Consider the following 57,671-nt stretch of genomic DNA (forward strand, 5'->3'; position numbering starts at 1 on the left):
TGGTGCCTCGACCCGGAATCGAACCAGGGACACGAGGATTTTCAATCCTCTGCTCTACCGACTGAGCTATCGAGGCAAATTTAACGGCAAGGAGGATAATGAAAATACGTGCAGATAGCAACTGAAATTTTCTCAAGTTAACTCACGCCTTGAATAAATGACTTTTATTTTGAACAAAATTTATCCTTGAAAGTTAAACACGCCCTAATATATTTTTATTCTTAGCACTTATTCGTAGTTGCGCAACAAATTTGAATCATATAGTATCGACCCGACTTGTCGGAGTGCCATTTACATTTTGTATTGGCTGAGATCGCGAAAGCGGGATCCGTAGAACCTGATTCAGACTAATATCTGCGAAGGAAACAAGGGAATTAACACTAACTATTATTTAGTTAGTTTTACACAGCTCCTGTATATCTACACTCCGTCTTTTGTGCTCAAATTTTTGAGCGAACTTACGAAAGGCTGAACCATGACTAAACTAACTCGCCGCGAACGTCGCGCACAAGCAGAGCAATTTTTAACAAACTGTTCAAATCAACGTTTTCCAAACTCTAAAAAAGTCTACATTGAAGGCAACATGCACTCAATAAATGTTGGGATGCGAGAAATTTCACTCGCCGACTCTTTCGTTGGCGGTACACAAGAAAACCCCATTTTAGAGCCTAATCAACCCATTTGTGTTTACGACACGTCAGGCCCTTATACGGATGAAGATACGCAAATTGACGTACATAAAGGGTTAGCTAAATTACGTGCTAGTTGGATTGAAGCCAGAAATGATACCGAAGTTTTAGAAGGGGCAACCTCGGGATATAGTCAACAACGTTTGGCTGACGAAGGCTTAGATCATATTCGCTTTGAGAATCTTCCTAAGGTTCGCCGAGCATTACCAGGGAAAAATGTCACACAAATGCATTACGCCCGCCAAGGTATTATTACGCCAGAAATGGAATACATTGCTATTCGTGAAAACCTTAAACGACAGCAACTTGATGATGAGATGTTAACCCAACAACATCCGGGCCAAAGCTTTGGCGCTAGCATTCCAAATGAAATCACTGCTGAATTTGTAAGAGATGAAGTCGCCAGAGGGCGCGCCATCATTCCATCAAACATTAATCATCCAGAAGCTGAGCCGATGATCATAGGTCGTAATTTTTTAATTAAAGTAAACGCTAACATTGGTAATTCAGCCGTTACTTCATCGATTGAAGAAGAAGTTGAAAAGCTAGTGTGGTCGACGAAATGGGGCGCTGATACCGTAATGGATTTATCGACTGGTCGATATATTCATGAAACGCGTGAGTGGATCATTCGTAACTCGCCAGTACCCATTGGTACCGTGCCAATTTACCAAGCTTTGGAAAAAGTCAACGGCGTGGCTGAAGACTTAACTTGGGAGATTTTTCGCGATACGTTAATTGAACAAGCTGAGCAAGGGGTTGATTATTTCACGATTCATGCCGGCGTATTACTTAGATATGTGCCAATGACCGCTAAACGAGTCACTGGCATTGTCTCGCGTGGCGGTTCAATCATGGCGAAATGGTGTTTATCCCACCACCAAGAAAATTTTCTCTACACACATTTTGAAGATATTTGTGAAATCTGTAAAAAATACGATGTTTCTTTTTCATTAGGTGATGGTTTAAGGCCAGGTTCAGTCGCTGATGCGAACGATGAAGCACAATTTAGCGAGTTAAAAACCTTAGGTGAATTAACTAAAATTGCTTGGCAGCATGATGTGCAAACTATTATAGAAGGGCCGGGGCATGTGCCATTGCATATGATCAAAGAAAACATGGAGCAACAATTAGAGCATTGCGGTGAAGCGCCATTTTATACTTTGGGGCCATTAACCACAGACATAGCACCGGGTTACGATCATATAACCTCTGGTATTGGTGCCGCTAATATTGGCTGGTACGGTTGTGCCATGTTGTGTTACGTCACGCCAAAAGAACACTTAGGTTTACCCAATAAAGAAGATGTTAAAGAAGGTTTAATTACCTACAAAATTGCGGCACACGCGGGGGATCTGGCGAAAGGACATCCTGGCGCGCAAATTCGAGATAATGCTTTATCTAAAGCCCGTTTTGAATTCCGCTGGCACGATCAATTTAACTTAGGATTAGATCCTGAGCGCGCTCGTGAGTATCACGACGAAACCCTACCGCAAGAATCAGGAAAAGTTGCCCATTTTTGCTCTATGTGCGGGCCTAAGTTTTGTTCAATGAAAATAAGCCAAGAAGTGCGAGATTACGCGGCTGACATTGAAGATCAAGCTATCACGATTAAGTTACTTGATGAAGATATCACAACCAACAATGCCGAGCTTAAGCAAGCTGTGCAGGGTATGGCTGAAAAGTCAGCTGAATTTAAAGGATCAGGTAGTGAAATATATCAGCCAGCGAAATAATTACCGTGGTTATTGAACACGTGAATTTATTCGATGACATGAACATCGGGGAAATAAAACCATCATGAAAATTGCGGTCGTTGGAGCCGGTTTAATGGGACGCCTGATTGCTTTGTCTTTAGCAAGGCAAGGCTATCAAGTGTGTCTGTACGACAAGGATAATAAACAAGCCAAGCAGAGTGCAGCTTATGCTGCCGGTGGTCTATTAACACCTCTTGGCGAGTCAATGAGTTGTGAGCCTAACATAGTTGAAATGGGCTTTACCTCCTTAAAAATGTGGCCTGAATTGTTAGCCACATTAGATGAAAATGTTTATTTTCAGAAACAAGGGGCGATCATGGTCAGCCATGAACAAGACAAAGGTGATTACCAACGTTTTGTTCAGCATATCGAGCGAAATTATGGCCAATGTACTGTAAATGCATTAAACAGACAGCAATTAAACGAGTTAGAGCCTGAGTTAACCCCTCAATTTAACCAAGGTTTATTTCTACCCGATGAAGGGCAAATTGATAATCGAAAGTTATTAACGGCCTTGCAAAAACAGCTGGAGCTAGAACAGGTTAATTGGTTTACTGAGGCTGAAGTCTCACAATTAAAGAATCAAGCGAGTCATTGTCAATTAACCGTATACGGGCAAGTTCAAACCTTTGATTTAGTGATTGACTGTCGAGGGGTTGGAGCTAGAAAAAGCTATGGTGAAAAACAACAAACTTCGTCGCTTCACGATTTACGCGCGGTAAGGGGGGAGTTGTTTCATTTATTTGCCCCTGAGGTGCATTTATCTCGGCCAATAAGATTAATGCATCCAAGGTATCAGCTTTATATCGCGCCTAAGCCAAATCATCTTTATTTGGTTGGCGCCACTGAAATTGAAAGTGATGATTTATCGCCAATGACAGTACGCTCAGCGCTTGAATTACTCAGTGCGGCTTATAGCGTAAATGCCGGATTTGCCGAAGCGAATATTCGTCAACATATCAGTCAATTACGACCTGCTTTTAGCGACAATCAACCAAAATTGTTAGTTAATCAACGCTTGATTCAAGTGAATGGCTTGTATCGCCATGGTTTTCTTATTGCCCCGGTAATGCTGAAAAAAGTGACATTAGCAGTGTCGCAATTAGATCAAAAAGTAGTAACAGGAACATCAATATGAAAGTGCATATCAATGGTGAGGCGCTAATACTCCAAAGCAACGACATTAGTAAAAAATCAAAGGCAAATTTAACTGATGTGCTAGCGCAATATTTAACATCAAGGCAGCAAAAAATGAGTTTTGCTGTTGCCCTCAATAGTGATTTTGTTAGTAAAAGCCAATATTCATCGACGCTATTAAATGATGGCGATTCAATCGACGTACTATTTCCTATCGTTGGAGGCTAGCAATGAGTTTATCCATTTACGGCGAGCAACTGAATAGCCGACTTTTAATTGGCAGCGCGCTTTATCCGTCGCCAGATATTATGAAAAAGGCGATTATCGCTAGTGGCGCTCAAGTAGTGACTTTGTCGCTAAAACGGCAAAATCCACAACAACAATCTGGACAGAAAATTTGGCAATATATTCAAGATATTGTAAAGCAAAATCATGGTTTTTTACTACCTAATACCGCCGGTTGTAAAACAGCGAAAGAAGTAGTGACATTGGCACAAATGAGTCGAGAATTGTTTCAAACTTCTTGGCTAAAACTTGAAGTTATTGGTGATGATTACAATTTACAACCGGATCCCGTTGAGCTATTAAAAGCGGCTGAAATTTTGATCAATGATGGTTTTAAAGTTCTGCCGTATTGTACTGACGACTTAGTTTTATGCCAGCGCCTTTATGATTTAGGTTGTGAAGTTATTATGCCATGGGCGTCTCCCATTGGCACAGGTAAAGGTTTGATGAACCCTTATAACTTAGCAACTATTCGTGCTCGTTTGCCTAAAGCCACATTAATTTTAGATGCCGGTATTGGTAAACCCTCAGATGCTTGTTTAGCGATGGAAATGGGCTATGACGGTATTTTACTTAATAGCGCCGTTGCGTTGGCTGACGATCCCATTTTAATGGCTAAAGCATTTGCTGATGCGCTTTTATCCGGCGAACAAGCCTATCGTGCGGGCATTATGCAACAACGACAAACAGCACAGCCGAGCACACCGACATTAGACACACCTTTTTGGCAACAAAATTAACAGGATCATGAATGAATCAAGTAGAGAGTAAAGCCGTCGTTTGGACAATAGCAGGCAGTGATTGTTCAGGGGGGGCAGGGGCGCAAGCTGATATTAAAACCATGCATAACTTAGGTGTCGATGTTGGCTCAGTGATCACTGCGGTAACTGCTCAAAATAGTTTTGGTGTTGAAGCAATTAATCCATTGTCAGAAAAAGTCATTTTGTCGCAAATAATCGCGTTAGAGCAAGTTAAACCCGCAAACGTTATTAAAATTGGTTTACTTGCCAATAATCAACAAGTTGAATTAGTTGTTGAGCAGATCATTCGCTTCAATCAAGAATGGTCAAATAAACCTTTTATTATTTACGATCCAGTCGCCATTGCCTCAAACGGCTCTGATTTAACCGAAGATGATACGTTGCCGACAATCAAAGAAAAATTATTACCGCTTGTTAACTTACTCACCCCCAACGGTAAAGAAATGCAAAAAATTACGGGTGTATTTGCCTTTTCTTGGGATTGTATGGTGGCAGCGGCACAACGAATCTTAACCCTAGGTGTTAGTGCCACTATTCTCAAAGGTGGCCATCTTGAAATTGCTGAAAATAAGTGTGTTGATTATTGTACAGACGGACACGAAAGTTATTGGTTAACTAGTAATAAAATATCAAGCCAAAACAACCATGGCACAGGCTGTACTTTTGCCTCGGCTATTGCCGCCTTAGTAGCGCAAGATTATGCATTAAAAGACGCATTTATTATTGCTAAAGCTTATCTTAATCAAGGATTAAAGGCTGCCGGGGAGAAAAATAGTAATTTTGGTGCGATATGGCAAGGTCAGTGGCCAAGTAATATCAATGATTACCCTGAGGTATTAGTGAATGGCTCTAATTTGGCGCAATCTATCGAATGGTATGAAGAAAAAAATCTAGAAACAAAAGCCAAAGCAGCGAATTTTGAGTCAGGGTTTGCCCCTCTTGATGCTAAGTCACTAGGATTATATCCTGTGGTAGATTCACTTACATGGCTAAAACGGTTATTAAAATTAGGCGTTAAGCTTATACAATATCGTGAAAAAACACTGACTGGTGAGCCGTTAGCACATGCAATCAAGCAAGCAGTTACTTTGGGCAAACAATATAAAGCCATGCTGTTTATTAATGATTATTGGCAATTAGCGATTAAATATAACGCATATGGCGTGCATTTAGGGCAGGAAGATATTCAAACCGCTGATCTCAAAGCAATTAAACAAACAGGTCTTCGCTTAGGTATAAGTAGCCACGGTCATTTTGAGTTATTGAAGATTAAACAATATCAACCTTCCTATCTTGCTATTGGCGCTATTTTTCCAACAAAAACCAAAGATATGACAGGGCAAATTCAGGGGGTAAAAACGTTATCTGATTTAGTGAAATTAACACCTGAAATACCGACGGTTGCGATTGGCGGTATCAATTTAGCGCGTGCCAAATCCGTGCTAAACACGGGGGTAAGTTCAATTGCTGTGGTTACTGCAATAACTGAAGCCCCAGATCCAGAGCTTGCCGTTAAAAAATTTCAGCAACTGATCAAAGAGAGAAATAATAAAAATAAGCAATAGAAAGAATTATTATTTGATGCTAGCTAACTTAACCGTTAACCGGCCAGAACAATACCTTTGAGGAATACCTTTGAGGAATATCTTTGAGCAATGTTCTTTGATAGGCCTGAATATTAAAGTAATTGTTCGGCTAAGTAATCAACCAACATTCTTATTTTAGGAGATAAGTGTCGATTTTGAGGGTATAGCGCCCATATTCCCTCATCAGGGGCACGGTAATTTTCTAACAAAGGAACCAGTTCACCACTTTTTATATATGGCTGAACATAATAATCGGGTAACTGTACTACGCCTAAATCCTTTAAGGCGGCATCGGTTAAACCATAGCCATTGTTGTAGCGTAATTTACCCGTTACTCTAACGCTTTTTTCCCTTCCTGATTCTTTAAAATGCCAATAATCATTAGTGCCCAATAAACAACTATGATGACTGAGCTCTGATATAGAATGTGGCATACCATATTTTTCTAAATAGCATGGCGAAGCACAAACATAGATTGTTCTTTTACCTAGCTTCTTGGCGATCATTGAAGAATCACTTAATTTGCCCAATCGAATTGCTAAGTCGTAACCGTCTTCAAGTAAATCAACTTGGCGATTACTTAAATAAGCAGACACTTCAACATCTTCATATTGACTAATAAAGTTGTTCACTAGCGGTAATATTTGCTGCTCACCATATGTGACAGGGGCTGTTAATTTAATTTTACCATGAGGTTTTGATTGTAAATTGGTGATAGCTCGCTCGGCTGCGTCTAATCCGTCGAGTACACTGCGACAGTGCTGGTAAAAAACACGACCTTCTTCAGTTAGCGATACCTTTCGTGTTGTCCGATAAAATAATTTGGTATTAAGGCGTTTTTCTAAGGCACTTATTTGACGACTAACTTGCGCTGTAGATATTGCCATCTTTTTAGAGGCCAATGTGAAGCTTTCATTTTCAGCGACAAATACAAATTCGCTAACCCCATCCCACTTCATAATTGTTACCTATGTGTAAAAGTGATTTTATAAATAGCTATATTATCATCCTATATGTATTAGTTATAATCAATTTTATCAAAAGTACTAAGGTACTAATGTCTTAAGAGAAAGTACTAAGGTAGAAAATAACTAAATAATTACCTTAATAATGACAATGCTTCTACATTTATTTATTAAAGCGTTTAGAGATGATCTAAATTTCTCTTTTATTAAGCGTGGCACCTTTTAGTTTATCTCAAGAACGTACAGATTAATGAAGAACAAAGTGATTAACGGTTAACTATTACTACGAACTGAATGAATTACTCTTTACCTAATTATTATTTTTAAAAAGTGAGAATTTGAATGACGGATAAATTTATAAAATCAAAAGCCGCTATTGCTTGGGGCCCTAAACAGCCTTTATCTATTGAAGAAGTTGATGTGATGCTCCCTCGCAAAGGTGAAGTATTAGTTAAAATTATTGCTTCTGGTGTATGTCATACCGATGCATTTACTTTATCTGGCGAGGATCCTGAAGGTATTTTCCCAGTCATACTTGGTCATGAAGGTGGTGGTATTGTCGAACAAGTAGGCGAAGGTGTTACGAGCGTGCAAGTGGGCGATCATGTTATTCCTTTATACACACCTGAATGTGGCGAATGTAAATTTTGCTTATCAGGTAAAACTAACCTTTGTCAGAAAATTCGTGAAACTCAAGGTCAGGGATTAATGCCTGATGGTACAACACGTTTTTATAAAGACGGTCAGCCAATTTTTCATTACATGGGCTGTTCGACATTTTCTGAATATACAGTGTTACCTGAAATATCTTTAGCAAAAGTAAATAAAGAGGCGCCATTAGAAGAGGTGTGTCTATTAGGCTGTGGTGTTACTACGGGCATGGGCGCAGTAATGAATACGGCAAAGGTTGAAGAAGGCGCAACGGTAGCCATTTTTGGTCTTGGCGGTATTGGTCTTTCAGCGGTTATTGGATCAACAATGGCTAAAGCATCACGCATAATTGCCATTGATATTAACGAAAGTAAATTTGAATTGGCGAAAAAATTAGGTGCAACTGATTTTATTAATCCAAAAGATCACGACAAAGCGATACAAGATGTGATTGTTGAATTAACTGACGGTGGTGTTGATTACTCATTTGAGTGTATTGGTAACGTTAACTTAATGCGGTCGGCTTTAGAGTGTTGTCATAAAGGGTGGGGCGAGTCAGTGATAATTGGTGTTGCAGGAGCAGGCCAAGAAATTTCAACTCGACCGTTTCAATTAGTCACGGGCCGTGTCTGGCGTGGTACAGCATTTGGTGGCGTTAAAGGCCGTACAGAATTACCTGATTATGTAGAACGTTACTTAGCGGGCGAGTTCAAGCTCAGTGATTTTATTACGCATACTATGGCACTTGAAGATATCAATGAATCATTTGAATTGATGCACCAAGGGAAAAGTATTCGCTCCGTTATTCACTTTGATAAATAATAACTAAACATTTTACCAGTAATTATTTAACTTTATTAGGCAGTTAGTAGCCTCTTATATCTCGAAAAATAAAGAGGCTACATTCAGGGCTTTATCATGACAACAGATTATTTAATTGAAAATACAAGTGCAAACAAGAGTTTTGGTGGTTGGCACAAACAATATTGCCATCACTCAGAAACCTTAAACACTAAGATGCGATTTGCTATTTACTTACCTCCACAGGTAGCTAAAAACCAAAAAGTTCCGGTTTTATATTGGTTATCGGGACTTACCTGCACCGATGAAAACTTCATGCAAAAAGCAGGAGCACAGCGTATTGCTGCACAATTAGGTATTGCTATTGTGGCTCCAGATACTAGTCCTCGTGGAGAAGGCATAGCCGATGATGATGGTTATGATTTGGGACAAGGGGCAGGTTTTTACGTCAATGCGACTCAAGCACCTTGGAATCGTCACTATCAAATGTATGATTATATCGTGAAAGAATTACCTGAACTTATTGAAGCAACTTTTCCTGTTTCTCAGAAACGTGCAATTAGTGGGCATTCAATGGGAGGTCATGGTGCGCTTATCATTGCTATGCTAAATCCCAACCGTTATTGCTCAATGTCAGCCTTTAGCCCTATTTGTAACCCCATCAATGCACCTTGGGGACAAAAGGCATTTAACGCTTATCTTGGAAAAGACCAATCTACCTGGCGAAACTTCGATGCTAGCGAGCTTATGAGAGAAGCCACACAAATGGTTCCTGCAAAAGTTGACCAAGGTTTATCAGATGACTTTTTAGCTGAGCAATTAAAGCCTGAAACATTAGAAGAGGCCGCAAAAGCTAGTGGTTATCCATTAGAATTAAGTCTTCACGAAGGTTATGATCATAGCTATTATTTTATTGCTAGTTTTATAGAAGATCATTTGCACTTCCATGCCAAACATTTGAATGAATAGTAATATAATATATCTCTAACTGTATCAGATTGAAATTTTTGAGCTGATACAGTTAATAACATTCATTCTCTCGATATCCATTGCTTCTTTAATTGCTTTTCCTTTTAATCCTTGCTTGACGAATTTTTTTGCATTAATTTTTGCACATTCATCTGCTATGTTACGCAGGAAGTTTGATTGTAAGTATGTTTGATTTTCACTAGTCAGTCGCCCTTTAAAGTCAGCTTCACAAACGATTAAAAAGTCTTCAAATTCATCGGGTTTTCGCCATACATCGAGTTTATTAAATAAAGTTAAAATAGTTTGCGGCTTTAATTCAAAAGCTCGATGACTTTGCAAGTGAAATTGGCACACTTTTAGGGCTAATGATTTTACTTTATTAGGCACTTTGAATGTTTGACAAACTTTTTCTATTAAAGGTAAACCACGTTGTTCATGGCCAATATGTTTAGGTAGTGAGTCTTTGCTGGATAAGGTTTTGCCCAGATCATGACAAAGGGTGGCAAAGCGGACTGATATTTTGTCTGATAATGTAACACTTTGCTGTAACACCATCATAGTATGAATACCTGAGCAACCTTTTGGGTGATGATTTGCAGGATGATGATTTACAGGATTAGAGATGCCCCATAATGCATCTAATTCAGGCCACAGTTTTTTTAGCGCGCCACAGTCACGTAAAGTATGAAAAAATACTTCAGGATGAGCTTCTGCCAAGCTGCGAGACATTTCTTGCCAAATGCGTTCACCCGATAAAGTCAGTAACTCATCACCTTCACTTATTGCTTGCATAAGTGCCATGGTTTCAGGGGCAATTGTAAAACCATATTGATGAAACCTAGTTGCGAAGCGGGCTACTCTTAATACCCTTAATGGATCTTCGATAAAGGCGCTTGAGACATGGCGTAATATTCTATTTTCTAAATCTTTTTTACCGCCGTAAGGATCAATAATGTCGCCAGTATCACTTAAAGCCATGGCGTTAATCGTGAGATCTCGACGAAGCAAATCATCTTCCAATGAAACATTTGTATCAGCATTACAAATAAAGCCAGTGTAGCCTCTACCTTGTTTACGCTCAGTTCTAGCTAAGGCGTACTCTTCTTTAGTATCAGGGTGTAAAAATACTGGAAAATCTTTCCCTACTTGTGTAAAACCCAGCGAAAGCATTTCGTCTACTGTGCTGCCTACTACCACCCAGTCATGATCATAAACTTCTCGATTAAGTAGTTGATCACGTACAGCTCCACCAACTAGGTAAATATTAAGGGATGTTAAGTTACTAATTTCAGGCATTATTTTCTATTCATTGTTTAAAAGGAGCATAAAGTCACAGCTATAACCGTCAGTAAATTACTACAACGCGTCAAACTTACCATAAGTTTACCATAGTCGTTCGTGATTTTTTGACTTCTGATAGACGACAAGGTACTTTCTTGAGGTTGTTTTTTATATTTAATGAAGAGTTATGTACACAGCTTATTTTGGTTTAAGTGAAGCGCCATTTACCATCGCCCCTGATCCAGCTTATCTATTTATGAGTGATCGCCATCGTGAAGCACTCGCTCACTTAAGTTATGGTTTAGGCGACAACGGAGGCTTTGTTTTGCTCACGGGCGAAGTGGGGACTGGAAAAACCACCATTAGTCGAACTGTGATGGATAAGTTGCCAGAGAATACGCAAGCCTCATTTATTCTCAATCCAACGTTATCGTGTGAAGAATTACTGGCATGTATTTGCGATAACTTAAAAATTCGTTATAAAAAAACCGGAGCTACCCTTAAATATTTAACTGATAAAATTCAAACTAAGCTGCAAAAAAATCACCAAGAAAATATCAATACTTTATTGATTATAGACGAAGCTCAACACCTTAAACCTGAAGTGCTTGAACAATTACGTTTGTTGACAAATTTAGAGACAAATACCAAAAAACTATTACAGGTGATATTAATAGGTCAGCCTGAATTACAGCAACTATTACAGCGTAGAGATTTAAGACAATTAGCGCAACGAATCACCGCACGCTATCATTTATTACCGTTAACAAAACAGGAATTGAGCCAATATATTCAACATCGATTATCTGTCGCTCACTGTACAAGAGCTTTATTTAATAAAGCGGCGATATCTGCTTTACACAAAATATCTAATGGTATTCCTCGAGTAATAAACTTGTTATGTGAGCGGGCTTTAGTGATTGCCTACAGTAAAAACGATGCGGTTATCGGACGCTCTATTATTCAACAAGCCGCTGTTGAAGCTCTGGGAGATCACCAAATAAAAGCGCCAGTTTGGCATTTACCGATGAAAATTGCCTCGTTGATATTGTTAGTTGGTATGGTTGGTTATCTCGGGTATTGGTTTGGTACGGATAAAATATCGACAACCGATGTTGTGCTAAGCACTGTAGCTGATAGCCCAAAAAACAATGACGCTAATCAAACGATTGTTGAAAATCAACTAAATACTAACGTGGCTACAGATACTCAGCAAACAGCTACTTCTACTGTAAATAAAGCACAACCCAATCAACTTGCTCCTCATCTTAATCTAGATAGTCCTACGATTAATCAGTCTAATAACGAAGTCGTTAATGCTGATACTGAACAATTAATAACGGACGATGCTGCTTTAGCTGCAAATATCGAACAACACGCAAAACCTAGGGTGTTAGGATACCAGCCTGAAAAAGTAACGCTAACGCATGATAATAAAGTTATCACAAATGAGCAGTTTGATATTGTTGCTGAACCGGGGGTTTCTGAGGATGTTCTTACCCGCTTTAAAGCAGCTATTGATGAAACAAAACCAACAAATATCATAGAGAATCAACAAAACGTATCAAACCAAAATGATCATGGGTATGCAAATACTAATGACGAGATCATTGATGATGATGTTCAGCAATATCGCGCCGTTCATCAATTGCCTGTGAGATTACAAGAATCGTTACCTTCGTTACAATTTGACATGCATATCTTTGCCACTGAAGGTCAGGGATGGGTTCGCGTCAATGGTAAAGATCGCCGCGAAGGTGAGCAAATTGCTCAAGGAGTGGTACTGACTAAAATTTTCCCTCAACAAGTTTTATTAAGTTATCAACAAGAGCAGTTTACTATGCCAGCGTTATCTAGTTGGTAGAATTATTTTTATTTGGTTGTTGAACTTTGTCAGTTAGTTAATAAAAGCTGCTTTAAAAAAGCCTAATAAATTGATATTAAATTCTTCCGGTTTAATACAACGATCAATTTGGTCTTTATATTTTGATTCACTTAAGTTTATTTCTTGAATAGGGATTGCTTGGTTCATTCTCGTGTTATAAAAAACTCGTACAAAAGGGTGTAATGGTTTTTTCTTGTTTAATTTACTGATCAAGCCTAATTTCCCACTATTTAGTTTAACTAAGGTACCTACAGGGTAAACACCTAAGCATTGAATAAACTTTTCAACAAGTTCTTCATCATAAACATCAGGTGACTCAGCGATCAATGCTTTAAATGCGTTAATTGGATGTACGCTGCTTTTGTAAGGTCGACTAGAGGTCATAGAATCATAAGCATTTACTATAGCGATCATTCGGCCATATTTAGATATTTGATCGCCTTTTAATTGGTTAGGGTAACCGGAGCCATCAATTCGCTCATGATGTTCTTTAACCATTTTAATCGCAATATAAGAAATACTTGGCGATTCCTCTAAAAGCTTAATACCTAAAGCGACATGACTTTTCATGATGTTATTTTCTTTTTCAGTGAGGACAGTTTTTTTATTGAGTATTTCTTTAGGAATTAACACTATGCCAATGTCATGTAAAAAAGCACCAAGGGTAAGTTCTTGAATAATACGTTTATCTATATTTAAATGTTTTGCAAATACTGACATCAATATAGCAACATTTAATGAATGCTCTGTGAGTTGTTTATCTTTAGTTTGTAGTCGCGACAGGCAGGTGAGCGCATCTTGATTTCTAAAAATAGAATCAACCATTGCATCTGTGGTGCTTTGTATATCTTCTGCAGGTAAAGACTTTTCTTGTTTGATTTGATTCAGAATTTTGCTTTGTAAATCTTTGGCACTTTTATAAAGGTGATTGGCTTTTTTGAGTTCGCTGTCTAACGATATTGGCAAGGCTTTATTGTTTGCCGATTGCTTGTTGCCATTAATCGTTTCAATATTAGGCAAAACACTTGCTAAGTTAACGGTTTGTTGTTGTTTTTCAGGTATAATCACCAGAGTCGTTACTCTAGCATTTTGTAGTTGAGTAATTTGTTCCTCGCAAGAAATATAACCTTCAGATTTAATGCTAAGATTTGAGCTGTCCGAAAATGATTTTATATACATGCCGACTTTAAGTTGTTCAATACTGATCACTTTGGAAGCTTCGGTTAAATTATTCTCTTTTTTTGTCATAATTTATTTTAATTTTGAAATGTACATTAGCCTAAAAACGCTACGAACGTATACGAAATCTGGCGCTATTCATCAGGATATTTAGGTAAGTTAAAATCTTCTTAATAATTGTTTTACTTGCAATCTATGCAATAGCTAAATTATTGAAGAATCTCGCTGATAAATTTTAACTGTTGACATAATTATAGAACAAAAAAACACGAATATTGATAACACAGTGTTCGAATGTTATTTGTGATAAATATTTATAGAAGGAGGGAGAAATACCCTGATAAGCATATATCAGGGTAGGTATGTAAGATTCGTTAAAAAGCGGTATATATGAATCTTATTGCCATATCGGCATTTTTGCTTCAAACGCTTTAATAGCATCAATTTTTTTCAGGGTCCAACCAACACTATCAATGCCTTCTTCCAAGCAATATTGATGAAATTTATCCAACGAAAATTGATAGCTTTTGCTTGAGCCAGTAATTTGATTTTTTTCTAAATCAATCGTTAAGTTCACTTCGCCGTTTTCGCAGTCAGCAAAAAGTTCATTGATTTCATCATCAGATAATTTAATTGGTAATAAACCGATATTGATACAATTACCATAGAAAATATCGGCAAAGCTTGGCGCAATAATAACTTTAAAGCCGTATTCCTCTAACGCCCATGGGGCATGCTCTCTACTTGAACCACAACCAAAATTTTCACGTGTTAATAAAATACTTGCCCCTTGGTATTGAGGCGCATTTAAAATGAACTCTGGATTGTCTTGATGCCCTGAAGCATCTAAGTAGCGCCAATCATGAAATAAATGTTTGCCAAAACCAATACGCTCCGTTTTTTGTAAAAACTGTTTTGGGATGATCTGATCAGTATCAACATTTGATGCATCTAAAGGAACGACTAAACCTGAATGTGTTGTAAATTTTTCCATTATTATTGCTCCTTAAGCATTTAAATCAACAAAATGACCAGCGATAGCCGATGCCGCAGCAAGCTCTGGGCTTACTAAGTGAGTACGACTGCCTCGACCTTGGCGACCTTCAAAGTTACGATTACTCGTTGATGCACAACGGTCACCTTCGGACAAAACATCGTCATTCATGCCTAAACACATTGAACAGCCCGGTAAACGCCATTCAAAACCAGCATCAATAAATATTTTTGATAAACCTTCTGCTTCTGCTTGTTCTTTAACGCGATAAGAGCCCGGTACTACAATCGCATTGACCTTGCTTGATACTTTCTCACCATTGGCCGTAAAACGCTTCACCGTGTTTGCTGCTGCGCGCAAGTCTTCAATGCGTGAATTAGTGCAAGAGCCGATAAAGACATTATTAATTTCAATATCGGTGATTTTAGTGCCTGCTTCTAAGCCCATATAGACTAGCGCTGCGGCACAAGAATCTTTTTCTACTGGATCGGTAAAGTCATCAGGAGAAGGGACGACGCCGTCTACTGAAGTTACTTGTCCAGGCGTTGTGCCCCAAGTAATTTGCGCTTTTATGTCTTCAGCTTTTAACGTTAATACCGTATCAAATTGTGCGCCATCGTCAGTTTTTAATGTTTTCCAATCTGCAACCGCTTGTTGCCAAACTTCACCTTTTGGTGCGTACTCTTTGCCTTCTAAGTAATCAAAAGTGCTTTGATCCGGAGCAATTAAACCGGCTTTTGCGCCAAATTCAATACTCATGTTACAAACGGTCATACGTTCTTCCATGGTTAATGCTTCAATTGCACTACCACAATATTCGACAACATAACCTGTCGCGCCGGCACTACCTGTTTTACCAATGATAGCTAAGATAATATCTTTCGCGCTGATCCCTTCACCAACTTGACCATTTACTTCAATTTTCATGGTTTTGGCTTTTGTTTGACGTAAGGTTTGCGTCGCAAAAACATGTTCTACTTCTGAAGTACCAATGCCGAATGCTAACGCGCCAAAAGCGCCATGGGTTGCAGTATGAGAGTCGCCACACACGATAATAGTGCCTGGTAACGTTAAGCCAAGCTCAGGACCCATAACATGGACGATACCTTGGTTTTTATGACCCATACCAAATAATTCAATGCCAAATTCTTTACAGTTCTTCTCTAACGTGCGTAATTGGTTCGCTGCACCTTCGCCTGCGGCATCAATTTCAATAGAGCGGGTTGAAATATTATGGTCCATGGTCGCAATAGTTCGCTCTGGGTGGCGAATAGGGCGGTTATGAAACTTTAAATTAGCAAAAGCTTGTGGTGAAGTTACTTCATGTATCAAATGGCGATCAACATAAAGTAATGGCGTTTCACCGGCTTTTTCTTCAACTAAGTGTTGTTGCCATAATTTTTCATATAAAGTTGTTGCCATTATTATGCTCCTTTTATGTTTATTGCATTGATTTGAGCGCAGATATAATCACCTACTTCGCTAGTGGATTTAGCATTATTTCTTTTCTCAGCAGGGAGTAAATCAGCGGTTAAAATGCCGTTATCTAATGCGCTGCCAACAGCGTCTTCGATTGCTTTGGCTGCGTCGTCTTGATTTAAACTATAACGAAGCATTAGGGCCGCGGATAAAATTTGTGCGATTGGGTTTGCAATGCCTTGACCAGCAATGTCTGGCGCGCTGCCACCGGCAGGTTCGTACATGCCAAAACCTTCACTGTTTAAGCTAGCTGAAGGTAATAAGCCCATTGAACCTGTGATCATTGCACAAATATCAGACAAAATATCACCGAATAAGTTTGGACATAGCATAACGTCAAATTGATTAGGATCACGCACTAATTGCATGGCAGCGTTATCGACATAAAGATGCTCAAGCGTAACATCAGGGTAGTCAACCGCGACTTCTTCGACCACTTGACGCCATAATTGACTCGTTGCTAATACGTTAGCTTTATCAACAGAAGTGACTTTGTTATTGCGTTTTTGTGCCGCTTGGAAAGCTAAATGAGCGATTCGCTTAATTTCACGGCGTGAATAAAACATTGAATCAAAACCGGTTTCTTCTTCACCTTCACCTTTACGACCTTTTGGCTCGCCAAAATAAATATCGCCGGTTAATTCTCTGATCACTAACACATCAAAACCTTGTGCAGAAATATCGCTTCTTAAGGTAGATAATGAAGATAAAGCTGGCTGTAAAGTGGCAGGGCGCATATTACAGAATAAGTCAAAATGACCGCGTAACCCTAAAAGAGCGCAACGTTCTGGTTGTTCTGTTGGTGGTAAGTTTGCCCACTTTGGGCCACCGACCGAACCAAATAAAATAGCATCTGCAGCCTGACAACCTTTCATAGTTACTTCAGGTAAAGCGTTGCCATGAATATCAATCGCGGCGCCACCTACGTCATAATCTTGGGTATTAAGGGTGAATTGAAATTTATCTGCAACTGCGGCTAAAACTTTTTTTGCTTCAACCATTACTTCTGGGCCGATACCGTCACCGGCTAATACTGCTATGTTTGACATTTTAAAACCTATTTCGTAAACGTTATATTTTGTTCGTTATCATAAAATCAACAATAGTTAATTGGTATGACGTGCTACTAATTGCCTAGCGATAATTTTATCGCTGCTTAGTTATTTCTTACTATCTTGTTTAATCGCCGCAATTTTTTGTGCGCGATGAATACTATTAAGCGTATGAATAAGTGCTTGACCAGATGCTTCTATAACATCGGTTGCTAAGCCATAACCATGGAAGTTTCTTCCTTGCCAGGTCACCACTAAATCAGCCTTGCCTAAGCCGTCTTCACCTTCACCTTTGTTTGATATTTTGTAGTCGGCTACTTCGAAATCAATATCAACGGCTTTCTTGATTGCTCGATATAAACAATCGACTGGACCATTACCGGTTTCTGACACTATTTGACTATTTTCGCCAGACAGTAATTTAATACTCGCTGTTGCAAAATCACCACCACCACATTGCACATTTAAAGTATCTAAATGGTAATAATCTTTGGCGTCTTGTTGCTGAAGATTAAAATGTAATGCTTCTAAATCATCATCAAAAACTTGGCCTTTTTTGTCAGCTAATTCTAGAAAATCAGTATATAACTCTTCTAAATTAAACTCGTTTTCTTGATAGCCTAAACTTTCCATTCGATGTTTAATGACGTGGCGACCACTACGCGAGGTTAAGTTTAATTTTGTTTTAGCAATACCGACACTTTCAGGTGTCATTATTTCGTAGGTGTTGCTTGCTTTTAACATGCCGTCTTGATGAATACCTGACGAATGACTAAAGGCGTTTCCGCCAACAATCGCTTTATTTAACTGCACTGGCATATTACATAAATCACTGACTAGTTTTGACGTACGGGCAATTTCTTGGTGATTAATATTGGTTTTCACGCCTAAAAATTCGTGACGAGTTTTCATGATCATGGCAACTTCTTCTAAAGAACAGTTACCAGCACGTTCGCCAATACCATTAATCGTGCACTCTATTTGACGAGCTCCAGCTTGTACCGCCGACATTGAGTTTGCTACCGCTAAACCTAAATCGTTATGACAATGCACAGAAATAATCGCTTGATCGATATTCGGTACGCGATTGAATAAATTAGTGATTATACCGCCAAACTCGTTAGGGATAGTGTAACCAACGGTATCTGGAATATTCACCGTAGTTGCCCCTGCTTTGATGGCATTTTCCACCATGCGACATAAGTTATCGATAGGTGTACGTCCTGCATCTTCACAAGAAAACTCAACATCATCGGTAAATTTTCGGGCAAATTTAACTGCGTTAATCGCCATTGCTTCGACATCAGAAAAGTCTTTTTTCAATTTTTGTTGAACATGAACATCTGACGTTGAAATAAAGGTATGAATTCTGAAATGATCTGCAACTTTTAATGCATCGGCACAGGCTTGAATATCCCCTTCAACGGCTCTTGCTAATGCACAAACACGAGAGTTCTTCACGGTTTGGGCAATTTTTTGCACGGATTCAAAATCACCAGGAGAAGAAACCGGAAAACCAACTTCCATTACATCAACACCTAAGCGTTCAATAGCAAGTGCGATTTGTAGTTTTTCATGCACTGAAAGACTTGCGTTTAACGCCTGTTCACCATCTCGTAATGTAGTGTCAAAAATAACGACTTGGTTATCCATAATTGCTTCCTTTAATAATATTAATAACTACTTTATGCCAAAAAAATTATAAATTACGGGCATAAAAAAACCCGCGAAATTTGGCGCGGGTTTTAATTGTTTTATCTGATTTAATTCAATAAAAAACTATCCGCGCATACTTAATGCGAGGAGGAGGTTAGTACGAATTGTAGAAATTAAATGCAACATATTTAGTTTAACTGTTTTGTTATTACTCAGCCTAATAATTTATTAAAAGGGCTGATAAATGAGTTAGTGGTGTATTAATAACGTATTTACTCAGTTTTTGTCAATAATAAATTAGTTATAACTTAGTTAGTTTTTACCTGTTACTTTAAAATAAATTTGTAGAACTGATTAAATTAGATTTGATGATAATACTATACGACGAAAAGTTTACTAGATATGTTTTTGTATTTACTATATGGTCTACCAGTCGAATATATTTCGATAAATTAATGGACATGGATGACCATTATATTTAAGTAATTTACTTTTAATGTATTTGTGAACCGTGTTTTTTATTCTAATTAAATGGAATTTTATAAATTAATTTGAAGAAACAAATTTTACTTATATCTTTAATACTTTCACCTTTAACTGTTTATGCGGCAGGACCTACTAATTTAACACCAGTAGATGGGACATACATTTCAATGTCTCGGACTAAGTTTAACTCTGAAAATTGGCACACTTCAGCAATACATGCAGGTGCTGAAAATAACTAAGCTGTTTATTTATGCGCAGGAAATGGATCAGCTGAAACTCCGGGGAAATTAATTAACGGTAATTGTTATTATGCAAATAATGGCGATGAGCATAAAAACACCACCTATTATATGTTAGTTGATGAAAAAGCTCAGTTTCAAAGTATCTATAAATGGAAAAAAGCTAGCACACTGACTTCAGGGGCAGAAGCTGTAACTTCTAGAGATTGGGATGCAGGGGATTACATTTATCATTGTGTAGCCTCTCCTTATAATTCACCTAATCAATATGCAGGAAAGTACTTGCCGGGGACTGGTAAATGTTATTGGTCTTATTATGGAGATGAAAAGTCTACTTCTGATGCTAATACGTTTAGTATTTTAGTACCTCGTTAATGCTCTAATGTGAAAATATAAGGGTTATATGGTATAACCCTTTTTATGACCTTGTATTAACAGTAAATTATGTCTTCTAAGCATTACCTTTTTTATATATCTCAAAACTATAGCTTTGCAATACTTCGACCTCTTCAACAGATCATCCTAGATAGAGATGACAAAGTGGCTTGGTTTTTAGAAGGTAAACAAGTAGATGAAGAATACCTTACAGAAAAAGAAATTCAGCTTCATTCGATAGAAGCAATACAACAATTTAATCCGCATGCTGTATTTATACCGGGCAACGTAATACCAAATTTCATACCGGGAATTAAAGTAGGTGTTTTTCATGGTTTTAATTCAGGTAAAGTAAATCGCCGAGGATTTGAAGATCATTTTAATATTAGAGGTTGTTTTGATTTATATTGCACACAAGGGCCAAACACAACGAAAAAATTTAATTTATTAGCAGCTAAACATCAGCATTTTTCAGTAAGAGAAACAGGGTGGCCAGCCATTGACCCTTTGTACGAACCCAAAAATAAAGCAAAAGGAACTACGCCAACGGTATTGATGTGTTCGACATTTTCTAAAGATTTAACATGCGCACCACATTTATTTGAAACTGTGAAAAAATTGGCGACTTCTGGAAAGTGGAATTGGTTAATTCAATTTCATCCCAAGATGAATAAGGATATTGTTGAACAATATAAAACACTAGAAAGTGAACATTTATCCTTTATTGAAACCGATAATATTATTCCATTATTACAAAAGTCAGATGTAATGGTATGTGATACGTCTTCAGTACTGATAATGTTTCTATTATTAAATAAGCCAGTCGTTACATTTAAAAATATATCTCCTAAACCTTATTTAATAGATATAAACGATCCAAATAGGCTTGAAGAAAGTATTGAGTTTGCTTTATCAAAGCCAATTGATTTAATGAGTAAAATAGGGGCATTTATTAAAGATACACATCCATATCAAGATGGTAAGTCTTCGCAGCGAGTCTTAGATGCAGTAGATGAGATGTTGGCAGGAAATAATGTACCAGCTAAAAGAAAACCGTTAAATTTCTTGAGAAAATTTAAAATGAGAAAGCAATTGAATTACTGGAAGTTTTGGTAATTTAACTTGTGACTTAAAGTTCACCAGAAATATAATTTTTTCTATGCCACCATAAATGAATACGGTATTTAATATTTCTAATAAAACTGGTACTTTTTTTACCATGAAAGCCACCATTTAAGGTAACTATATTACTGATCATATTTTTATTTTCAGTGATAGGATACGGACGCAAACCGAACACTGACAAATTAAGCTCACGACAAAATTGCATATCAATATCAACAGGTCGATAAAACTTTTCTCTCGATAATAGCTTTTTTGCGCCTGCAAGGCTTAAGGTATAACCCGTTGCACAATTAGGGATTTTGGTGAAATTAATTAATTCAAATTTATCGTTGAGCTGTTTTTTATACCTTGGCTGATGATCTCTGTTGTCTGCAAGTTTGATCAAATCATATTGCTTAAAGGTGTTGCTATGCTTAAAAATATCGGTGAACGTGGGATTTAATAGCATATCGTCTTCTAGTATTACCGCATACGCTATGTTCTCGGCAACCATTTTTCGCCAAACATTTTTGTGGCTCATGTAACAACCAATTTCGCCCAAACTTAAACCGGCTCTAAAATAGTGCTTATTAAGGGCGGAAGAATAAACTTGGCTGATCTCAGCCTCAGATAAATCTATTCCTTTAACTGCGGAAATACGGGTGTAATCAATATTCAAATTCATTAATTGTTCATGCATATTCGCCATTCTATCTTGAGCGCAATCTAGATTGATTATATAGACAGGACAAGAGGTATTTATATGCATAGTAGGGGCTTATTAATTATCAAAATGAACGTATATATTAAAATAAGGTATCACAGTATTAATGAATAGTGGATCATCAATAACAAATATCTTGGATGAAAAACTCATTAAAGATTGTATTCTACAGATAAAAATAAGCTCGCTTTCTTTTTATCAGCAATATCGTTTTTAAACGTTGATTGACTGACATCTACACCAACGGTGTACCGCCAGTTTCGATAACTATGTTGAATTTTTGTGGAAAGCATACTGGTATTTTCAGCAAACTTTGTTAATGGGTTGCCGATAATAAGGCTATCAATATTTTTGTCGCTATTGTCTTTATTTAATTTCAACATACGCAGTTTTAATGTCATACGGGTATTGGTGCTAATGTTCGATATCAGACCAAAGACTAAACTGCTTGCGTCATTATCATAAAGATTTCCTAGTGTACGCTGTTTATAACGCATACCTGTTTGATAAATATGATGTTCATAAAAACAATTGCCGACTTCAATGGTATCTTCATCAACACAGTCTGTGTAGGTATCAGCATATTCTACAAAGAAAGTAGAGCTAGTATCTAACATATTGATACGCACATCCATGCCAACTTGCGACTGTACTTCAGTTAAGAAGCTGAATGAGCTATTGTCATTGCCATCCTCTGCTATGGATTGTCCGTATATACCAAAAGAAGTATCGAATAAATTGAATGAATACCTAAAGTCATAGCCTGCTTGTTGGTTGCCTGGTTCTTGAGAACCGTCGGCCAAACATTCAAGTCCACCAGCACCACAATTATCTTTACCAGTAAATACATTCCAAAAAGTGGAAGAATCTTTTGGCCGGCCTTTACCACCCCATTGGGCTAATCTTGTTATCCCTATTTCTAAGTTTGGTATCGGTATGAAATTGAGTCTAAATCCCCATAATAAAGTGTCTTTAATGACTCGATTATCGTCCATCACTCCCATGAAAGACGTTACTGTCCATGGTATTGAAATATCAGTAAAAGGTATTGACATTGGGGTCGCTGATTTTCTTGAAATCGCGAGTGCAGGAATTGGTTTAGCATTGTTAGTTAAACCTAAATTACTATCCCAACCGGGTCCCCACCACCTGTCTTGCTTGCCAACAGAAACAACCCAGTTTCCCCAAAAACCAGCGAGATAACTGCCATCAAAATGTTTATCATCGTCTATCGTGGGCGATACATTATAGCTAGGAGACAGATTCAAAGCGAATGAGTCACTCATAAAACTATTCTGAATCGTAACACTATTTTTAGCTCTATAGGTGTCGCCAAAACTTGTAAAACGATTATCATCTGTGGCAAAAGTCGCTTTAATCTGTGTTTGACTTCTTTTGGCTAACTTTAATTGGTGTTGGATATAATTAAATGCATCTATTTCAGATTCACTTAATTTGAAGTAAGGGATTTTTTTTAAATCTTGAGCAATATCAAACCACATTAAAGGAAAAGTTGTGACTGGTGTTGTTATATAGCCAGCATCTACTAAATGTTGAATATTCTCCCTTAAATATAAATTTGAGCTATCAATCCAAGGTTCGGCATTTGTAGAAAGACATAAAAAAAGTAATACATATTGGAGTTTAAGGTGTTTCAAAAATTTATAATGTTTCAAAATATAGTATTCAATTGTTTGAGCTGTAGTGAAAAAGTTAAAATGTTTTATAACAAATGGTTAGATTCTTTATTTCCAGCTTTCCATTGAACCTTTTTTACGCGCTGATAATCTAGGTAACACTAATCCTAAAATCAATCCAATGCCTAAAACGATTGCGCCATTAAAAAAGTATTCTTTCTTTAAGTCTAAATCTTGATTAGATAGTTGTGACTCGGTTTGTGCTAGTTGGGTTTTCAATGAGGCGATTTCGCTCGTCAACTGGCCATTTTGGTCTGTTAGTTGAACAATGTTATTATTGGCTTTTGTTAAATCTGAAGTTATTTGTAAGCTACTCTCTTCATTACTGGCAAGCTTACTGTTAAGTTCTGCAATAATTGCTCTAAGTCCTGGTGTGGTGCTAACGTATTTAGATTCAACCCAAGTCTCTCTATTTTTGTTATCAATAATCTTGGTATAGCCATTAGCGCTTTCATTTGCCAGAGATACTTCATCACCCGCATTTATACTGCCCAAAATACGATAATTATTGCCAGGACCTGCGTGCATATATATAAACAAATCATCAGAAATATAGGCGGGAATACGATTTTCTTCTGTTGTTTGTGTAGTTTCTTCTTCTGCATAAGAGATAAAGCTTGAGATAAAAAGCAAACTAGCGAGCAAACATTTTATTAATTTCATTTAGTTACCAAAAATATCTATATTCTAGTTGAAAATATTATGGGTTTGTCGCGACGATAGCAAGCGAAAAATATTGCTTCATTGAAACAGCTTTTGTAAGGTTAAACTTTTATAATAGGTTTATATCGTAAAACACGATAAAGGTAAGTATGGCTACAGAAGTCGAGCTTAAATATTTAACAATAAGTGATGATGTTTCAGAAAAAGTTTTTAGTTTATTAAAAGAGCACGAATTATCGTTTAAACACAGTGTAAAACAATTATCCAATTGTTATTTTGATACACCTGATCTTGACTTACGCCAACTAGATATGGGGCTTAGGATAAGAAGTTGTGGTAGTTATATTGAACAAACGATCAAAACAGCGGGGATTGTCGTTGGTGGCTTACATCAACGCCCAGAATATAACGTTGAATTAACGGCTTCATTTCCTGAACTTGTTTTATTTCCAAAAGAAATTTGGCCCAACACTGATGATGCAAATAAATTACAAGAAAAATTAATCCCTTTATTTAATACCGATTTTACCCGAGAAATCTGGCTAGTCACCCTCGAAAATAGTGTCATTGAATTAGCGTTTGACCGAGGTGACATATCGTCGCAAGGTCGTTCTGTTGAAATATGTGAAATAGAATTAGAGTTAGTTTCTGGCGATAAAGCAGACTTGTTTACGCTGGCTAGGTATTTATTCAGTGTTTTATCGCTAAGACCAGGGACACAAAGTAAAGCCGCCAGAGGCTATCGTTTATTCTTTAACAAACAAAATATTGAAGAATTAGCGCTCGAGTTAGATTTACACAGTTATGCTGAAGATATTGAATCATGTTTTATTGACGGGGTTAGTCATTGCTTACATCAAATGCAAGTGACAGTTGAGCAATATTTAAATGATAAACGCTTGATAAAGCTCGCAGATTTAGTGGAAGTACTCGCTTTGTTAAGACAAGGTTTTTGGTTATTCGATGAAAAGCTAACAGAACAAACTTTATCGATCAGGAACGAATTAAGTTATTTTATTCAATTGTTTGCGTGGGTCGATAGTGCAATATACTTTCGCGAGTTAATGACTAAAACCGGTAATTATCGCAAAAAGTTAGATTATAGTGAAAAGCTGATTGAACAATTAAAGCTAGAGAAACGACGTTTTCCTGATAAAGCGATGATCACTGAATTACTTCACAGCGAGCGATTCAATCTATTACTGTTAGCGCTATTACGTTTTGTTACTAGCAATAGTCCCCAGCAATATTTTGTCAATACCACACAAGAACCTTTAATGCCATTTGCCAAACAAAAGCTATCTGAAAGTTTAGCGTTATTGTCTGATGCTATGTCGACATTAACCTCAATGGACGCCGAAGAATATTTAAATCAACGTAAATTATTACACCGTAGCTTGCTTACAGGTAACTGGTTTGGCTGTTTTTTTGATAAAAAACAACGAAGTGAATATCGTATGCCATTACAAGATATTCAACTTGGCTTGCGTGAACTACAAAGCCTTTGGATTATTAAGCAACAGCTTGAAAAAATCGATTTAATCAATGAACCCAGCAATAAGAAAATTTTAGCTTGGCAAGCAAGCAAAGTTGAAAATTTATTGATAGCTTTAACGCATAGCAAGAACTTAGCATTATCGTTGCCAGCCTACTGGTTAGCCTAATATGTTTTCGTTGTTTAAAATGAAAGTTTGTTTGACGCTTTTATACGTGGGAACACTTTCAGTGAGTGTCGCGAGTGTTTATCAATTACCGAATGAAAATTCACGTTTAATTGGTGAGCAACTCACATATCAAGTGGAGCAGGGTGACTATTTTCAAGCGCTAAGCGAATATCATAATGTGGGCTTTTTAGCGTTAATTGCAGCTAACCCTGAGGTAGATCCTTTTCTTCCTGAAAAAGGTACTTTATTGGAAATACCGAAACAAATGCTGTTACCTTATGCAGAGCGTAAAGGTATTGTAATTAATTTAGCTGAGTTGCGATTATATTATTTTCCGCCTAATGAATCTCTGGTTTATGTTTTTCCTGTAGGTATTGGTCGACAAGGTTTATCAACGCCTAGAGTGATCAGTTATATCGGTGATAAACGTAAAGATCCCACTTGGACACCGCCACAAGAAATGCGAGAGCGATATAAAAAAGAGCATGGCAAAGAAATGGCGAAAGTTATTCCGGCAGGCCCAGATAACCCTTTTGGTAAATATGCACTCAGACTAGCCAGTAGTGAGTACCTTATTCATGGCACCAATAAACGTATGGGAATAGGACTTCGTGCAAGCTCTGGTTGTATTAGAATGTATGCTGAAGACATTGAATGGCTGTATCACAATGTTAACCTTGGTACGCAAGTTCGTATCGTTGAACAACCGATAAAAATGTCTTATGAACCTGATGGTAAAAAGTTGATTGAAGTACACAAACCACTCACTGAAGATGAAAATAAAGAGAAGAATTTTATTACTCCCGCCGTTACTCAATTTCTTAATAATGATGAAAAATTAATTAAGTTAATTAGCCAACAATTACAACACCCTAATGGCTTAGTGTCCGTTTTACCTCGTACTGAGTCACTGCGTTAATATTTGCGCTAACAAGGTTTTAGATTCAGACGAATAAAGTATGGTTTGTGAAATTTCTTTTAATTCATCTTCGGTAATTTTATTTTCTTGAAATAATACATGAAGTTGACTGATGGCATTTGCTTCGAAAGTATACCCTGCTAATGGGAATTTTTTCGTGATGTTAGCAAGTGTTACTTCATCTTTAATAATAAGTTGTAATTTTAACGTATGAGTCACTTTTTCAGGTAATTGCCAAAACTTTGCTATTTGATAGGTGATCCTAGGAGCGTATTTTTTTAATAATGCTTTAAATGCGGCAGAGTCAGGGGTGCAATTAGGGTTTACAAAACTAAAAGCTTGAATTAATAGTTGAAATACAACCATGGCACCTAAATTTAAGATTAAGCCAATTAAATATGCCGTTGCCTTATCTGTTGGTGAATGGCTAATTGAAAGTAAGCTTTGACAATTATTGCCTGTTGATAAGCTATGCAGCCAGATTTTTTCACCGTAATGTTTAAAGTAAACATTGGCGGTAGGTTTCATGCGTTTTAAATAATGAACAATTATCCCTTCACTTAATCCGTTTGCGCCAATTGTCATAAAGGCCGATTTAAGATCAGTGATCTCTCTATTGTGGTGATTGTATTTAGCTGAGTTTGCGAGCTCTATGACTTTAGCCGCCACCATAGGTTCTTTGTTGATGATACTGATGAGTAGCTCAGTATTAAAGTCATCATTTTTTAACTCATCAATCAGAGTTGTTAAAGAAAGGGGCAACACAGGTAAAGACTTCACTAATGCTTTTGGGTGATCAAGCAGTTTTACTATTTCAGATTCTACAAATTGACTTAATTCGTCGTGACTGATGTTATTAATTGTTTGCCCAAATAAGTAGTGAGAAAATTTATCTGATAATTGGTCAAACTGATTGGTTATTTTTATTTCATTGTTTGAAGGGCTAGCGCTAGAGAGGTTTGATACTGTATTAACAACTTCGTCATCATGTTCATTGAGTTGTTTAGAGTCTTCAAAATACAAATAATTGACTGGTTCAGTGCTTTTTTGTTTTGATGAAAATATTAATTTTACTAACCGAAGAAAAATGGCCGTTTCCTCTGCAAAATGCTGAAAATTATTCTGTCTTATCGTTCAATAAACTGAGCTCAAGCTTTGTTATTTTAGCTCAGTTTATTGTTTTTGCTTATTCGTTACATTACTTTTTATAGCTTTTAGCAATATTATCCATACGCTGGCTGTTTTTTTCATTAGCGTCTTTTAGGGTTTTAATTGTCGCTGTATTTTTTGCTTGTTGGGCATTTAACTTAGAAATTTCCATGGTGAGTTTATCAACTTTATTAGAAAGCGTGCTCAGCTGTTGATCCATAGTGTCTGAACTTGCACAACCTGTAACTAATGCAACGAACGATAATGAGAGTAGTGTTTTAGTTAACATAGCGGTTTCCTTGATACTTTTTAGTATTAATTATCAGTAAATTAACTTTAGAGTACGTGATAAGTTTGCTCAATTCAAATACTGATCTGATGAAAAAGTATGACTATTTAGCCTTTACAATAATTTCTTCAACTTTTTCGACTAAGTTATCTATTTTTTTTTCAAGTTTTTTATTATGCTCTAGCAGCTCTTTATTCTGTTTTCTAAGTTCTCTGTTTTTTACATTAGTGTCTGAAAAACCAACAAATTTATTAACAAATTGTGCACCAACAAAACCTACCATACCCACGCCGATATAAAACATTGCAGCAACGATAATACGCCCTGGCAATGTGACTGGATAAAAATCACCAAAGCCGATGGTACTCGCACTCATTTGTAGGGTCCAAAAGGCATCTTTATATGATTTGATATTACTGTGTTCAGAGGAAAATTCGTAGTGATATAAAGGAAATGAAAGTGCTGCAATTATTCCATAAAGAACAACGATGGTAATAAGTAATAAATAAAATGAGTTATAGTTTTTAACACCAAATTCATCGATGGTATAAGATTTTAATGATGGCTTCATAATAGTGGCTTTATTATTTTTGGTTTACGTAGTGAATTAAATCATCCATCAATTTCTTTTTAATTTCCAGTTGTTGTTCAGGCGCTAACTGATATTTTTTACCTAAAGCAACGTAATCTTCGGCAGATAAACTCACGGTCAACCTTGGTCGCTTCGGCTTTTTATTGACTGGTAGACCTAAAATATCTCTTATTTTATCCGAAGGACTTAAGCCAACTTCTAGGGCTTCTTTTCTGATATCTAATTGAATTTTTTCATCCATATCAAACGCAACTTGCGTTGCTTTAGCCGCTTTTACGGAGGACTGCCATTTTTCAGGTATCTTTCTACTCACAATTAACTTCCCGGAAACATGTCGATAATATCAGTTGTTGGACGATATAACGTTAAAAAAACATCAGTGTCACCATCTTGCCAAACTTCTAACTCAATGCCTGCTGATTGCTCTTTATCTAACAGTTGATAAAGTTCAAATTGTTCACCGGCGTCTTTACCTTCATAAGCAGACAAACTTTCGCTACGATGATCTTTTCGGTGAAAATAACCGACGGTTGAAAAAATAGATTGTTGATATTGTTCGCTAGTCCAGCCTTGCGATAAAGCACTATCTGTTTTACGGGTTAAAAAGGCTTGGCCAGGCTCATCAAATATTGTAGAGAATTCATCAAGATCAAATAAAGTCTCTACATCGTCATGTTGAATTTTAAGTAAAAATTTTAGGTAAGTTTTGTCATCAACATCTAACGTTAAATAAAGCTCGGTGTCATCATTGCCAGTGAGCACCCATTCAGTATCAACATGATTTTCATATTCGTAGCTATTAACGCCAGTTACTTGAAATTGTTGATTTCTTAGGTTTTCAGGTAAAGCAAAACTGTCGGTTAAAACAATAATGTCGCCTGTTAATAAATCACTAACGTTATGAACTTGGCGGGCAGTTTCATCTTTTTTGAATATTTTTTTAAAAAAGCTCATGGCTATTCCAATACAATTTATTTCATATAACCGTCTACTGATAAATTATATAGCAGACGGCTAATATCTATGAACAATTAATATTATTTTTGTTTTGCTTTTAAACGCGCTAATACTGAATTCGCATTATTGTCAGTGGCGCCAATCCCGGCTTCTTTTAATTGAGCTTCTAGGGAGCTGTCTGAATTTTCAGACTCTAACACTTCAGCTGCTTTCATTTGGTCATCAAACTTTTGTTGTTTCGCTTTGATGCGCTCTAATGAATCTTTCGCGTTAAGTAACTTAGAATTACTTGACGAAAAGTTATCAGTGATGGCAGATGTGGCTTTTTGTACACTTTCCGTGGTTTTTACCATTGAAAGTTGACGCTTGTATTCTTGTACTTGGCGTTCACTCTTTTTCACTAATTCTTTTAAGCGGTTTGCATTGCCTTCAAAACTATCAAGGGCTTGCTGTTGTGTTGATAATTCACCTTCTAATGTTGAAATTTTCTCAGCTACAGCTAAAGCTAACGCTTCATCACCTTTATCTAAGGCTTGAACCGCATAACCTTCGTGCTCAGTTATCTCACGTTTAATACGGTCAACTTCACGGCTTGATGCCATTTGTTGGGCCATAACGCCGGTTAAATCTCGTTTTGCTTTAGTTAAATGATTTTCTGCGTCACGAATTTCTTGTTCAAAAATTCTCGTCGCGTTTGCATCTACAATGGTTTCGCCAACTTCGGTTGCACCACCACGGATAGCGGTCATAATTTTTTTAAAAATGCTCATAATAATACTCCAAAAAAGGTGGTTGCTTAAACTAAGTAATCGCTCATGTCATCAATCACTTCGATGGCATTGTTATTTAAAACAGCGAGTTCATGTTCGATATCATCAAACGTTGAGCCAATTGATAAAGCACCAAAAATGACATATTTATCGCCAATTTTTGAAAATGAAGAAAGCGGCATAGGGATATTCATCTCTAGCATACTTTCGTGCATCTCAGCTAAACACTCAGGTTTAACTTCTTCTGTGCCCCATAAATAAGTGATGCATAATATTTGATCATCGGTTACTGAAACAAATACTGGTAACTCTTCACGGCCGATAACGGTAATCTGTAGTACGTCAACTTCGCCCGAAATTGGTTGACAGTCAAAAACCATCCCGGTTTCTGAGTTATCTGCCAATGCATTCAAATGGTTAGCAATTTTGTGAATATTCATGTTGTTCCTCATGTTTATCAAAGGGTCGTTGTAAAATGATATTAACCCGACTGACATATTATGTCAGTGTTGTAAATTTAGCACTGTGACATAATATGTCAAGCAGTGAATGATATTTATTTAAAATTATTTCATTCGTACCTAACTGAAATATTATTGAGTATAAGCATTTTCAAGCCCTTGCTGGTTACGCCATGCTTTTTGATGCAGTTGATAAATAGTATGACTGCCCAAGTAATTAATTTGAATTTCTTTTTCAATTTGATAAAAATTTTGTGAGAATTCAAAAGCACCTAATAACATAGGTAAGGTTAACCATTGCTGTTTTACTTGAAATTTATCAAGTGCTTGTAGTCTTGCAAGAGGACTTAAACCTCGCTTAGAAGCTATTGTCCAACCCCATTCTCCAAAACTCGGCACATTGTCGTGATATTGCTGCACATCGGAGAAATCAGCGGCTTTTACAGTTTTCCCTATAGAAATAAATGCTTCTTTAGCATGATATGGGCTAGTCGACTGTATGGCGAGTAATCCATCAGCTGAAAGTAGCTGGTTTAATCGTGCATAAAAATTTACTGAGTAAAGCTTGTTTAAATCTGGATGACTTGGGTCAGGTAAATCAACAATGATACTGTCAAAAGATTTTTGCTGTGTTAGTAAATTATCAATGGCGATAAATGCATCACTATAAATTAATTCTACGTTTGGGTGAGAAAGACTTTGTTGATTCAGCCTACTTATCTTGCGAGCAAGCGGAGCAGGTAATTTATCACTAGGTTGTTTAAACAGCTCAATCAGCTCTTGATCTAAGTCGATTAAAGTCACGTGTTCGGGCTGCCAAGCTAGAACATCTCTTAATGCTAAGCCATCACCACCACCAATAATTAAAATATTCTCTTGTCGGGCAGAGCCAGCAAGTGCAGGAGCAACCAAATAATTATGATAAATATGTTCATCTGATGACGAAAACTGTAATCGTCCATTGAGATAAAAATTAATGATGGGCTGTTGTTCTAACCCCATTTGACGTTCAGTGAAAGTGAGTTGTTGATAACGAGTTTTATCAGTGTAAACCACATTATCTAAATACAATAAATTACTTAATTGCATTAACCAATGATTACCTTGTTGGTAAATGAAAATAATACCAACGAGTAACAAACAATGAAAACCGACTAAAAGCTTACGCCAATGTAGTTGTTGCCAATAACAAAAAATAAAGACAAAACCTGCCACTAAATTTAACGCAGCGGTTAATGCGCTGGCTTTACTGATATCAATAGTTAATAAAAATAGTACCCAAATTGCGGCACCTATACCGGCACCAATATAATCGGCACCGTAAATTGTGCCTAAATTATTGGCTAGATGCTTTTGATGGATCTGCTCTCGGATTTTTGCAATTAACGGAATTTCCATCCCAATAAAAAAGCCTAACAACAAGCCAAAGAAATAGGGGCTATTAAAGGCTAGGTAGCTTAACTGCTTGAAAAATCCTCCGCGGGGCAGAGCGTCCGGAGGAAGTGAGAAAGTGTCGGCAATGATTTGTGGCAGTAGTTGGGTTACGGCAATTAAACTGGCAATAATAATAATTGCCGTGGTACCAAGAAAGGCGATGATTAATTCAAGCCAAACAAAACCGTTAAAAGCACAACTAATTTTTCGGGCGGCAAAAGCACCTAATCCCATTGAGACAATCATTAGTCCTATCATGGTGTAGATAGCACTTTCCATCACACCTAGTATTCTACCGGCGTAATGAGATAATAAATATTCGTAAATTAGCCCACAACCAGCTAGTACTGCCATGGTGACAATAAGCAACAAGTCATGCCAGATTAATGACTTAGTGGTGACTTGTTGCTTATTCAGGTCTGTCGTGTGAGTTTTTTTCACTGATAGTAGTTAAGCATAATAGTTAAGCGTTAATAGTTATATTTATCGTTATATTTAAGCCATCAGTGCCGTTAAAATCAGTGCGATTGAAATACTGATCGCCATTTCAACACTAGCTACACCAATGTTATGCTGTTGATCAACCTCTTCAACTAAATTGATTCCCCATAAAATAATACTTTTAGCGATTGTTGTAAGCAGTGAAACAAGAACAGTCATCACGACACTAAATATTAGCCAAGCAATTAAAGTTGAGCTCAAAGTCTCAGGATTATATTCAAAGAAGTAACTCGCGGCGGTAACGGCTAATGCGGTGCTGATAACTTGCCCTGCATAGCGAATTGCTAAAGCAACCTGACCATTTGCAAAGGCTTCTTGCATACTATCGTTTTGATTGTTTTTAGCATATTGCCGTTCTTTAATACGAGTGACTAACACTAACATGGCTTGTGAAACAACAAAGCCGGCAACAATAGCAACAAAGGTATTTACATCAATACCATTCACCCATAAAAGTACCGCGCGAATAATAATCGCCGTGGCAATTGCCCCCGCTGCATCAACCAAACCAACGGTAATATTGCGGGCTTTAATGTGTTCGTTTTTATCAATTTGATTTAACGCTAAACGGTCGTGAATGAAACGGCCTATTTTAATTAATACTAAGCCGAGGATGCCGTAAGAGAGCATACCAATAATTTCCATCTGATAGCTCGGTGCATTTTCGCCAGTAATCGCGCCCGTTAAAACAATACCTAACGCGGCGATACTTCCCGCTACGCTGATCCCAAAAGCAAAATTGTCTTCATTAGATAATTCATCTGTGGCATTTACTTGTGCCGATAATCCTGAAACAAATTTCATGGCGCCCAGTAAAATAATGGCTATCGTAATGTCGATAGCTAAATAAATAATTAATTCTTGGCTTAAACCGGTTATTTCAAACAATGTATTCATAATATTTCCTTGATCTCTTCTCGTTATTTGCCACGTCTGAAGCTACGAGAAGTGGTGCTTGAACTGTTGCGAAAGCTGGCATTTTTTGATGCGGTAGTTTTTTTTGCGTAACTGCTTTTACTAGAGTTGCTTGAACTAAAACGTTTTGCACTGGTTTGTGCTGTTTTACTTTGTCCAGATAAACTTGAAGAGCCTGTGCGATTTTTGCTGTACGCGCTAGTATATTTTTGTCCTCTGCTCTCAAAAGATTTTCTTGTGCGGTTATCTAGTTGAGTTTGTTTACGTAATTGGCTAGGAGAGCTATAACGTGTTCGGCCATAATCATTATAATAACTATAGTTTCTCCGACTTCCCCAATCATTATAATAAACACGGCGAGAGCCAAATAAGTCGCCCATCATAGAGTACATGCCATACCACGCCCAAAATGACATGCCATTGCTGCCTGTAGTCCACTGTCCATAATTAGGGTTGCCAATCAGTTGTTCACCTGTGCCAAAATCTTGAGCATTATTCGCCTGCAGGCTTTGTGCTTTTGATAATGCATTCACCCTAGGTAATACACCATCGGACATATCGGCAAGTACATTTAAAGGGTCACTTAGTGCGTCTGAATAAAGTACCGGATCTGCGGCTTGATAAATATTGAGTAACTCATCAAAAATTGCTTGGTTATTGGCAAACATATTCGGCTGAGTTTTTACTGTGTTTAATCGCTCTTTAAGTGCTAAAAACATCGGACTTTGCTGAGTCGCATCTTTGGCGAATTCATCGATCAAGGCAGAAAGCTCGGGTTTCGTTGTACGCAATTTACTGGCATATTGCTTAATCAAGTTGGCGTTTCTAATCTGTCCTTGATCTAACGAGTTACCAAGTTGGGTAATCCTTTGCTCAGTAATGGGGATTTGCTGCGTAATTTGTTCTTTTACTGGATCTGAACATCCTACTAAGATCAATAAAAAGCCAAATAGCCATTTTTTATAATGTTGCATTTCTGCCATATGTCCCTCAAAAATGCTATGGTGAAAATTAAAGAGAATAGAATGGCTTATCTTCAATTTAGTTCAACTAAAAATCAGCATTTGCATTCAAATTCTTACCGAATTAAGTATACTAATAACATTGATGACATAATATGTCTATTGATTTGTTAAATCCATCAATTTAGGTTACGCCAGAGCGTATAAGTATATTGCAACGAACAATTTTAGTCAGTCGAGGTTTAAGTGACAACTTTATTTCGTAAACCATTACTTCCTTGTTTAGAAAAACAACAAAATTTGAGTTGGCAACAATTTAGTAGTCAATATCCAGAGCTTGCTCAGTCTTTAACAGAACAAGCAAGCCATCAAGCCTTAGCTGATTTTAAACACGTCATTGCACTTAGTGATTTTGTCTTACGAAGTACCTTGCAAGCACCAGAAATAGTCATTAATTTATTTGTAACAGAAAGCGTCTACCAAAAAACTACGCCTAACTTTTCCGCTTTATTAACGGCGAAATTACATGATTGTCAAACCGAAGAGTCACTGCATCGGCAGTTACGTTTGTTTCGATTAGAACAAATGGTAAGCATAGCTACGGCAGATTTAGTGCTAAACATTCCTTTAGATGATTCGTTAAAACGTTTATCCGAATTGGCTGATGCTTTGATTTTAGGTGCTTTGGCGTGGTTAAGCGATTTTTGCTATCAAAAGTGGGGGAAACCTACTAATAAAGAGGGTGAGATACAACCTTTACTTGTCTATGGTATGGGCAAATTAGGCGGTAAGGAGTTAAACTTTTCATCAGATATTGATCTCATTTTTGTTTACCCTGAAACAGGTGAAACTATCGGAGAGAGACGCAGTATTGATAATCAATTGTTTTTCACACGTTTAGGGCAAAAGTTAATTACCGCTCTTCATCAAAAAACTGAAGATGGTTTTGTTTATCGTGTTGATATGCGATTACGACCCTTTGGAGAAAGTGGTCCTTTAGTCTTAACCTTTAATGCCATGGAAGATTATTATCAAGAACAAGGGCGTGATTGGGAACGATATGCCATGTTGAAAGCCCGCCTTATCGGTGAAGGAAAATACCATGGAAACTTATCCGATTTACTCAGACCTTTTGTTTATCGACGCTATATAGACTTTAGTGTCATTGATAGTTTACGTCGTATGAAAACGATGATTGCTCAAGAAGTGCGACGAAAAAAACTGACCGACAATATAAAACTTGGTGCTGGAGGTATACGCGAAGTTGAATTTATAGTTCAGGTATTTCAGTTAATTCGTGGCGGCAGAATTAAAGATTTACAACAACGAAATTTATTAACGGTGCTACCCATTTTAGTAGAGCATCAAGAAATTTCTAAGTATAGCAAACAAGTACTTGAAAAGGCGTATCGATTTTTAAGGCGTGTTGAAAACATTATTCAAGCATTAGATGATAAACAAACGCAAACTTTGCCGAGTGATGCCTTAGATCAAGCGAGAATTTTACATGTTTTAGGTGACGATGCCTTCCCATCTTGGTCAAGCTTTTTAGCATATTTAGAAAAGTTAATGTCCGCTGTTCATCAAGAATTTATTGTATTAATTGGTGAGGAAAGTCCTAATCATCATATGGAAAATGACCAATGGGTAACCTTGTGGGAAAGTGAATGGCCAGATGAGGAATCGATAGAATGGATTGCCACCAATCAACCCGATTGGCAAGCCGAAAAAACCTGGCAATTACTTGTTGATCTCAAACGTGACTTTAAACAGCGTTCTATTGGGAATAGAGGTCGACAAATTCTCAGTAAGCTTGTGCCGATTCTTATTAGTCATATCGTTAACATTAACGGCAACGAAACGACGCTTGAACGCATCACCTGGCTCTTAACTAAAATAGTCACAAGAACCGCATATTTAGAATTGTTATACGAAAATGAAGGGGCGTTGAAACATTTAGTTAAGCTATGTCAGGCGAGCAGCTGGCTTGCGGAGCATATGGCAAAATATCCTATTTTGTTAGATGAATTAATTGATCCTAAGTTACTCAATAACCCGCCTGAATTATCAAGTTATGCGGCGGATTTACGGCAAGTTTTGTTACGTATTCCAGAAGACGATTTAGAAGCGCAAATGGATATGCTTAGGCAATTTAAACAAGCGCAGCAATTACGTATTGCCGCAGCTGATATTGCCGGCGTTTTACCTATCACCAAAGTGAGTGATCATTTAACGGCGTTAGCTGAAGCGATCATTGGTGAAGTGGTTAATTTGGCTTGGCAGCAAATAAGTGAACGATTTGGCGTGCCTAACAGTTTAGCTGGCACAGATGATAAAGGCTTTGCCGTTATTGGTTATGGAAAAATGGGAGGATTTGAATTGGGGTACTCTTCAGATCTTGATTTGGTTTTTATTCATAATTGTAAACATGATGATCAAACAAACGGTCAAAAACCTGTGATGGCCAGTCAGTTTTATGCAAAGCTTGCTCAACGAATAATGCACATATTTAACACCAGAATGAATAATGGTGTTTTGTATGAATTAGACATGAGATTGCGCCCTTCAGGCAATTCAGGGGTACTTGTAGTCAATATTAATACCTTCGGGCAATATCAACAAGAAGAAGCATGGACATGGGAGCATCAAGCCTTAGTCAGGGCTAGAGCGACTTATGGTAATCAACAAATTGTACAGCAATACAATGATATTCGACGTCAGATTTTAATTCGGTCACGAGACGAAAATAAACTGAAAAAAGAAGTTATCGATATGAGAAATAAGATGCGCGAGCACTTAGATAAATCAACCGATGAATTGTTTGACATTAAACAAGGTCGAGGAGGATTAGTTGATATTGAATTTCTCACGCAATATTTGGTGCTAAATTATAGCGCTAAATATCATGAAATTTGTCAGTATTCCGATAATATTCGAATTTTCACTACACTTGCTAACGTTGGTATTTTAACGTTAGCACAAAAAGAGTTACTCATTGAACATTATTGTCAATTGCGAAACTTTGGTCATAAAACAAGTTTACAAAATGAGTCTGCGATGATGAATGCACAACAATTTGCGCATGATTCAGAGAGAATCACTGAAATTATTCAGCAGTTTTTAGTATAAAAGATAATATGTTTTGACTCATTGCCCGCTTAACTGCAGGTAATGAGTCGTTAACGTTGACGGCTCTTTAACGGTAAAAGTAAACATTCTTCGTCAAGGTAAGAAAGTTCTTTTTCGATTAATACTAAGGTTCGTTGTTTATAACAAAAATAGGACGATAAACCATCTTGAAAATGTCCACCAATCGCTTTACCTACCCAGTAAGCGGTGTGAACAATATCTTTATTAATTCTAAACGGGTCTTTTACCAAAAAATCTCTATCTAGCCACCAAATCACATCTAAACCGTCTTGTTCAGCATATTCGACTAATTTTTGATGTAAGGTTTGCCCTTTTCTAAATGGCCTGTTATCAACAGTGCCACGCCAGTTTCTTAATAAGGGTCTTGTCGTTAAACGTCGAGCTTCTAAAATTTCTACGAGATCGCCTTTTGGCTCAGGCAAGTAAACAATATTATTGCGGATGCGTGGACCATCATCATCACTACCGTGCAAATTAGCATAGAAACGTGATAAACCTTCAGCGGCTGAATTGCTCGTTTTTTTAGTCGCTTTAGGTTTAGCCTTTGGCGTTGCATTTTGATCCGTTGCGTCTGAACTTACTTCTACCGTTTCTGAGAACAACACGTCTTCGTTTGCTACCAGAAAATAAGCAAGTACTAACAGTATAATTAAAAAAACGGCGTTCTTTATCCAAAAAACCATAGGCTAATTCTAATCAAAAAATAAACGTATTATTGTATACCATACTGAAAACTTCAGATTTATACAATTACTTATAAAGTGATGGATCATCTATATTAGGTCGCGTTTTAAAACGTCTATGTAACCACATGTACTGCTCTGGTTTACGCAAGATAGCTTTTTCAACTTCTTGATTTACTCTTAAGACATCATTTTCATCATTATCCGTTGGGAAATTAGTTAGCGGTGGCGTAATTTCAACCGTATAACCGCTGCCATCCTCTTTTCTTTTTGGGATCATCATCATGGTTTTTGTTTCTTTTTGACGGGCAAAAATTAACGTACCTGTGGTCGTCGCTGTTTCTTTCACCGCGAAATGTGGCACAAATAAACTGCGATTTCTGCCATAGTCTTGATCTGGTAAATATAAACATGATTCTTTATCTCTTAAGGCTTTAATTAAACCTTTGACATCTCGTTTTCCTAACATGTATTTATTAGAACGCCCACGCCCTCTAAATTGAAAAAACTCCATGAGTTGGTTGTTATGTGGACGATAAAAAATGACTAAAGGGTGAGCATGGCCAAAACCTCGACCTATGATTTCAGCACTTAAATAATGCATGGCTAGCAATAATACACCTTGGCCATCTGCTTTTGCTGCTTCGATATGTTCAAGGCCCGTAATAGTAAATTTGCGTTTGATCCGCCAGTCAGGCCACCACCACCCCATACCTGTTTCAAATAAAGCAATGCCGGTATTTTCGAAGTTTTCTTTCAATATGCGTTGACGTTCTGAATCTGACATTTCAGGAAAGCATAATTCTAAATTACGTAACGCGACTTTCTTGCGACTTGACGCTATTTTTAATAGCAAGCGACCGACAGAACGGCCTAGGGCAAGTTGAACTTTATAAGGTAACCATGAAATAGCATATAAAATAATTACCCCAAGCCAAGTAAGCCAATATTGAGGTAATAGAAAAGATAGTTTGAAATTTGGCTGTAAAACTTTGTTTTTACTCACGGGATGATGTCAACTCATTGAATTTCATGTGATACACTATTAATCATTATATCTGTTTAGAGACATAGGATGAAAGTAGATATTCCAGCTTTTAATCAAGCAAGCGTTTTAGTTGTTGGCGATATTATGTTAGATCGTTACTGGTATGGGCCTACACAGCGCATATCTCCTGAAGCTCCCGTACCCGTAGTTAAAATAAATCAAGATGAAGACCGACCCGGTGGAGCGGCAAATGTTGCATTAAATATTGCTTCTTTGGGGGGGAAAGTGACGTTAGCAGGGATCACCGGCGATGATGAAGCGGCGACAACGCTAGAAAAACACCTTAATGCAATGAATGTTGCGTGTAAGTTTGACCGTAACAGCGATATTCCCACTATCACCAAATTACGTGTGATGAGTCGAAACCAACAATTAATCCGCTTAGATTTTGAAGAGTCAATGAATCATGTCGATAAATCTAACTTAGTAAACAATGTTGAAGCATTGGTTGCACAACATGACGTTATTTTACTTTCAGATTATGCCAAAGGTACTTTGTCTGATGTGCAACAACTGATTAATATCGCTAAAAAACACCATGTGCCGGTAATTGTAGACCCGAAAGGCACAGATTTTTCTCGTTATAAAGGGGCAACAATAATTACCCCTAATTTGTCTGAATTTGAAGCGGTAGTAGGAGATTGCAAAGACGAAGCAAGTATCGTTGAGAAAGGCTTGAACTTATTAAAAGATCTCGATTTATCCTCTATGTTAGTTACCCGAAGTGAACAAGGCATGACATTATTGCGCCATGGGCATGAAGAATTTCATTTACCTACACAAGCAAAAGAAGTTTACGATGTCACTGGAGCAGGCGACACTGTAATAGCGACTCTTGCATTGGCTATTGCTGCTAAAGCGGATTACCCACAAGCAAGTGCTTTAGCAAATATTGCCGCAGGTATTGTTGTTGGTAAGCTAGGTACATCTACTGTCAGTGAAGCTGAATTACAAAATGCACTTGCGACAGGGCAGGAAAGTGGCTTTGGTGTGGTAACTGAAGATCAATTAAAAATTGCTGTGAATATGGCACAAGCACGTGGTGAAAAAATTGTTATGACCAATGGGTGTTTTGATATTTTACATGCAGGTCATGTTTCGTATTTAGCGAATGCTGCTGAATTAGGCACTCGACTAATTGTTGCTGTTAACGATGATGCTTCGGTCACCCGACTTAAAGGTGTTGGCAGACCAGTCAACCCGGTTGATCGTCGTATGGCGGTATTATCTGGCTTAGGAGCAGTAGATTGGGTAGTGAGTTTTACAGAAGACACTCCTCAGCGTTTGATAGCTAATATTTTACCCAATATTTTAGTGAAAGGTGGTGACTATCACGTTTCTGAAATTGCTGGCGGTGAAGAAGTAATGGCCGCCGGTGGAGAAGTAAAAGTATTAAATTTTGAAGAAGGTATTTCAACCACCGAAATTATCAATACTATTCGCTTAGAAGATTAATGTTGAATGTTTAGTTTTTAATAATCGGTCAATAAAACAAAAAAGGTGTCTTACGACACCTTTTTTATTGCAAACTTACAGAATTATTTAGGTGCTGAAAGCCCTTTATTAATCGCAATAATATCTTGTTCTGAAATAGTACCGCCAGCACGTTTTAAAGCCAATATTGACTGAATATAACTATAACGTGTTGACGATAAATTACGCTTTGCGTTATACAAATTACGTGTACTATCTAATACATCAACAATGGTACGCGTACCTACTTCAAAACCTGCTTCCGTTGCTTTTAACGCACTTTCTGCCGAAATAACCGATTGTTGCAACGCTTTTATGCCTGAAACCGCCGCTATTACTGTGTTATATGAGTTTCGAGCATTACGAACTGCATTTCGATGCGTTTGGGCTAAATCTTGACTGGCAGCAACATAATTACTTTGAGCTTGACGGACCGCACTCGTTGTTGCACCACCTGAATAAAGCGGTACTGTTAACGTCACGCCAAACGATTGCCCTTGAGTTTTTGTCGTAATATTATCAATAAGATCATCGTCATCAGAACGTGAAATGCTGCCGTTAAGATCTAAGGTTGGGTAATGACCTGAACGAGCAATATTAATATTTTCTTTAGCAATATCAACAGTAATTTTTTGCGCGATTAAATCTAAATTTTTTGCTTCTGCAGTTTGCTGCCATTCGTTTGCGCTGTCTGGCGTTGGTCGAGAGGCACTGAATAACTCTTTATTTAAGGTATTTAAATTACGTGGATAAATATTTGTGATAACACGTAATGCTTCTTCTGAGTTATAAACACTATTTTCTGCTCGAATCACTTCAGTCACCGCATTATCATATTGTGCTTGCGCTTCATGAACTGCCGTTACCGCAGTTAAACCAACTGAGTAGCGTTGTTTTGTTTGCTCGAGTTGACGTTCTATCGCCGCTTTTTCTGCTTCTGCAAACTCTAAATCATCTTTAGCACTTAACACATTAAAATACGCTTGCGTCACCCGCACGATTAAATCTTGTTTGGCTGCTTGATAGCTAATATCGCTGCGATGAGCTGATTTTTTCGCGCTATCTAAACGTAACCAAGTATCGTGGTGATACAATTGCATATTTAAACTAGCGGTTAGTGTTGTGCCTTCATAGTCAGTGATTTGACCGCCATTTCTAAATTCAGTTTCGCCATTATCGTATTTAGCCGTTGCTTTTAAATGAGGAAGCAACACGGATCTTGCTTGTACTATGCCTTCTTGCGCGGATTTAAATTGTGCCTGTGCTTTTAACACAACGGGATCATTTGCTTTTGCTTGCTCATATACTGACAATAAATCTTCAGCAAAAGTCATTGAACTAGAGGCTGCACAAGCTATACCTATAATAAGCGAGGTAATATTTTTTTTCATGTGGGAGCAATTCCTTTCATCATTTTCTAAACTTGTTATTATGTTTGGGCATTATTTTTAGCATGCTAATTATTCATACTATTTTGTAGCAAAAAGCAATTACCCTGCCAAATTTTATTATTTGGACTTAATGATAAATATTAACCGTTAATTGATATCCAACCTATTTTGCCAATGCCATTGAGCTTAGGTGACTAAATATTTGGGATCTAGCTAATAATTTTTATTGTTAATTGATGGTGTATTCTACTTGTTTTAGTGTTTAAGCTAAATAGTATCGTTAGTTGCTGAACCATTCTAGTGTAACAAAATATTTAATGCTAATGGTTTGTCGTAGTGAATTTCCCTTTTTTCTATCAAATTTGACTAAAAATGAACGAAAATATAAATAAAACGACTTTTTTACGATTCAGTCATCAGGATGTTGAATTAAAAGAAAGAGTTAGAAAGTATGCTGGCTTTTTTAATCTCGACCAATATGTTATCCAACATAAGTTGTTTTCGGGAAGAACGAGTGATGTTATCCAGCGAGAAATCTTTGAACGTGGTGATGCTGTTGTACTTATTCCTTATGATCCTGTGTTGGATCAAGTTGTGCTAATTGAGCAATTTCGTCCAGGGGCGCTTCGAGCTGGTGATACACCTTGGATGCTAGAGTTTATCGCAGGCATGTTTGAAGAAGGTGAACAACCTGTTGATGTTGCGATAAGAGAAGCCAAAGAAGAAGCGAATCTTGATGTTGAAGCAAAAAATGTTACTAAGGTAATGAAGTACCTTTCAAGCCCCGGCGGCATGAGTGAAGCCATTTATCTTTACTTAGCAACAGTTGATAGCCGTAATGTCGGCGGGGTATATGGATTGGAGGAAGAAGGAGAGGATATTTTAGTGCATGTCGTGAAAAGAACGCAGGCTTTGGAGTTGTTATCACAAGGAAAAATAGCTAATGCTGCGACAGTTATTGGGTTACAATGGTTAGCGTTGAATCATAAAAGTATTCAAGAGAAAATAGCGGCTCAATAGTCATTTACCTATATTTTCTGAGTTATTATTTTTTGTTTGTAAGTAAATATATTTTCGAGTGAGAGTGTTGTGGCAACATCGTTAAAAAAAACATCGCAATATCGACCTAACTTATCGAATTTGATGAGTCTTTGTGATGTCAATTATATGTTGTTGTTAAGGTTATTAGCGGATAAAGAAAAAGTGGGTGAAAAACGAAGCTTTTTTATTTCTGATTTCTTAACTTATTCACTTGAAGTAAATGAAGTTACTCGCTACACATCTTTAGTGACAATGACGCAAGATTCTTCCATCGATAAATTTAAATCATCGGATAATTATCCGTTTAACGATTATTTACGGCCTAAAATGGTGATCCGGCTATATCATGACGCTCGGATGGCTGAAGTCATTAGTAATCAAGATATTAAACAGGTGAAACCACGTTACGATTACCCTAATCATGCTATGCATCTTCCTGATGAAAAACAGCAGATTAATTTATTTCTTAAAGAATGGTTACAGCTTAGTTTACAGCTGGGTCAGAGTCGGTTAATCACGATCGAATAACGACAATATTTATCTGGAGGTTAATATTTTACGTTTTGCTCAAATAAGCGATTGCCATTTATATCGTGATAAAACAGCACTTCATTATGGTGTAAATGTTTATCAGAATCTTTGTTGTGTGCTTGAGCGAATAAAAAACTTAGCTAGCCTTGAGTTTATTGTTTTTACTGGTGATTTAACGCAAGATCACAGCAATGCTTCTTATCAAAACTTTACTGATGCGATTATAGCAACGAACTTTACTCTGCCTGTTTATTATTTAGCCGGTAATCATGATGAGCCAATACTATTAAGTGAGTATTTGTCTGGATCGCCATTTAAAAGCGCGAAGATCGTGAATAAAAAACATTGGCAAATTCAATTAGTCGCCAGTAAAAGTGCAACTCCTTCAGGAGAAGTTTCAGAAGAAGAGGTTGACAGACTGTTAGCTTGTGTGGATTCCAAAAAACATCAATTTATATTTATGCATCATCATCCAGTAGATGTTGGTTATTTTATTGATAAACATGGCTTAACCAATAAAAATCAATTTTATCAGGCGCTTAATAAAATAGAGTCAGTAAAGGCGGTTGCTTGTGGTCATGTTCATAATGCTTTAGCCTTGAATATTGATACCAATGAAAAAATTATTCCTTTATTCACTTGTCCTGCGACGTCTATTCAATTTGACCAAATGGCATCAACCGTTGAAAACTCAGGAAAACCAGCCGGTTTTCGACTTTTTAGTTTAGCTAATGACGGACAAGTTACGAGCCAAGTGGTTTTTATCGATTAAGGTTTTATCATTAAAATGATCAAAAAAAGTATGCTCTACATTCATGGTTTTAATTCTTCGCCACTTTCTACTAAAGCTCAATTAACTAAACAGTATTTGCAAGATCAGCAAATAGCGATTGATTTTCATTGTCCGCAACTGCGTAATAATCCTAAACAGGCGATTGAGCAATTAGAGCAAATTTTACAGTCAAAACCTGATCACCAATGGTGTTTAATGGGCTCTTCTTTAGGCGGATATTTTTCCACATATTTAGCTGAAAAATATCAATTAAAAGCCGTGTTGATTAATCCTGCGGTAAGGCCTTTTGAATTGTTAGTCGATTATTTAGGTGAACAGGAAAACCCTTATACTCATGAAGTTTATCAGGTAACTGAGCAACATATGATTGACTTAAAAATGCAATCACAAGAAAAAATTTCTAAAAAACACTACATGGTGATGGTACAAACAGGCGATGAAGTGTTAGATTATCAGCAAGCAGTAGAAAAATATCAACATTGCCAGTTAATTGTGCAAGCGGGCGGCGATCATAGCTTTATAAATTATCACCGTATGTTGCCAGCAATCATGACATTTTTAGAACTGCACTAAAATCCACTCAACTTTATAATAATTATCAGAAAAGCATTATGAGCGAACAATATAATTCAGAATCCATTGAAGTGCTTAGCGGTTTGGATCCCGTACGTCATCGTCCCGGTATGTATACCGATACTGCTCGTCCTAATCATCTTGGTCAAGAAGTTATCGATAACTCTGTTGATGAAGCTTTGGCCGGTCATGCGCAAAATATCACGGTTGTTTTAGATAAAGATCAATCGCTAGAAGTGATAGATGATGGTCGCGGTATGCCGATTGATATTCATAAAGAAGAAGGGGTTTCTGGCGTAGAACTCATTTTTTGTAAATTGCACGCCGGTGGTAAATTTTCCAACAAAAACTATCAATTCTCAGGTGGTTTACACGGGGTTGGTATCTCAGTAGTTAATGCCTTATCAAAACGGGTGGATGTGGCTGTTCGTCGTGACGGAAAAATGTATGAAATGGCATTTGAAAATGGCGAAAAAGTTGAAGAACTAAGAGAAACAGGCACAGTAGGGCGCAGAAATACCGGATCACGTGTTAAGTTTTGGCCAGATGAAAGCTATTTTGATTCGGCAAAGTTTTCAGCTCGCAGATTAGTACATTTATTAAAAGCTAAAGCGGTTTTATGTCCAGGTTTGACCATAAAGTTTCATGACAAAAATGAAGATAAAAAATATCAGTGGTGTTATGAAGATGGGCTTTGTGATTATCTGAAAGAATCAGTTAAAAACTATGTCAGTATGCCTGAAGAACCGTTTGTTGGTGATTTTTCTTCACAAAATGAAGCGGTTGATTGGGCGGTAACATGGTTGCCTGAAGGAGGCGAATCAGTTGGTGAAAGTTATGTTAACTTGATCCCAACGATTCAAGGCGGAACACACGTAAATGGTATGCGCCAAGGTTTGCTTGAATCAATGCGTGAGTTTTGTGAATTTCGAAACTTGATCCCACGTGGAGTTAAATTAACTCCTGATGATATTTGGGATAAGTGTGCTTATATTTTATCGGTAAAAATGGAAGATCCTCAGTTTGCCGGTCAAACGAAAGAGCGCTTGTCTTCTCGCCAATGTGCGGCATTTGTTACTGGTGTCGTAAAAGATGCCTTTAGTTTATGGCTCAATGAGCACACTGAAATCGCGGAAGCGTTAGCTGAGTTTTGTATTTCTAATGCTCAACGTCGTTTACGAGCCAGTAAAAAAATAGTACGTAAAAAAATCACGCAAGGGCCAGCATTACCAGGGAAATTAACCGATTGTGGTAGCCAAGATATCACTCGAACTGAATTGTTTTTAGTGGAAGGTGATTCCGCTGGCGGTAGTGCCAAACAAGCGAGAGATCGTGAAAATCAGGCGATCATGCCGCTAAGAGGGAAAATATTAAATACGTGGGAAGTAGAATCTGGCCAAATTTTGGCCTCGCAAGAAGTGCATGATATTTCTGTCGCGTTAGGGATAGACCCTGATACTGAAGACTTATCAGAACTTAGATATGGCAAGGTATGTATTTTAGCCGATGCTGATTCTGATGGTTTACATATCGCTACGTTATTATGTGCTTTATTTACTCAGCATTTTTTACCGTTAGTTCAAGCAGGGCATGTTTACGTTGCGATGCCGCCTCTTTATCGTATAGATGTAGGCAAAGAAGTTTTTTATGCATTAGATGAAGATGAAAAAGATGGCATCTTAGACCGAATAGAAGCCGAGAAAAAACGTGGCAAAGTGAATGTTCAGCGTTTCAAAGGCTTGGGTGAAATGAACCCATTACAACTTCGTGAAACTACTATGGATCCTAATACTCGTCGATTAGTACAGTTAACGGTTGATGAACATTCAGAAACGATGGAAATGATGGACATGTTATTGTCGAAAAAGCGTAGTGGCGATCGGAAAGAATGGCTACAAAGTAAAGGAGATATGGTGGAAGTGATTTAATGGTTATTTCAATCTTGAGCCTGAACTATTGTTGATTGAGTAATAAATTTGTCGCTATATGGTTTACTTTGTTTTTTGAGGCGTTTAGTAATTGATCTGCTTTAATCAAATAGGACACTCTAATAATGGAATATAATTCAATTACTAAGGTGTTAAATGACAAAATGAACAAATAGAAATTACACGGCGGAATTTAAACAAGAAGCCGTCGCATTAGTAACCGAATAAGGTTACTCAGTATCTAAGGCAGCAACGTCTTTAGGTATCACAGATAAGTTGCTTTATAACTGGAAAGCTAAAATTGAAGCTGAGCAATCTTGAGCCAGTTTAAATACTGGTGAAGGAGCTGAGCTGTTAAGGCTACGTAAGGAAAATAAAGAGCTAAGGCTGGAAAAAGTAATGTTTATAAAAGCCAGCGCCCTCCTGCTAAAGGAAACTAGTTAACGTTTAAATCGATTAGGTTGCTATCTTCGGTGTTTCCCGTAGTTAAGCTCTGTAAAGTGATGAAAGTAAGCAGCAGTGTTTATTACGCTTGGCTCAAACGGCCAACGAAAATTATCACAGCGGATCAGCTGAATTTATACCGACAAGCAAAGCATTTCTTTGAGAGAAGCAGAAATAGCTTGGGCTATCGGGAGTTTAGAAAGATATTACGCAGAGAGGGCTTTATCGTCAGTGATTATGGCGTTCAAAAGTTAATGGCAACACTTGGCTTAGTGGTTACTCAACGAATGGCATACTAGGTAACAACCAAGCGAGTATGGATTACGTTGGTGCGTGTTGGGATAATGCTGTTGTAGAAAGATTCTTCGGCAGCTTAAAGCATGATTGGTTGTTAAAAGTACCACAACCGACTCGTGAACATATAAGAAATGATATAACGACATATATGCGCTATTACAACTTAGAACGACTTCATACAGCTGATGGTGATCTATCTATCGCCAGTGGAGTATGAACAAAGTTCCTTAAGAAAAGAGCCCTGAATTAGTTGCGCAGAACAGGTTGAAGTGGATCGCTTATGTGTGCAAATTAACAGTGGCTCTATTTTAGGGAAGTTCGATATATATCTCCTTGAACAGTTCTCAAATGACTGACTACTAGGCTAGATTTAGATACATCATATTCAAAATAGCCTTGTAGTTTGTAGCGTGCAATTAAGGAAGGCTTAGATATTGAAATGTGGTGCAAATAAAACTGTCTACTTTCGTTTGTGACAAAGAAAAAACCGTCACCTCTAATTTTTGGATCAAAATAATCATATGGTATAAGGTTGTTCAGGTCTAAAGACCTAATGTTTGGCTGAGTATTTAGATTTACATTTAAAATGGAGCTTAAGCTGCTTATATATACTCTCCCCGTTGATTTTTCAACCATGTAGACATTGTTTAAATCTTCGTGATCAGTAAAAAAGTAAAGCCACCTTTTAAAAGCCACTAAATCTAATTGAACATTGCCATTAAAAAATGTGTGTGGATTTTCAGTATCTTTTGTGGACACAACGAAGTGTTCATTATTAAGCCAATTAATGTTATGGATTTGCACTTGGCTATCGAAAACTTTATAGGCCTTTAGCTCATCTATAGGCGCACTTAAATTAACTAGCTTATCAATCGGGATTTTCCAAACAGAACTCTGGTCAGCAATCAGTAAATATTTATCGTTTGGAGAAACTTGCAAGTTAGTGAATACTTTTTTCTGTTGAATGTTAAGTACGTTGGTAGCCTCACCATTAGACAAATCACCCAAGTAAATTTGATTTTTACCAGAACGATTAGAGACAAAAAAATAATACGGTTGTTGATGAAATAATGCAGGAATCGTGTCGTATACAATGGAGTTATTAAATATATTTTTCTTATTATCAAATGTTAATAAATTCTCTAGCGCAAAGTTGACTTGCCGAGTGGCAAACAATAGTTGGTCTCCTTGGTACAGAGACATATCATTAGAGAGGTAATGAGAAACATTTGCAATGATAGATTCACTATCATTTTCACGATTTGTATCAATGTGACTTCGCACAATTTGATGTGACGGCGGTGCGGTTGAAAATAAAACATGCTTTGAATCATAATCCCAAATAGCCTCAGTCACTAGATAATCGAAAGTTTTATGGCGTGTTAGCTTTTCTCTTTTTAAATTTAACACATAAAAAGTAGTTTGATTAAGAGAGTTACTGTTCATGATCAACAACTGGCCCTTGTCAGGTGACAAATCAATATTTTTATTGCCACCAGCTTCTACTGCGGGCTGTTTAATTAATTCATGGCTTCCCTCTTGGGTGTCATATCGGTAAACCTGAAAGGAAGATTGACCTGATTTACGGGCAGTGTAATAGAAGACCTCATTTACGTCTTCTAAAACGATGTCTTGTATTTGAATTGTCTGACAACTAAAAACAGCGGTTATATTGGTTAACATTTCAAACTGTTCGAGTTTAGCCTTATAAACATTGCATTGATTGTCATAATCAGCGGAAAAGTACACATAAATTGTATCAGACTTGTTGGTAGCGGTTATCAAGTGAGAAATTTTGTACTGACCTATTTCTATGGTTTTAATTTGATTGGTTTGTAAGTCTTTTAACCATAGTGAGCTTTCAGATTGTCCGAGTTTTTGATTTAAAAATAATATTTTGTTTTTGGAGGGAATTTCGCGGGGAGAATACTCAACTCCCTCTTCTCTGGTTACTTCAAAGCTTGTTAAGGAACTGCTACTGATATTTTTATCTAGAAAAATATATATTACTAACAATGCCATGAATAAACTAACAATAGATGTCTTCAGCATTGGTGACAATTGCTTTGATACTTTATTTAAAGAAGGAGAAGTTTTCTTTGGTAAACTATTAACTGGACAAATAAGTCGATAACCTTGTTTTGATACAGTTTCAAGGTATTTAACATTTTTTGGGTCATCACCTAATACTCTTCTTAAATTAGCAATATGCTTATTAATCGTATTATCAGAAACTATTCTGCCGGACCATAAATTTTCAATTAAGTCATCTCGTGTCACGATTTGATTGGGGTTATTGATAAAATATACGAGTAACTGGAAGGTCTTAGGCTCAACAACAAGCAGGTTTTCGCCTCTATATACTTTTGAGTTAGTAACATCAATGTTAAAGTCACCAAGTTGGAACATGTGGTTAAGCAAACCCTAAATAGATCATATCGATGCTATATTGCCTTGTTTAGTATGAAGTTTGTAGTTTATTTTTTTATAATTATTATCTAATTCACTCTTTTTCACCATTTATTCACCTTATTTTCATTACAGCGATTTCAAAGGTGGGTAGTCTTTATTTTGCTAAATAAAGGAGGCTTATATGAAAAGTATTATTCAGGTGGCTTTAGTTATATTTTCAATGTTAACCGTTGGAAATGTTTGCGCATCAGAGCAAAATGATTTATTGAAGATAAAAAACGCGGCAATCAACATAGTTGACCAATATACTAAACTTGGTTGGTTTAGTGGAACTGTGCTCATTGCTAAGGACGGTAAGGTATTTCACCGGCAAAGTGTTGATATGCAATCGCAAACATTAGGTATAAAAAATAGCACTAAGACGCGATACAATATTGGGTCAATCATGAAAGCATTTACTGCAGTATTAGTGTTACAACAGGTAGAGTCGGGTCACTTAAAAACAACCGATAGTTTAGATAAATTCAAACTAGGCTTTAAAGACTCTAACATAGCCAATATAACCATTGAGCAATTACTGACACATCGTTCGGGCTTACCTGATATATTTAATGCAGAATATAGAGAAAATCCGTTAGCATACGAAACGGTGAGACAAAAGTTACACCTGTTACTGGATACCACATTACTGTTTGAACCAGATACACGGAAAAAGTATTCCAATTATGGTTACGTTGTACTGGGCGCAATTTTAGAAAAAATCACTGGAAAGTCATTTGAAGCATTGCTTAAAGAGAACATATTTTCAAAGGCAAATTTAACCAATTCAAGTTTCAAGCCAAAGGCTAGTCACCCTTTTCAATCAACTCGATACACATACTTACATAACAATAAATTGAAAGAAATAGGGGTTACCGAGCACCCCGGTCCTGATGGTGGAATAGAAGCCAGTGTAGATGATATTCACAAGTTTGTACGTTCGCTATTTTATCGAGATGACATGCTTAATCGTGAACTTTCTCAAAACAGAGATTTTTTCAATATGGCAGGAGATAGTTGGCGCTCATACGGTGGAGGCAGCGGTGTAAGTGCGGCAGTAGAAGTCGATTTAAAAAATAGATATGAAATTGTAGTATTGGCTAATTCTGATAGTCTTGTTGCGGAATTCATTTCACAAAGAATTCTAGATTACATTAAAACAGGAAAGTATGATGAAATTAAGCCTAAGGAAGTCAATTTCGCGTATCAATACTACCTTGAGAACAAATCGTTTAAGAATTTTAACCAAGAATACAAAAATGCAGAGTATAATCTCTTTATTGGCAGAACATTGAACGATTTAGGAATGCAGCTTATTCGAGAGAAGAAATGGGCAGAAGTCTTTGATGTATTCAACTATTTGAAGACTCTTTTTCCTAGTGCTCCTCAAGTATACGATAGCTTAGCTTATGCTCATTACAAGAAAGGAGATAAAGCGAAAGCAAAATTAATGTTTGATAAAGCTAAATCTTTTTCAGCAAAATTCGAAAGTGATTACAGTTCTAATAACTACCGAACGGAATAGTTACATCACCTTTTACTGCACTGAATTCTCATTGAATTTCATTTTTGAGTTAAACGTGACAGGAATGTAATTTAGATGACGATATATAAATGTTCAAATTGGACATTCATACCCGACAGTCGTGAAATTATTTACACATATGGACGTTTAGAGCAACTTCCCAGAAGATTAAATAAATGCTTATTAACTTTGATATCTGCCTGCGGTTCAAACGTTAGTTACGATTAACTGTTATTCAAAGTTTGGGGAACTACATATAAAGATGCGAGTACAATCTCTTCAGTAATATCTGAAGTGAGAAAACTATTTGGGTGCGATAAAGGCGAAAAAAAATTGGCTAAATCAATGCCCATTGCTTTAATTAGTGACATATGGACTCCACTCAATTGAAGCTTTATATCAACTTCACTATAGCACATTGCTAGCAATAGATGCCGAGTGGGGAGTCCATATCATTCTTTATGTGTCATAGAGGTATTGTGAAAATTTCAAATTTAGTAGATTATCCGAGTGCGATTGAGGTTGTCGCCAATTGGTATTTTAATGAGTGGGATCATAAGGATTCGGAAGCGACACTAGAAAGTGTTATCGAAAAGGTTTCTTCAATTTTAAACCGAACCGCATTTGTCGCTCATATTGATGGTGAATTAGCTGGAGCTGGAGAACTAAAATATCGCGAATACTCTGACTATCCGAGCTATAACAATTGGCTAGATGGGATCTATGTACCTACAGAACATCGAGGGAAAGGTATTTCAACAGCACTAATCGAGTTTGCTAAATCAAAGTCGTTTGAGTTACAAATACCAGCTATATATCTTCGTTGTGAAGATCATCTCGTGAAACTTTATGAATCCCATGGTTTTCAAGTTGTCTGTGCTGAAGAAACTAAGCTCATAATGGAGTTCAAAGTGAACACATAACAAACCACTTAAGACAGGACTTTGGTCTTCCCCCATTTTAGTGGACACCTCCTCATTACATTGAGGAGACTAAAATGCCTAAATTTACCCAGCCCCGAAAAACCTGGTTTATCCCATCGATTTCAAAATTAAAGCCGTCGTACTAAGTTATAAAGACGATATCATGTCTAAGGATGTTGCCAAGGCACTCAATATTCATCCGTTAATGCTCAGTCGTTGGTGTAAATTTAGTCCGAAATGATACTGTAAATGAAGCAAATATTTTCCCTCTACACTTACGCATTCTATTTATAAACACTCGGGTTAATAGGGTAATACTGATTTCTTGTTTTAAACACTATCGCTTGAGCGACCACACAAGCAATGAGGTTAATATAGCTTTCGTTTAGCTGAAACATATCGAATAACAGCACAATAACTACAAAACCACTAAACGCAGTAAGTGATGATGTAAGATATTTAAGTTTATCAGATAGTTTCAGTGCCCTTTCCTCCTGTTCAATAAAGTGGTCTTTTTTCTGCCCGTATACTAGTTTCCAGATCATGCCGCTTATATACAGAACCACTGCTGTACTGAGCGCTATTAAGTACAAGACTTTACTTTCTGCTTGCATAGCTACGAAGTAATTGTAGGTAGCAAAAGCAACAGAGAAAGCGTACATCACTATGCCCACCACCACTCGGTGAATTGAAATATAACCTGTTAAGTGGTTGCATTGCAGTTGAGCGGTACGGACTTTAGGATACCGCGTAGATAGGATTTGACTATTCTGTTTGCACCAGTAACCTGAAATAAACAGCGGGGCAAGTTGTATTAAAGCGATCATCAGCATCCAATCTGCTATGACGTTTTGCGTTTTACCTTCCAAATGCAACACAATAAAGGTTGTCAGACCAATGGTAAACGCCAGATAATCAAGCCACTTTCTAACTATTAGACGTTGACGTTCAGTTTGTTCATCTTGCGCATATAAATTTGTAAACACCGTTTGCGGATACTTGGTTAATAAAACCTGTCGACGCTTTCGCCATGTTTTGGATATAAAGATTGAAATAAAAAATAGCTGAAACAGAAAGACGAGGCTAATCAGCAATACAGGGGGGTCATTAAAAAGATTCATAAGACTATATCTCTCTACTTCATGGCGGTTGTAAAAGCATTACGTATTTCAGAATCGGTGAGCCCGAGCTCACGAAGTTGCTTAACACTGGCTGTAATAACAGTTAGTGCTGTTGTATTTAGGTCTGTTTCGCAATGTTCTAGTGCCTGTTCGTGAATGAAAGTCCCCCGGTATCCTTTACCAATAATCACACTGTCTCTTTCCAATAATTTGTATGCCTTGGACACAGTATTGGGATTGATACCCAGATCATTTGCCAGTTGGCGAATAGAAGGTAATAGCATGCCAGGCTTGAGGTTTTTGCTTGCCACGCCTTGTTTAATCTGGTCCACCAATTGAGTAAAAATGGGTGTATCACTCTCGATGTCTATTGCAATATTCATAGCATTTGTAGTCTCTCTTATTCTCACGCCACAAGCTTATTTTGCGAATTATACAACAAATTAATTCGTTGTACTACTTGACATAATAGAACAACTAAAATAGATTGTATTACTTGTTCTACTAGTACATCAATTGCCACTAAGAGGGTTATCCACTATGAAATGCGTTACCGGAAATAAAAAATCTATTGCTTTTAGCCTTGTATGGGCAGGCTTCATACTACTCAGTGCTTACCTATCTCAAGGGGAAGACTTTGCCTCTACCGCGTTAATCTTTGCGATCACTGGTTGGTATATTTCTTATCATTACTTCTTTAAACCGCAATCAGCTGGTTGTTGCAGACAAAAAACATCTGCCAACGGTTCACATATTCACAATGATGGGAGTAACTAATTATGACACCGATTAAAATACTAATGTCGATAGCCTTGCTGATATTCAGCGTTACTAAACATGCAGTGGCAGAATCAACACAAAACAGTGATATTGCAGGGAGTTGGCAGGGGGCCTTGTCAGTATCTGGTCAGAGCGTGCCGCTGTTATTTCATATTAACCCTGATTTAACAGCGAGCATGGACAGTCCTGCACAGGGTGCAACTAATATTCCCATTGAATCGGTAACAATTGAGGGACAAAAAATTTCTATTAATGTTGCGGTCGCACAGGCAACATTTACAGGTGAATTTAATAAACCAAATAACACAATAGAAGGTCATTGGAAGCAAGGACCAAACAAGCTTCCGTTGAAACTGGAAAAAGTGATAGAAGCGGTTAAGACTGTCATTAATCGACCTCAACATCCTACACCGCCATTTGACTATGTAGTAGAAGAGGTTACATTTAAAAACCATAACATCAAGCTAGCAGGCACTTTAACTTTGCCTTCATCAGAAGGAACGTATCCTGGCGTTGTGCTAATCAGTGGCTCTGGACCACAGGACAGAGACCAAACTTTTATGGGCCACAAAACGTTTTTAGTGATTGCTGATTATCTTACTCAGCATGGTATAGCTGTGCTGCGTTTTGATGACAGAGGCGTTGGTAAATCAACCGGTAACTTTGACACTGCTACCAGTGCTGATTTTGCGCAGGACGTATCAGCCGCGATAGACTATCTTTCTTCTCATAAGAATATTGCAAAAGACAGCATTGGTTTAATGGGTCATAGTGAGGGCGGGCTGATAGCACCAATTACAGCGAGCTCAAATCCCGATGTCGGTTTTGTGGTGTTACTTGCCGGGCCGGGCCAAACCGGTAACGATATTTCTATTTGGCAAGTGAAATCTTTTCTACGCGCCAATGGGTTAAGTCTTCAAGCTGCAAAGGCAGGCAGTGAAATTACGGGCGCGTTAAACCATACGGTGATGACTAACCGCGATATAGACAATCTAGCGTCAGAGCTAGAGCTTTCCTACGATAAAAAATGGCAAACTTTTCCTGACGACATAAAAGCTGAAATAAAAGCCATCGGCGGCGGTAAACTGTCCAGCCCTAGAGTGCAGCAGTTAAGTACAAAGTGGATGAAGTACTTTTTACTGCATAACCCTCAAACATACTTGAGAAAATTGACCATTCCAGTGCTGGCAATACATGGTTCCAAAGATACACAAATGGACATGGCACAGAATCTCGACAAAATTCGTGATGCGTTGCAAGAACAAGCGCATCCTCTTACTCAGGTTAAGGAGATCCATGGTGTTAACCACCTATTTCAACGAGCTAAAAGTGGTTTAATGTCAGAGTATTCACAGATTGAAGAAACCATGTCACCTGATGTGTTAGAACTACTCGCCAATTGGGTGCTTAAGGTGGGGACTTGACACGATGTCTATTCGCTGATGACGCACATCTCAACTTTGAAACTTCAGGGAATTAATATGAACCTTAAACAAATACTGTTTGCAGTCATTGAGTTGCTTTTTGCAATGCACTCGAGTGTAGCTGCGAAGAACAGATAGAGCCTAAAAAAACAGACTAGTAAAGCAAGAAGTTAAGCTTTCAGTTCCTACTGACCAGAAAGATGGATTTAAGTTCGGTAATTATTTTGACTTCAGTAACAACAATTACAAGCAATGAAAAAGGCGTGGGCAATATTTTTTGCTATATTTCCTACGCTATTACTGTAATAATTTTTATTTCAATATTTAAAGCACTATTAAAGGGTGAAGTAAATGTAGCCTTTTTATATACGTCATTCTTACTTTTCTGCCTAGTTATTTATCTTATTGGGCGCTTTATTAATAAAAATTTTGACCGCCTTGGAGAAACCCCTTTAACTGTTAGATCAACTGAAATACATAAAGGTTTAATGCATCAAGCATCAATTTTGATAAAACAAAACAATTTTAGCAGGGTCAGAAACGTTTTATTAAAATGTTTATATACAAGATATTCATACTCTGGTGGCACGGTTCTACCAAATGTTATTTATGAAGTACACATACCCATACGTCCTGAGTTTGATGGGAATTCCACAGCATTAAATTTTGAATTTGAAATACCTGAAAATATGCTTAGTTCAGATGATAAGTCGTCGAAGGTCAGGGTAGAATGGCAGTTGTCCTTTAAGTTTCTTGACGGCATAGAAGAAGTGTCTCGAACTTGGACGATAAAAGTAAAATGATCTGCTTATTTTTCAAGAATTGTACAGTCATGTGTATACCTTTTAGTTTGAGTCTGAAGCTCGAAATGATAAAGTAAAGATAGGACATTCTTTGTCCTGCCCGTTCTGTTTCAATAAGCTAATAAATATTGTCACTTTATGGTTTAATAAGTAAGTAATTTTGTCAGTTTATGGTTGATTTTCTCTATCCAAAGAAAATAGCAGTTGTTATTTATATTAGCTTATAAGTTAGGTTGATTTGTCACCTTAGGCTTTAAATCACTT

The 57,671-nt window shown here is 37.2% G+C and carries 50 protein-coding genes, 1 tRNA gene, 3 pseudogenes and 1 riboswitch; of the genes and pseudogenes, 26 read left to right on the forward strand and 28 right to left on the reverse strand.

What is annotated here, in order from left to right:
* Positions 1 to 76: transfer RNA gene (locus tag Q4493_RS07025), tRNA-Phe, on the reverse strand.
* Positions 77 to 270: 194 nt separating this feature from the next.
* Positions 271 to 382, forward strand: a riboswitch (TPP riboswitch).
* A 93-nt stretch (positions 383 to 475) separates the two neighbouring features.
* Here Q4493_RS07025 and thiC point away from each other — a divergent pair.
* The 5 genes from thiC to thiE all read left to right on the forward strand — a co-directional run bounded on the left by thiC (position 476) and on the right by thiE (position 6,194).
* The gene (gene thiC, locus Q4493_RS07030; RefSeq protein WP_303450800.1) at positions 476 to 2,425 is read left to right on the forward strand and encodes a phosphomethylpyrimidine synthase ThiC; all 1,950 of its coding nucleotides are present in this window, start codon (positions 476 to 478) and stop codon (positions 2,423 to 2,425) included.
* 64 nt (positions 2,426 to 2,489) lie between these two features.
* Positions 2,490 to 3,584 (forward strand): glycine oxidase ThiO, encoded by a 1,095-nt coding sequence (gene thiO, locus Q4493_RS07035; protein ID WP_303450802.1) that lies wholly within the window; start codon positions 2,490 to 2,492, stop codon positions 3,582 to 3,584.
* Positions 3,581 to 3,811 (forward strand): sulfur carrier protein ThiS, encoded by a 231-nt coding sequence (gene thiS, locus Q4493_RS07040; protein ID WP_303450805.1) that lies wholly within the window; start codon positions 3,581 to 3,583, stop codon positions 3,809 to 3,811. The genes thiO and thiS overlap by 4 nt, the downstream gene beginning before the upstream one ends.
* Positions 3,812 to 3,813: 2 nt before the next feature.
* A complete protein-coding gene (locus tag Q4493_RS07045) occupies positions 3,814 to 4,608 on the forward strand; it encodes a thiazole synthase (protein ID WP_303450807.1) in 795 nt (264 codons plus the stop codon).
* Positions 4,609 to 4,619: 11 nt separating this feature from the next.
* On the forward strand, positions 4,620 to 6,194 hold the full coding sequence (gene thiE / locus Q4493_RS07050) for a thiamine phosphate synthase (protein ID WP_303450809.1): 1,575 nt from the start codon (positions 4,620 to 4,622) through the stop codon (positions 6,192 to 6,194).
* A 113-nt stretch (positions 6,195 to 6,307) separates the two neighbouring features.
* On the opposite strand, the gene Q4493_RS07055 is transcribed toward thiE, so the two are convergent.
* Complete coding sequence (locus Q4493_RS07055; protein WP_303450812.1) at positions 6,308 to 7,174, reverse strand: LysR family transcriptional regulator; 867 nt, start codon at positions 7,172 to 7,174, stop codon at positions 6,308 to 6,310.
* Positions 7,175 to 7,522: 348 nt separating this feature from the next.
* On the opposite strand from Q4493_RS07055, the gene Q4493_RS07060 reads away from it, so the two are divergent.
* Both Q4493_RS07060 and fghA read left to right on the forward strand, forming a co-directional pair.
* On the forward strand, positions 7,523 to 8,653 hold the full coding sequence (locus tag Q4493_RS07060) for an S-(hydroxymethyl)glutathione dehydrogenase/class III alcohol dehydrogenase (RefSeq protein WP_303450815.1): 1,131 nt from the start codon (positions 7,523 to 7,525) through the stop codon (positions 8,651 to 8,653).
* Positions 8,654 to 8,749: 96 nt separating this feature from the next.
* Positions 8,750 to 9,601: an S-formylglutathione hydrolase gene (gene fghA / locus Q4493_RS07065; protein WP_303450818.1), complete on the forward strand. Its 852-nt coding sequence runs from the start codon at positions 8,750 to 8,752 to the stop codon at positions 9,599 to 9,601.
* A 24-nt stretch (positions 9,602 to 9,625) separates the two neighbouring features.
* Here the strand turns inward: fghA and Q4493_RS07070 are convergent, their stop codons facing one another.
* Entirely contained in the window at positions 9,626 to 10,897 is a 1,272-nt protein-coding gene (locus Q4493_RS07070) for a multifunctional CCA addition/repair protein (protein WP_303450821.1), read from the reverse strand.
* Between the two features lie 172 nt (positions 10,898 to 11,069).
* Between Q4493_RS07070 and Q4493_RS07075 the strand changes: the two genes are divergently transcribed.
* A complete protein-coding gene (locus Q4493_RS07075) occupies positions 11,070 to 12,746 on the forward strand; it encodes an AAA family ATPase (RefSeq protein WP_303450824.1) in 1,677 nt (558 codons plus the stop codon).
* 33 nt (positions 12,747 to 12,779) lie between these two features.
* On the opposite strand, the gene Q4493_RS07080 is transcribed toward Q4493_RS07075, so the two are convergent.
* The 5 genes from Q4493_RS07080 to leuA all read right to left on the reverse strand — a co-directional run bounded on the left by Q4493_RS07080 (position 12,780) and on the right by leuA (position 19,124).
* The gene (locus Q4493_RS07080) at positions 12,780 to 14,015 is read right to left on the reverse strand and encodes an HD-GYP domain-containing protein (RefSeq protein ID WP_303450827.1); all 1,236 of its coding nucleotides are present in this window, start codon (positions 14,013 to 14,015) and stop codon (positions 12,780 to 12,782) included.
* A gap of 328 nt (positions 14,016 to 14,343) precedes the next feature.
* On the reverse strand, positions 14,344 to 14,940 hold the full coding sequence (gene leuD / locus Q4493_RS07085; protein ID WP_303450829.1) for a 3-isopropylmalate dehydratase small subunit: 597 nt from the start codon (positions 14,938 to 14,940) through the stop codon (positions 14,344 to 14,346).
* Between the two features lie 12 nt (positions 14,941 to 14,952).
* Positions 14,953 to 16,362 (reverse strand): 3-isopropylmalate dehydratase large subunit, encoded by a 1,410-nt coding sequence (gene leuC / locus Q4493_RS07090; RefSeq protein ID WP_303450831.1) that lies wholly within the window; start codon positions 16,360 to 16,362, stop codon positions 14,953 to 14,955.
* 2 nt (positions 16,363 to 16,364) lie between these two features.
* Positions 16,365 to 17,468, reverse strand: a complete 1,104-nt coding sequence (leuB, locus tag Q4493_RS07095) for a 3-isopropylmalate dehydrogenase (protein ID WP_303450833.1) — start codon at positions 17,466 to 17,468, stop codon at positions 16,365 to 16,367.
* A 111-nt stretch (positions 17,469 to 17,579) separates the two neighbouring features.
* On the reverse strand, positions 17,580 to 19,124 hold the full coding sequence (gene leuA, locus Q4493_RS07100) for a 2-isopropylmalate synthase (RefSeq protein WP_303450837.1): 1,545 nt from the start codon (positions 19,122 to 19,124) through the stop codon (positions 17,580 to 17,582).
* A 776-nt stretch (positions 19,125 to 19,900) separates the two neighbouring features.
* On the opposite strand from leuA, the pseudogene Q4493_RS07105 reads away from it, so the two are divergent.
* Both Q4493_RS07105 and Q4493_RS07110 read left to right on the forward strand, forming a co-directional pair.
* Positions 19,901 to 20,227, forward strand: a pseudogene (locus tag Q4493_RS07105) (DM9 repeat-containing protein); the annotation flags it as partial.
* 69 nt (positions 20,228 to 20,296) lie between these two features.
* Positions 20,297 to 21,343: a CDP-glycerol glycerophosphotransferase family protein gene (locus Q4493_RS07110; protein WP_303450840.1), complete on the forward strand. Its 1,047-nt coding sequence runs from the start codon at positions 20,297 to 20,299 to the stop codon at positions 21,341 to 21,343.
* Between the two features lie 13 nt (positions 21,344 to 21,356).
* Here Q4493_RS07110 and Q4493_RS07115 read toward each other — a convergent pair whose 3' ends face one another.
* From Q4493_RS07115 to Q4493_RS07125, 3 genes are all read right to left on the reverse strand, one after another.
* Positions 21,357 to 22,100, reverse strand: coding sequence for a glycosyltransferase family 25 protein (locus Q4493_RS07115; protein WP_303450843.1), 744 nt, complete (start codon positions 22,098 to 22,100; stop codon positions 21,357 to 21,359).
* Between the two features lie 107 nt (positions 22,101 to 22,207).
* Positions 22,208 to 23,713, reverse strand: coding sequence for a capsule assembly Wzi family protein (locus Q4493_RS07120; RefSeq protein ID WP_303450848.1), 1,506 nt, complete (start codon positions 23,711 to 23,713; stop codon positions 22,208 to 22,210).
* An 87-nt stretch (positions 23,714 to 23,800) separates the two neighbouring features.
* Positions 23,801 to 24,415, reverse strand: coding sequence for a TIGR04211 family SH3 domain-containing protein (locus Q4493_RS07125; protein ID WP_303450851.1), 615 nt, complete (start codon positions 24,413 to 24,415; stop codon positions 23,801 to 23,803).
* Positions 24,416 to 24,564: 149 nt separating this feature from the next.
* Here Q4493_RS07125 and Q4493_RS07130 point away from each other — a divergent pair, with 149 nt between their 5' ends.
* Positions 24,565 to 26,079, forward strand: coding sequence for a CYTH and CHAD domain-containing protein (locus Q4493_RS07130; protein WP_303450853.1), 1,515 nt, complete (start codon positions 24,565 to 24,567; stop codon positions 26,077 to 26,079).
* Between the two features lie 31 nt (positions 26,080 to 26,110).
* A complete protein-coding gene (locus tag Q4493_RS07135) occupies positions 26,111 to 26,998 on the forward strand; it encodes a L,D-transpeptidase family protein (protein WP_303450856.1) in 888 nt (295 codons plus the stop codon).
* On the opposite strand, the gene Q4493_RS07140 is transcribed toward Q4493_RS07135, so the two are convergent.
* From Q4493_RS07140 to Q4493_RS07185, 10 genes are all read right to left on the reverse strand, one after another.
* Positions 26,987 to 28,021 carry an HDOD domain-containing protein gene (locus Q4493_RS07140; protein ID WP_303450858.1) on the reverse strand — a complete coding sequence of 345 codons (1,035 nt, stop codon included), beginning with the start codon at positions 28,019 to 28,021 and terminating at the stop codon, positions 26,987 to 26,989. The genes Q4493_RS07135 and Q4493_RS07140 overlap by 12 nt on opposite strands.
* Before the next feature lie 175 nt (positions 28,022 to 28,196).
* On the reverse strand, positions 28,197 to 28,436 hold the full coding sequence (locus Q4493_RS07145; protein WP_303450861.1) for an LPP leucine zipper domain-containing protein: 240 nt from the start codon (positions 28,434 to 28,436) through the stop codon (positions 28,197 to 28,199).
* Positions 28,437 to 28,539: 103 nt separating this feature from the next.
* A complete protein-coding gene (locus Q4493_RS07150) occupies positions 28,540 to 29,007 on the reverse strand; it encodes a potassium channel family protein (RefSeq protein WP_303450863.1) in 468 nt (155 codons plus the stop codon).
* Between the two features lie 13 nt (positions 29,008 to 29,020).
* A complete protein-coding gene (locus Q4493_RS07155; RefSeq protein ID WP_303451532.1) occupies positions 29,021 to 29,344 on the reverse strand; it encodes a hypothetical protein in 324 nt (107 codons plus the stop codon).
* Positions 29,344 to 29,982 (reverse strand): hypothetical protein, encoded by a 639-nt coding sequence (locus Q4493_RS07160; RefSeq protein ID WP_303450866.1) that lies wholly within the window; start codon positions 29,980 to 29,982, stop codon positions 29,344 to 29,346. Before Q4493_RS07160 ends, Q4493_RS07155 begins: the two co-directional genes overlap by 1 nt.
* An 83-nt stretch (positions 29,983 to 30,065) precedes the next feature.
* Positions 30,066 to 30,755, reverse strand: coding sequence for a PspA/IM30 family protein (locus Q4493_RS07165; RefSeq protein ID WP_303450868.1), 690 nt, complete (start codon positions 30,753 to 30,755; stop codon positions 30,066 to 30,068).
* 26 nt (positions 30,756 to 30,781) lie between these two features.
* Positions 30,782 to 31,195 carry a YjfI family protein gene (locus tag Q4493_RS07170; RefSeq protein WP_303450870.1) on the reverse strand — a complete coding sequence of 138 codons (414 nt, stop codon included), beginning with the start codon at positions 31,193 to 31,195 and terminating at the stop codon, positions 30,782 to 30,784.
* A 153-nt stretch (positions 31,196 to 31,348) separates the two neighbouring features.
* Positions 31,349 to 33,091 carry a polyamine aminopropyltransferase gene (locus tag Q4493_RS07175; RefSeq protein ID WP_303450873.1) on the reverse strand — a complete coding sequence of 581 codons (1,743 nt, stop codon included), beginning with the start codon at positions 33,089 to 33,091 and terminating at the stop codon, positions 31,349 to 31,351.
* 54 nt (positions 33,092 to 33,145) lie between these two features.
* Positions 33,146 to 34,048 (reverse strand): DUF350 domain-containing protein, encoded by a 903-nt coding sequence (locus Q4493_RS07180; RefSeq protein ID WP_303450875.1) that lies wholly within the window; start codon positions 34,046 to 34,048, stop codon positions 33,146 to 33,148.
* A gap of 23 nt (positions 34,049 to 34,071) precedes the next feature.
* Positions 34,072 to 35,049 carry a hypothetical protein gene (locus Q4493_RS07185; protein WP_303450877.1) on the reverse strand — a complete coding sequence of 326 codons (978 nt, stop codon included), beginning with the start codon at positions 35,047 to 35,049 and terminating at the stop codon, positions 34,072 to 34,074.
* A gap of 225 nt (positions 35,050 to 35,274) precedes the next feature.
* Here Q4493_RS07185 and glnE point away from each other — a divergent pair, with 225 nt between their 5' ends.
* Complete coding sequence (gene glnE, locus Q4493_RS07190) at positions 35,275 to 38,157, forward strand: bifunctional [glutamate--ammonia ligase]-adenylyl-L-tyrosine phosphorylase/[glutamate--ammonia-ligase] adenylyltransferase (RefSeq protein ID WP_303450879.1); 2,883 nt, start codon at positions 35,275 to 35,277, stop codon at positions 38,155 to 38,157.
* 50 nt (positions 38,158 to 38,207) lie between these two features.
* Here glnE and Q4493_RS07195 read toward each other — a convergent pair whose 3' ends face one another.
* Positions 38,208 to 38,861 (reverse strand): TcpQ domain-containing protein, encoded by a 654-nt coding sequence (locus Q4493_RS07195; RefSeq protein ID WP_303450881.1) that lies wholly within the window; start codon positions 38,859 to 38,861, stop codon positions 38,208 to 38,210.
* A 67-nt stretch (positions 38,862 to 38,928) separates the two neighbouring features.
* A complete protein-coding gene (gene lpxL, locus Q4493_RS07200) occupies positions 38,929 to 39,867 on the reverse strand; it encodes an LpxL/LpxP family Kdo(2)-lipid IV(A) lauroyl/palmitoleoyl acyltransferase (protein ID WP_303450882.1) in 939 nt (312 codons plus the stop codon).
* A gap of 69 nt (positions 39,868 to 39,936) precedes the next feature.
* Between lpxL and hldE the strand changes: the two genes are divergently transcribed.
* A complete protein-coding gene (hldE, locus tag Q4493_RS07205) occupies positions 39,937 to 41,364 on the forward strand; it encodes a bifunctional D-glycero-beta-D-manno-heptose-7-phosphate kinase/D-glycero-beta-D-manno-heptose 1-phosphate adenylyltransferase HldE (protein WP_303450885.1) in 1,428 nt (475 codons plus the stop codon).
* A gap of 83 nt (positions 41,365 to 41,447) precedes the next feature.
* On the opposite strand, the gene tolC is transcribed toward hldE, so the two are convergent.
* Entirely contained in the window at positions 41,448 to 42,773 is a 1,326-nt protein-coding gene (gene tolC / locus Q4493_RS07210; protein WP_303450888.1) for an outer membrane channel protein TolC, read from the reverse strand.
* 372 nt (positions 42,774 to 43,145) lie between these two features.
* On the opposite strand from tolC, the gene Q4493_RS07215 reads away from it, so the two are divergent.
* From Q4493_RS07215 to Q4493_RS07240, 6 genes and pseudogenes are all read left to right on the forward strand, one after another.
* Positions 43,146 to 43,793 carry an NUDIX domain-containing protein gene (locus Q4493_RS07215; protein ID WP_303450889.1) on the forward strand — a complete coding sequence of 216 codons (648 nt, stop codon included), beginning with the start codon at positions 43,146 to 43,148 and terminating at the stop codon, positions 43,791 to 43,793.
* Between the two features lie 69 nt (positions 43,794 to 43,862).
* Positions 43,863 to 44,342, forward strand: coding sequence for a DUF1249 domain-containing protein (locus Q4493_RS07220; RefSeq protein WP_303450891.1), 480 nt, complete (start codon positions 43,863 to 43,865; stop codon positions 44,340 to 44,342).
* A 25-nt stretch (positions 44,343 to 44,367) separates the two neighbouring features.
* A complete protein-coding gene (locus Q4493_RS07225; RefSeq protein WP_303451534.1) occupies positions 44,368 to 45,117 on the forward strand; it encodes a metallophosphoesterase in 750 nt (249 codons plus the stop codon).
* A gap of 15 nt (positions 45,118 to 45,132) precedes the next feature.
* On the forward strand, positions 45,133 to 45,711 hold the full coding sequence (locus Q4493_RS07230) for a YqiA/YcfP family alpha/beta fold hydrolase (RefSeq protein WP_303450894.1): 579 nt from the start codon (positions 45,133 to 45,135) through the stop codon (positions 45,709 to 45,711).
* A gap of 38 nt (positions 45,712 to 45,749) precedes the next feature.
* Positions 45,750 to 47,639, forward strand: a complete 1,890-nt coding sequence (gene parE / locus Q4493_RS07235; RefSeq protein WP_303450896.1) for a DNA topoisomerase IV subunit B — start codon at positions 45,750 to 45,752, stop codon at positions 47,637 to 47,639.
* A 156-nt stretch (positions 47,640 to 47,795) separates the two neighbouring features.
* Positions 47,796 to 48,625: pseudogene (locus Q4493_RS07240) on the forward strand (transposase).
* A 58-nt stretch (positions 48,626 to 48,683) separates the two neighbouring features.
* Here Q4493_RS07240 and Q4493_RS07245 read toward each other — a convergent pair.
* Entirely contained in the window at positions 48,684 to 50,789 is a 2,106-nt protein-coding gene (locus tag Q4493_RS07245; protein WP_303450898.1) for a response regulator transcription factor, read from the reverse strand.
* Positions 50,790 to 50,973: 184 nt separating this feature from the next.
* On the opposite strand from Q4493_RS07245, the gene Q4493_RS07250 reads away from it, so the two are divergent.
* Complete coding sequence (locus Q4493_RS07250; protein WP_303450900.1) at positions 50,974 to 52,356, forward strand: serine hydrolase domain-containing protein; 1,383 nt, start codon at positions 50,974 to 50,976, stop codon at positions 52,354 to 52,356.
* Positions 52,357 to 52,580: 224 nt separating this feature from the next.
* On the opposite strand, the gene Q4493_RS07255 is transcribed toward Q4493_RS07250, so the two are convergent.
* Positions 52,581 to 52,727: a hypothetical protein gene (locus Q4493_RS07255; RefSeq protein ID WP_303450903.1), complete on the reverse strand. Its 147-nt coding sequence runs from the start codon at positions 52,725 to 52,727 to the stop codon at positions 52,581 to 52,583.
* A gap of 90 nt (positions 52,728 to 52,817) precedes the next feature.
* Between Q4493_RS07255 and Q4493_RS07260 the strand changes: the two genes are divergently transcribed.
* Positions 52,818 to 53,279, forward strand: a complete 462-nt coding sequence (locus tag Q4493_RS07260) for a GNAT family N-acetyltransferase (RefSeq protein WP_303450906.1) — start codon at positions 52,818 to 52,820, stop codon at positions 53,277 to 53,279.
* A gap of 74 nt (positions 53,280 to 53,353) precedes the next feature.
* Positions 53,354 to 53,505, forward strand: a pseudogene (locus Q4493_RS07265) (transposase); the annotation flags it as partial.
* A gap of 58 nt (positions 53,506 to 53,563) precedes the next feature.
* Here Q4493_RS07265 and Q4493_RS07270 read toward each other — a convergent pair.
* Positions 53,564 to 54,400: a hypothetical protein gene (locus tag Q4493_RS07270; protein WP_303450909.1), complete on the reverse strand. Its 837-nt coding sequence runs from the start codon at positions 54,398 to 54,400 to the stop codon at positions 53,564 to 53,566.
* 14 nt (positions 54,401 to 54,414) lie between these two features.
* On the reverse strand, positions 54,415 to 54,783 hold the full coding sequence (locus Q4493_RS07275; protein WP_303450911.1) for a GntR family transcriptional regulator: 369 nt from the start codon (positions 54,781 to 54,783) through the stop codon (positions 54,415 to 54,417).
* Positions 54,784 to 54,940: 157 nt separating this feature from the next.
* Here Q4493_RS07275 and Q4493_RS07280 point away from each other — a divergent pair, with 157 nt between their 5' ends.
* The 3 genes from Q4493_RS07280 (at position 54,941) to Q4493_RS07290 (ending at position 57,407) form a co-directional block, all read left to right on the forward strand.
* Positions 54,941 to 55,177 carry a hypothetical protein gene (locus Q4493_RS07280; protein ID WP_303450914.1) on the forward strand — a complete coding sequence of 79 codons (237 nt, stop codon included), beginning with the start codon at positions 54,941 to 54,943 and terminating at the stop codon, positions 55,175 to 55,177.
* 65 nt (positions 55,178 to 55,242) lie between these two features.
* Positions 55,243 to 56,604 (forward strand): S9 family peptidase, encoded by a 1,362-nt coding sequence (locus tag Q4493_RS07285; protein WP_303450915.1) that lies wholly within the window; start codon positions 55,243 to 55,245, stop codon positions 56,602 to 56,604.
* Positions 56,605 to 56,828: 224 nt separating this feature from the next.
* Positions 56,829 to 57,407 carry a hypothetical protein gene (locus tag Q4493_RS07290; protein WP_303450918.1) on the forward strand — a complete coding sequence of 193 codons (579 nt, stop codon included), beginning with the start codon at positions 56,829 to 56,831 and terminating at the stop codon, positions 57,405 to 57,407.
* Positions 57,408 to 57,671: the final 264 nt, after the last annotated feature.

Origin of the sequence: Colwellia sp. 1_MG-2023, from assembly GCF_030546755.1 — a bacterium.
GTDB lineage: Bacteria > Pseudomonadota > Gammaproteobacteria > Enterobacterales > Alteromonadaceae > Thalassotalea_H.

What these genes read in the sequence shown, in the direction of transcription:
- thiC (WP_303450800.1), top strand. Translation starts at nt 476, where the DNA reads ATGACTAAACTAACTCGCCGCGAACGTCGCGCACAAGCAGAGCAATTT.
- thiO (WP_303450802.1), top strand. Translation starts at nt 2,490, where the DNA reads ATGAAAATTGCGGTCGTTGGAGCCGGTTTAATGGGACGCCTGATTGCT.
- thiS (WP_303450805.1), top strand. Translation starts at nt 3,581, where the DNA reads ATGAAAGTGCATATCAATGGTGAGGCGCTAATACTCCAAAGCAACGAC.
- Q4493_RS07045 (WP_303450807.1), top strand. Translation starts at nt 3,814, where the DNA reads ATGAGTTTATCCATTTACGGCGAGCAACTGAATAGCCGACTTTTAATT.
- thiE (WP_303450809.1), top strand. Translation starts at nt 4,620, where the DNA reads ATGAATCAAGTAGAGAGTAAAGCCGTCGTTTGGACAATAGCAGGCAGT.
- Q4493_RS07055 (WP_303450812.1), bottom strand. Translation starts at nt 7,174, where the DNA reads ATGAAGTGGGATGGGGTTAGCGAATTTGTATTTGTCGCTGAAAATGAA.
- Q4493_RS07060 (WP_303450815.1), top strand. Translation starts at nt 7,523, where the DNA reads ATGACGGATAAATTTATAAAATCAAAAGCCGCTATTGCTTGGGGCCCT.
- fghA (WP_303450818.1), top strand. Translation starts at nt 8,750, where the DNA reads ATGACAACAGATTATTTAATTGAAAATACAAGTGCAAACAAGAGTTTT.
- Q4493_RS07070 (WP_303450821.1), bottom strand. Translation starts at nt 10,897, where the DNA reads ATGCCTGAAATTAGTAACTTAACATCCCTTAATATTTACCTAGTTGGT.
- Q4493_RS07075 (WP_303450824.1), top strand. Translation starts at nt 11,070, where the DNA reads ATGTACACAGCTTATTTTGGTTTAAGTGAAGCGCCATTTACCATCGCC.
- Q4493_RS07080 (WP_303450827.1), bottom strand. Translation starts at nt 14,015, where the DNA reads ATGACAAAAAAAGAGAATAATTTAACCGAAGCTTCCAAAGTGATCAGT.
- leuD (WP_303450829.1), bottom strand. Translation starts at nt 14,940, where the DNA reads ATGGAAAAATTTACAACACATTCAGGTTTAGTCGTTCCTTTAGATGCA.
- leuC (WP_303450831.1), bottom strand. Translation starts at nt 16,362, where the DNA reads ATGGCAACAACTTTATATGAAAAATTATGGCAACAACACTTAGTTGAA.
- leuB (WP_303450833.1), bottom strand. Translation starts at nt 17,468, where the DNA reads ATGTCAAACATAGCAGTATTAGCCGGTGACGGTATCGGCCCAGAAGTA.
- leuA (WP_303450837.1), bottom strand. Translation starts at nt 19,124, where the DNA reads ATGGATAACCAAGTCGTTATTTTTGACACTACATTACGAGATGGTGAA.
- Q4493_RS07110 (WP_303450840.1), top strand. Translation starts at nt 20,297, where the DNA reads ATGTCTTCTAAGCATTACCTTTTTTATATATCTCAAAACTATAGCTTT.
- Q4493_RS07115 (WP_303450843.1), bottom strand. Translation starts at nt 22,100, where the DNA reads ATGCATATAAATACCTCTTGTCCTGTCTATATAATCAATCTAGATTGC.
- Q4493_RS07125 (WP_303450851.1), bottom strand. Translation starts at nt 24,415, where the DNA reads ATGAAATTAATAAAATGTTTGCTCGCTAGTTTGCTTTTTATCTCAAGC.
- Q4493_RS07130 (WP_303450853.1), top strand. Translation starts at nt 24,565, where the DNA reads ATGGCTACAGAAGTCGAGCTTAAATATTTAACAATAAGTGATGATGTT.
- Q4493_RS07145 (WP_303450861.1), bottom strand. Translation starts at nt 28,436, where the DNA reads ATGTTAACTAAAACACTACTCTCATTATCGTTCGTTGCATTAGTTACA.
- Q4493_RS07150 (WP_303450863.1), bottom strand. Translation starts at nt 29,007, where the DNA reads ATGAAGCCATCATTAAAATCTTATACCATCGATGAATTTGGTGTTAAA.
- Q4493_RS07160 (WP_303450866.1), bottom strand. Translation starts at nt 29,982, where the DNA reads ATGAGCTTTTTTAAAAAAATATTCAAAAAAGATGAAACTGCCCGCCAA.
- Q4493_RS07165 (WP_303450868.1), bottom strand. Translation starts at nt 30,755, where the DNA reads ATGAGCATTTTTAAAAAAATTATGACCGCTATCCGTGGTGGTGCAACC.
- Q4493_RS07170 (WP_303450870.1), bottom strand. Translation starts at nt 31,195, where the DNA reads ATGAATATTCACAAAATTGCTAACCATTTGAATGCATTGGCAGATAAC.
- Q4493_RS07180 (WP_303450875.1), bottom strand. Translation starts at nt 34,048, where the DNA reads ATGAATACATTGTTTGAAATAACCGGTTTAAGCCAAGAATTAATTATT.
- Q4493_RS07185 (WP_303450877.1), bottom strand. Translation starts at nt 35,049, where the DNA reads ATGGCAGAAATGCAACATTATAAAAAATGGCTATTTGGCTTTTTATTG.
- Q4493_RS07195 (WP_303450881.1), bottom strand. Translation starts at nt 38,861, where the DNA reads ATGGTTTTTTGGATAAAGAACGCCGTTTTTTTAATTATACTGTTAGTA.
- hldE (WP_303450885.1), top strand. Translation starts at nt 39,937, where the DNA reads ATGAAAGTAGATATTCCAGCTTTTAATCAAGCAAGCGTTTTAGTTGTT.
- tolC (WP_303450888.1), bottom strand. Translation starts at nt 42,773, where the DNA reads ATGAAAAAAAATATTACCTCGCTTATTATAGGTATAGCTTGTGCAGCC.
- Q4493_RS07215 (WP_303450889.1), top strand. Translation starts at nt 43,146, where the DNA reads ATGAACGAAAATATAAATAAAACGACTTTTTTACGATTCAGTCATCAG.
- Q4493_RS07230 (WP_303450894.1), top strand. Translation starts at nt 45,133, where the DNA reads ATGATCAAAAAAAGTATGCTCTACATTCATGGTTTTAATTCTTCGCCA.
- parE (WP_303450896.1), top strand. Translation starts at nt 45,750, where the DNA reads ATGAGCGAACAATATAATTCAGAATCCATTGAAGTGCTTAGCGGTTTG.
- Q4493_RS07245 (WP_303450898.1), bottom strand. Translation starts at nt 50,789, where the DNA reads ATGTTCCAACTTGGTGACTTTAACATTGATGTTACTAACTCAAAAGTA.
- Q4493_RS07250 (WP_303450900.1), top strand. Translation starts at nt 50,974, where the DNA reads ATGAAAAGTATTATTCAGGTGGCTTTAGTTATATTTTCAATGTTAACC.
- Q4493_RS07255 (WP_303450903.1), bottom strand. Translation starts at nt 52,727, where the DNA reads ATGTCACTAATTAAAGCAATGGGCATTGATTTAGCCAATTTTTTTTCG.
- Q4493_RS07260 (WP_303450906.1), top strand. Translation starts at nt 52,818, where the DNA reads ATGTGTCATAGAGGTATTGTGAAAATTTCAAATTTAGTAGATTATCCG.
- Q4493_RS07270 (WP_303450909.1), bottom strand. Translation starts at nt 54,400, where the DNA reads ATGAATCTTTTTAATGACCCCCCTGTATTGCTGATTAGCCTCGTCTTT.
- Q4493_RS07275 (WP_303450911.1), bottom strand. Translation starts at nt 54,783, where the DNA reads ATGAATATTGCAATAGACATCGAGAGTGATACACCCATTTTTACTCAA.
- Q4493_RS07280 (WP_303450914.1), top strand. Translation starts at nt 54,941, where the DNA reads ATGAAATGCGTTACCGGAAATAAAAAATCTATTGCTTTTAGCCTTGTA.